Here is a 51,146-nt window from a genome sequence, read left to right as displayed (position 1 = left end):
CGAACCCGGAAGCTAAGCCTCTCAGCGCCGATGGTACTGCAGGGGGGACCCTGTGGGAGAGTAGGACACCGCCGGACACCCATTCACGGAATGGCCACCCCCACGGGTGGCCATTCCGCGTTAACAGGGTGGATTGCCGACGTAGAACGGATCCTGGAGGATCGAAGAATGGCAGAGCAGGAGCCGCGCGACGATCGACGCGCGCCGCGCGAACGATCCAGCGGAAAGCCCTCGTCGGCCGGCGCTGACCGCAAGCCGCACACGAACCGCGACGCAGATCGCAAGCCGTACGCGAAGCGTGAAGGCGACCACAAGCCGTACGCGAAGCGCGACGGTGAGCGTTCCTACGCGAAGCGTGACGGCGACCGTCCTTACGCGAAGCGCGACGGTGACCACAAGCCGTACGCGAAGCGTGACGGCGACCGTCCGTACGTCAAGCGTGACGGCGACCGTCCTTACGCGAAGCGTGACGGTGACCACAAGCCGTACGTCAAGCGCGACGGCGACCGTCCCTACGCGAAGCGCGACGGCGACCGTCCTTACGCGAAGCGTGACGGCGACCACAAGCCGTACGTCAAGCGCGACGGCGACCGTCCCTACGCGAAGCGCGACGGCGACCGTCCTTACGCGAAGCGTGACGGCGACCACAAGCCGTACGTCAAGCGCGAGGGTGATCGTCCCTACGCGAAGCGTGACGGCGACCGTCCCTACGCGAAGCGTGACGGTGACCACAAGCCCTACGTCAAGCGCGAGGGTGACCGCCCTTACGTCAAGCGAGACGGCGACCGTCCTTACGCGAAGCGTGACGGCGACCGTCCGTACGTCAAGCGGGACGGCGACCGTCCCTACGTCAAGCGTGACGGCGACCGCCCTTACGTCAAGCGCGACGACGACCGCAAGCCGTACGAGCGCTCTGCGCGTCCGACTCGCGGGGGAGCCGACCGCCCCGACCGTGCCGTGCGCGAGGGCGAGATCCGTCCCGTCCGCGCCCGGCACGACGACCCGGTCATTCCCGAGGATGTGACCGGCCGCGATCTGCCGCCGGCTGCACGCAACGAGTTGAAGACTCTGAGCAAGGAGAACGCCGAGGAGGTCGCGCGTCACCTCGTGATGGCGTCGCAGTTGATCGACGAGGACCCGATGCTGGCGCATCAGCACGCGCTGTCCGCGTCTCGCCGTGCCGGTCGCATCGCCGTCGTCCGCGAGACGCTCGCGATCACCGCGTACGCGACGGGCGACTTCGCGCTCGCCTTGCGCGAGCTGCGCACATACCGACGCATCTCGGGGCGTGACGACCAGATCGCCCTGATGGTCGACAGCGAGCGAGGCGTCGGGCGCGCCGATCGTGCGCTCGAGGTCGGCCGTGCCGTCGACCGCTCCACTCTCGAGACGCCCGTACGCGTCGAACTGGCGATCGCGATGTCGGGCGCCCGTCTGGACCTCGGCGAGCCCGAGCGCGCGCTCCATGAACTCGACATCCCCGAGCTCGATCCCGATCGTGCGTTCGAGTGGAGCCCGGCGCTGTTCGCGGCCCGGGCAGCGGTGCTCGAGGAGCTCGGCCGCGCGGAAGAGGCGGCGCAGTGGCAGCGTCGTGCCGTGGTCGCCGCAGAGGCGATCGACGCGGCATCCGGTCTCGGCGATCTCGAGACGGTCTTCGTCGAGGAGGTCATCGAGATGGACCTCGACGACGAAGAGGAGGAGAACGACGACTCGGACGACATTCTCGCCGAGGACGACGACTCCGACGACACTCACGCCGGGGCCGACACGCCTGAGGACCTCGACGAGTCCGAGCCCGACGCCACGGAGCCCGAGGAGATCTCCGTCGACGACGAGGTCGCCGAGATCCTCGTGGAGGCAGGGGTCGACGCGTCCGGCGACGACGAGGCCGACCGCTGATGGCGCTGTTCGGGCGGCGGGCTGCGACGCCCGCCCCGCTCGACGGCGTCGACGTGGTGCTGGCCGATCTCGACGGGGTCGTCTATGCGGGTGCCGGCGCTCTGCCGCACGCGGTCGAGAGCCTCAACCGCGCCCGCGACGGCCGCTCGCTCGCGTACATCACCAATAACGCTTCGCGCACGGATGCCTCGGTCGCGGCGCATCTGAGCGAGCTCGGGCTCGCGACCACTCCGCGTGACGTCGTCACCAGCCCGCAGGCCGCGATGCGGCTGCTCGCGGAGAAGATCGCGCCCGGGTCCACTGTGCTCGTCGTCGGCGGCGATGGTCTCGTCGTCGAGGTCGAGAAGGCCGGGTTCGTCGTGACGCGCAGCGCCGACGACGCGCCGTCGGCCGTCGTGCAGGGGTTCGCGCCCGAGGTCGGCTGGACTCAGCTGGCTGAGGCGGCGTTCGCCCTCAAGACGCCCGAGGAAGACGGCGGCATCCCATGGGTGGCCACGAACACGGACTGGACGATCCCGCAGTCGCGCGGCATCGCGCCCGGCAACGGCACCCTGGTCTCGGCCGTGCACACCGCAGTCGGCCGGCTCGCAACCGTCGCAGGCAAGCCCGAGGTGCCGATCTTCCAGGAGGCGGTCGCACGGTTCGAGGCGCAGCATCCGTTGTTCCTGGGTGACCGCCTCGACACCGACATCCTCGGCGCCAACCGTGCCGGCATTGCGTCTGCCCTGGTGCTCACCGGCGTGGACCGTCCGAAGCACGTGCTGGCAGCACCGGAGAACTCGCGTCCGACGTACATCCTCGGTGACCTCCGCGAGCTCCACGAACCGTACCCCGAGGTTCAGGTGAAGGACGGCGTCGCCACAGTGCGAGACGCTCGTGTCGCGATCGACGGCGCCGACATCCGGATCCTCAGCGAGGGCATGCCGGTCGATCTCGTGCGCGCGGGCGCGGCGGCGATCTGGTCGACGGGGCGCGCGATCTTCGGCTTCCGCGTGCCCGAGCGTCTCTACGCGGATCCGTTCCACCGCCCCTGATCCTCGCCGCGGAAAAGCGGGGAGTGTCGGGTGGGCCCCCGTATTCTGGGGACATGGATGGAGCCGACGCGCATGAGGACGAGCACGGCGATCTGCTGTCGACTCTCGAGGTGATCGAGGCGCAGCCGCTGGCCACGCGTGCCGAAGCGTATGACACGCTGCATGACACGCTCGCCCGTCGCCTCGAGGCGACCCCCGGCACCCCGTCATGACGAGCCGCCTCGATGCCGCTCTCGCAGCCCGGGGTCTCGCGCGCTCCCGCACCCACGCCGCGACCCTCATCGCGGATGGGCTCGTGACGGTCGACGGCCGCCCCGTGGTGAAGGCCTCGACTCCCGTGGGCGACGAGAGCCTGATCGACGTGGCTGTTTCCGACCACTACGTCAGCCGTGCGGCGCACAAGCTCATCGCCGGCCTCGACGCCTTCCAGGTGGACGTCCGCGGCCGCGTGGCGCTCGACATGGGCGCGTCCACCGGCGGCTTCACCCAGGTGCTGCGCGAGCGCGGCGCCGAGCCGGTGATCGCCGTGGATGTCGGTCACGGGCAGCTCGCAGCATCCGTCGCCGAGGATCCTGGTGTCGTCGCGGTCGAGGGGTTCAACGTCCGCTACATGACCCCCGACTCGCTCGCCGAGGCGAGCAGCGTCTCCGAAGAGCCCTCGGTGATCACGGGCGACCTGTCGTTCATCTCGCTCACCCATGTTCTTCCTGCAGCACGGGCGGTCGCAGCATCCGATGCGGATCTCGTGCTGCTGATCAAGCCGCAGTTCGAGGTCGGGCGCACAGCGGTCAAGGGGGGCCTCGTGACCAACCCCGTGCTGCGCGCCGACGCGGTCGCGCGCGTGCTGTGGGCGGCGTGGGACGTGGGCCTCGGAACGTGCGGTGTCGTCTCCTCCCCGCTCGCGGGTACCCATGGCAATTCCGAGTTCATCGCGCACCTCGCGCCGGGGCGGGGGAGCAATCCGACAGAATGGTTGAGCACTGTGAACCGACTGGCGGGGAGCCGATGAACGACGCCGAGACCGAGGCCCAGCGCAGCATCCTCGTGGTGGCGCACGCCCATCGCGCCGACACCGTCGCTGCCGCGGAGCGGGTCGTCGCCGCGCTGCGGGCCGCCGGCGCCAGGCCCGTCCTCGCCCTCGACGACGGCGAGGACCTCGTGCAGGCGGGGCCTTCGCTGGCCGACGTCGCCGTACTGGGCATCGACGTGCCGGTGACCGACATCGAGCTCGCGATCGTCGTCGGTGGCGACGGAACGATCCTGCGGGCCGCCGAACTCGTCCGCGAAGGGCGTGCGCCGGTCCTCGGCATCAACATGGGCCACGTCGGCTTCCTCGCCGAGATCGAGCGCGACGACATGGATGAGGCCGTCCGCCGCGTCATCGCGCGGGACTACGAGGTCGAGGAGCGCATGGCGCTCCAGGTGCGGGTGAAAGACACCGGCGACTCCGTGATCTACGAGACGTGGGCGCTCAACGAAGCGACGGTCGAGAAGGCCAGCCGTGAGCGCCTGCTCGAGGTCGTCGTCGAGATCGACGGCCGGCCCCTGTCGACGTTCGGCTGCGACGGCATGGTCGTCTCGACACCCACGGGGTCGACCGCCTACAACTTCTCCGCGGGCGGCCCCGTGATCTGGCCGACCGTCGAGGCGATCGCCGTGGTGCCGCTGTCGGCCCACGCACTCTTCGCCAAGCCCCTCGTCGTCGGCCCCGAGCACTCTGTGGCGATCGAGGTGCTCGAGCGCACCAACGGCACCGGCATCCTCTGGTGCGACGGGCGTCGGTCGCACGACCTGCCTCCGGGCGCGCGCGTCGTGGTGCGGCGGTCGGATCGCCCGGTGCGCCTCGCGCGCCTGCACCCCGCTCAGTTCACCGACCGCCTCGTGCGCAAGTTCCGCCTCCCCGTCGAGGGGTGGCGCGGTCCGGCCGCGATCACGGGCGTCTTGCCCACCCAGTCGCAGGCGCATGCTGCGGTCGTCGACGACGTCGAGACCGACATCGTCGGCAGCGAGGTCGCCCCGTGATCGAGGAGATGCGCCTGCGGGACCTCGGGGTGATCGCCGAGGCGACGCTGCCGATCGGCGCGGGCTTCACGGCGATCACCGGTGAGACCGGTGCCGGCAAGACGATGGTCGTGACGGGACTCGGGCTGCTGCTCGGTCAGCGCGCCGACTCCGGCGCCGTGCGCGCGGGCGCCGCCCAGGCGACGGTCGACGGCGTGTGGATCGTCCCCGAGGACGGAGCGGTGGCCGCGCGCGTGCGCGAGGCGGGCGGCGACGTCGAGCCGATCGGCGGCGGTCGTGCCGAGCTGTACATAGGCCGGTCGATCTCGAGCGAGGGCCGGGGCCGGGCGTCCGTCGGCGGCCGCGCCGCACCGGCTGGAGTGCTCGCCGATCTCGCCGACGAGCTCGTCGTCGTGCACGGGCAGTCCGATCAGCTGCGACTGCGATCCGCGGCCGCACAGCGTGACGCGCTGGACCGGTTCGGCGGCGAGACAGTCCACACCGCACGCGACGCCTACCGCCGGGCGTTCGAACACTGGCGTGCGATCGACCGCGAGCTGTCGGAGCTCACCGACGACCGCGACGCGCGGGCGCGTGAGGCCGAAGATCTGCGGAACCAGCTCGCCGAGATCGAGCAGGCCGCGCCGGAACCCGGCGAGGACGCCGAGCTGGCGACTCGCGCCGAGCGTCTGGCGAACGCCGAGGAGCTCCGTGTCGCCGCCGCGACCGCTCATGACGGGCTCTCCGGCGAGGGTGACGAACCCGACGCCGGGGCGCTGCTCGCCGAGGCGCGCCGCGCCCTCGAGCGCGTGCACGACCCCGTGCTGGCAGAGCTCGCGGGGCAGCTTGCCGACGTCGGCTACCGCGTCGCCGATATCGCCGCAGCGCTGGCGGGCTACCTCGCCGACCTCGACGAATCGGGGCCGCACGAGCTCGCCGCGGTCGAAGAGCGCCGCGCCGTGCTCGCCGGCCTGGTCCGCGCGCACGGCACGCTCGACGCAGCCATCGAGCTGCTCGACACCGGCTCTTCCCGCCTCGCCGAGCTCGACGACGACTCCGATCGCATCGACCGGCTGACGGCGGAGCGGGATGCCGCGGCATCCGTCCTCGACGAGACCGCGGGTGTGCTCACCGCGGCTCGCACCGAGGCGGCCGCCCGGCTGGGTAGCGCCGTGAGCACCGAGCTGCGGGCACTCGCGATGCCGGACGCGCGCCTCGAGGTCGCCGTGACGGCGGGCACCGAGTCCGCGTCGGGGCGCGACGACGTCGCCATCCTGCTGGCGCCGCACCCGGGCGCCGAGCCGCGGGCCGTCTCGCGCGGTGCGAGCGGCGGTGAGCTCAGCCGTGTCATGCTCGCGATCGAGGTCGTGATCGCCGCCGTCGATCCGGTGCCCACGTTCGTCTTCGACGAGGTCGACGCGGGCATCGGCGGCGCCGCCGCCATCGAGGTCGGCCGCCGCCTCGCGCGCCTGTCGGAGTCGTCGCAGGTGATCGCGGTCACCCACCTCGCGCAGGTCGCGGCGTTCGCCGCCAACCACCTCACGGTGGTGAAGGCGAACGACGGCTCGGTCACGGCGTCCGATGTCCGTCGCCTGGACGGCGCCGACCGCGAGGCCGAGATGGCGCGTCTGCTGTCGGGCATGCCCGACTCGGACGCCGCCCTCACCCATGCACGCGAGCTGCTCAGCCTGCGCACCGAAGTCGACTGATCGCGGGGGCGGCCCCCGCGTGTCCCAGCTTCCGCGAAGCTCACCGACACACTGCCTGATAGGATAAAAGCCCGTGATGCAGACTTCTGATTCTTTCCGCGGCGACACTTCGAACGACACCACCAAGCACATCTTCGTGACCGGTGGTGTCGTTTCCTCGTTGGGCAAGGGTCTCACCGCGGCCAGCCTCGGAAATCTCCTCACCGCCCGCGGACTGCGTGTCGTGATGCAGAAGCTCGACCCGTATCTGAACGTCGATCCGGGCACGATGAACCCGTTCCAGCACGGCGAGGTCTTCGTGACCGACGACGGCGCCGAGACCGACCTCGACATCGGCCACTACGAGCGCTTCCTTGACATCGAGCTGAGCCAGGCCGCCAACGTCACGACGGGCCAGATCTACTCGCAGGTCATCGCGAAGGAGCGCCGCGGCGAGTACCTCGGCGACACCGTGCAGGTGATCCCGCACATCACCGACGAGATCAAGCGCCGCATGCGCCTCCAGGCCGACGAGACGCCCAAGCCCGACGTGATCATCACCGAGATCGGCGGCACGGTCGGCGACATCGAGTCGCAGCCGTTCATCGAGTCGGCGCGTCAGATCCGTCACGAGCTCGGCCGCAACAACGTCTTCTTCGTGCACGTCTCGCTCGTACCCTTCATGGGCGCGTCGGGGGAGCAGAAGACCAAGCCGACGCAGCACTCCGTCGCCGCGCTCCGCTCGATCGGCATCCAGCCCGATGCGCTGGTGCTGCGCAGCGACCGCCCCGTCACCGAGTCGAACAAGCGCAAGATCGCGCTCATGTGCGACGTCGACGAGGGGGCCGTCGTGAACGCGGTCGACGTGCCGAGCATCTACGACATCCCCTCGATGCTCAACGAGCAGGGCCTCGACGAGTACATCGTCCGCGCGCTCGGCCTGTCCAAGGCCGCCGACGTCGACTGGTCGCGCTGGCAGCGCGTGCTGAACGCCGTGCACAACCCGAAGCACGAGGTCACGGTCGGCCTGGTCGGCAAGTACATCGACCTGCCGGACGCCTACCTCTCGGTAACCGAGGCCCTGAAGGCGGGTGGGTTCGCGCAGGAGACCCACGTCAACATCCGCTGGATCCCCTCGGACGAGTGCGAGACGCCCGAGGGCGCCGCCAAGGCGCTCGGTCCGCTCGACGGCATCGTGATCCCCGGCGGCTTCGGCATCCGCGGTATCGAGGGCAAGATCGGTGCGCTCAAGTTCGCGCGCGAGCAGGGCATCCCGACGCTCGGCATCTGCCTCGGTCTGCAGTGCATCGTCATCGAGTACGCCCGTCACGTCGCCGGGATCGAGGATGCCTCGTCGAGCGAGTTCGACCCCGACACGCAGCATCCCGTCATCGCGACCATGGAGGAGCAGGTCGACATCCTCGACCACGGCGACCTGGGCGGCACGATGCGTCTCGGCCTGTACCCGGCCGACCTCGCGGAGGGCTCGATCGCGGCCGAGGTGTACGGCGCGCAGCGCGCGTCGGAGCGCCACCGCCACCGTTACGAGGTGAACAACCGCTACCGCGACCAGATCGCGGACGCCGGTCTGGTCTTCTCAGGCATCAACCCCGACCTGAATCTGGTCGAGTACGTCGAGCTGCCGCGCGACGTGCACCCGTACTACATCGCGACGCAGGCGCACCCCGAGCTGCGCTCGCGTCCGACGGACGCCAACCCGCTGTTCCGCGGTCTCGTCGGCGCGGCGCTCGAGCGGCACCGCTCGAGCGAGCTGTTCGAGGTCGAGAACGACTGACGTGATGGCAGAACTCCTCGCCGACGAGCCCGTCGACGCCACCATCCTCGACAGCGACCTGGTCTACGAGGGCCGGGTGTGGGACGTTCGCAGCGACACCGTGGCGTACGGCGACGGGCAGATCGTGCGCCAGTACGTCGATCACCCCGGTGCGGCCGCCGTCGTAGCGGTGGACGACGAGGGGCGGGTGCTGCTGATCCAGCAGTACCGGCACCCGATCCGCCACCGCGACTGGGAGATCCCGGCCGGCCTGCTCGACGTGTCCGGCGAGACGCCGCTCGAGACCGCCCGACGCGAGCTCGCCGAGGAGGTCGACCTCGTCGCCGCGTCGTGGGAGCCGCTCGTGAGCATCTTCACCACTCCCGGCGGGAATGACGAGATCGTCCACCTGTTCCTCGCGCGGGGCCTCACCCCCGCGACCGAGGTGCACGCCCGCGAGGACGAGGAGGCCGACATCCGCCTCGAGTGGCTGCCGCTCGCCGACGCTGTCGCGGGGATCCTCGCGGGGCGGCTGCGCAACGGCTTCCTCGCGGTGGGCCTGCTCGCTGCCGCCGAGCGCCTCCGCCAGGCCGACCCCAGGGGAGCCTGACAAACCTTCCGGAGTTCGCCGACGAGCCGGCTGGACGTGAGACCCTCGTGACAGGAGGCGCCTGACATGCAGATCGCTCGAGCGATGGACTCGTACCTGCGCCACGTCGCGATCGAGCGCGGCCTGTCCGAGAACACCGTCGCGGCGTACCGGCGCGACCTCGCCGGCTACGCGGACTGGTTGCGCGATCAGCACATCGACGACACCGCCGCGGTCACCGCGGTGACGCTGGCGAGCTTCATCGCCGACCGCGCGGCCGCCCAGCCGCCGATGGCCGCATCGTCGCTGGCGCGGCTGCAGTCCTCGGTGCGGGGGCTGCACCGCTTCCTCGCCCGCGAGGGCATCGAGCCGGCCGACCCGTCGTCCAACCTGCGCCCGCCGAAACAGCCGCGTCGGCTGCCCAAGGCGCTCACGATCGACCAGGTGGAGAGCCTGTTGGATGCCGCGGGCCCCGCGCCGGCGACCGAGGCCGACGCGTCCGGCAACGGGGGAGCGGCGGCCGGCGATCTGCTCGGCATGCGCGACCGCGCCCTGCTCGAGCTGCTGTACGCCACCGGTGCGCGCGTGTCGGAGATCGTACAGCTCGACGTCGACGACGCGGCGCACGGCGACGTGCTCCGCGTGCGGGGAAAGGGATCGAAGGAGCGCATCGTGCCGGTCGGCTCATACGCTCGCGCGGCTGTCGACGCCTACCTGACCCGCGCGCGGCCCGAGCTCTCGCATCGCGGGAGAGCGACCCCGAAGCTCTTCCTCGGCGCGCGGGGGGCGCCGCTGTCGCGGCAGAGCGCCTGGCTGATCATCCAGTCGGCGGCCGAGCGCGCCCACCTCACCGCGCGTGTGTCGCCCCACACCCTGCGGCACTCGTTCGCGACCCACCTCCTGCAGGGCGGCGCCGACGTCCGCGTCGTCCAGGAGCTGCTGGGGCACGCCTCCGTCGCGACGACCCAGATCTACACCTACGTGTCGGTCGACGCGCTCCGCGACGTGTACGCGACATCGCATCCGCGGGCACGCTGACGCCGCTGCGCCGGCTCGGCGAATCCGCGGTCCGGCCCGCCGCGCCGCAGGCGTTCCGGGGCGGGGCGTGACTAGAATCGGTGGACACGAAGCACGTAGGCGGGAGCATTGGTGGCGGGCAAGGCACAGGCGGCGACGAAGGCCGCCACGGGGGACACTCCGATCGGACCCACCGGTCGTCCCTATCAGGGCTTCCCCACCCCGCCGAAGCTCGACGGTCACGGCCCCGCCCGCATCATCGCGCTGTGCAACCAGAAGGGCGGCGTCGGCAAGACGACGACCACCATCAACCTGGCTGCAGCCCTCGCCGGCTACGGCCGCAAGGTGCTCGCGGTGGACTTCGACCCGCAGGGCGCGCTGTCGGCGGGTCTCGGCATCCAGACCCACGACATCCCGACGATCTACGACCTGCTGCTCGACGGCAAGCGCGACCCGCACGAGGTCATCGTGCACACGCGCGTCGACAACCTCGACGTGATCCCCGCGAACATCGACCTCTCGGCGGCTGAGGTGCATCTCGTCAACGAGGTCGCTCGCGAGCAGACCCTTTCGAGGGCGCTGCGCAAGCTCACGGGCGACTACGACGTGATCCTCATCGACTGCCAGCCGTCGCTCGGCCTCCTGACGGTCAACGCCCTCACTGCGAGCCACGGTGTCGTCATCCCGCTCGAGTGCGAGTTCTTCGCCCTTCGCGGCGTCGCGATGCTCATCGAGACGATCGACAAGGTGCGCGACCGCCTCAACCCCACCATCACGCTCGACGGCGTGCTCGCCACGATGTACGATGCGCGCACGCTCCACTCGCGTGAGGTGCTCGAGCGCGTGGTCGACGCCTTCGGCGACGACGTCCTCGAGACCGTGATCGGCCGCACCGTCAAGTTCCCGGATGCCTCCGTCTCGGGCATGCCGATCACCGAGTTCGCGCCGGAGCACGCCGCCGCGCAGGCCTACCTGCGGCTGGCGCGGGAGCTGGTCGCCCGTGGCGCCGTCGCCTGACGCTTCGACAGGCGCAGCGACCGGGGCGGGCCCCGCGGCCGGGGAGGGGTTCCGGGTCGCGCTCACCAACTTCGACGGACCGTTCGACCTCCTGCTCACCCTGATCTCCAAGCACGAACTCGACATCACCGAGGTGTCGCTGTCGCTCGTGACCAACGACTTCATCGCGTACCTCCGTGAGCTGGGGCCGGGCGAAGAGCTGGACGAGGCATCCGAGTTCCTCGTCGTCGCCGCGACCCTGCTCGACATGAAGGTCGCGGGGCTGCTGCCGCAGGGCGAGCTCGTCGACGCCGAGTCGGTCGCGCTCCTCGAGGCGCGCGATCTGCTGTTCGCGCGACTGCTCCAGTACCGCGCGTTCAAGGAGGTGTCGTCCTGGTTCGAGCGGTGCCTGCGTCGTGAGGCCGTCCGCCACACGCGCTCCGTGCGCCTGGACGAGAAGTACCGCAACGCCGCTCCGGAGCTCGTGTGGTCGCTGAGCGCCGACGACTTCGCCGCGCCCGCGCTGCTGGCGATGACGCCGAAGGAGATCCCGCGCATCGGGTTCGACCACCTGCACGCGCCGCTGGTGAGCATCCGCGAGCAGGCCGCCATCGTCGTGACCCTGCTGCGGGACGCCGGATCGCTGACGTTCCGCGAGCTCATCGCGGGCGTCGGCCAGCCGGGCGTGGTGGTCGCCCGCTTCCTCTCGGTGCTGGAGCTGTACCGCCACGCCGCATTGTCCTTCGAACAGCTCGAGCCGCTCGGCGAGCTGACTCTGCGCTGGAGCGCGCAGCGCTGGAGCGACGAGAACCTCGCCACCCTGGGAGCCGACTATGACCGATGATGCTTCGACAGGCTCGACGACCGGGAGTGAGAGCTCAGCAGCCCGGGGCGACGCACCCGTCGTGACCGCGACCGATGTGGCACGCAGGCTGGAGGCGATCCTGCTGATCGTCGAAGAGCCGCAGAGCCTCGTGAGCCTGGCGGCCGCCGTCGGCGCACCGGTGCCGGCAGTGCGCCAGGCGATCGAGACCCTCGTCGACGACTACGACGGCAAGTCCGGCGGGCCGGTGCGCGGCTTCGAGCTGCGCGAGGTCGGCGGCGGCTGGCGTCTCTACGTGCGGGAGGAGCTCGACGATCTCGTCAGCGAGTACGTCGGAGGGCAGGCGCCGTCGCGCCTTTCGCAGGCGGCGTTGGAGACCCTCGCGGTCATCGCCTACAAGCAGCCGGTGACCCGCAGCCAGGTCGCCTCCATCCGTGCCGTGAACGTCGACTCGGTCGTGCGCACGCTGCTCGCGCGCGGGCTCATCACCGAGCTCTTCGCGGATGCCGAGACCGGCGCGATCAACTACGGCACCACCGATGCCCTGCTCGTGCATCTCGGCATCAACTCGCTGGACGAACTGCCGCACATCTCGCCGCTGCTGGACGGCGCAGACGAGGTCGGCGACAACCTGGACGAAGGAGTGCGTCGATGACCGACGGATCGGAATCGACCGAGGGCGTGCGCCTGCAGAAGGCCCTCGCGAACGCGGGGGTCGCGTCGCGTCGCGTGGCCGAGCAGCTGATCGTCGAGGGGCGCGTCCGCGTGAACGGCGCGGTGGTCACCGAGCTCGGCTCACGCGTCGACCCCGAGACCGACCTGGTCGACGTCGACGGCACGGCCGTCCAGTTCGACCAGTCCAAACGGTACGTCATGCTCAACAAGCCCACGGGCGTCGTGAGCTCGATGAAGGACGACCGCGGCCGCCCGGATCTCCGCCGCTTCACGAAGGACTGGGACGAGCGCCTGTACAACGTGGGGCGATTGGATGCCGAGACCAGCGGTCTGCTCGTGCTCACGAACGACGGTGAGCTCGCACACGTGCTCGCGCACCCGTCGTTCGGCGTCACCAAGGTCTACATCGCCAAGGTCGACGGCCGCGTGACGCCGCAGACCATCCAGCGGCTCCTGCGCGGCGTCGACCTGGAGGACGGCCCGATCTCCGCCGACAAGGCGCGGCTGCTGTCGTCCTCGGCCGAGGGCGGTGGCTCGCTCGTCGAGCTCACGCTCCACTCGGGGCGCAACCGCATCGTGCGCCGCATGATGGCCGAGGTGGGGCATCCGGTCGTCGAACTCGTGCGCCGGCAGTTCGGGCCGCTCCACCTGGGAACGCTGCCAGCCGGGCGCACCCGGGAGTTGACTAAAGTGGAGCGGGGCGCTCTGCTGACTCTTTCGCGCCAAGCCGCAGGTCAACAGGAGGATTAAGTGACAGCGACCTCCCTTGCTCCGCGCGTGCAGGGCACCGTTCGCATCGTCGGCGCCGGCCTGCTCGGCGCGAGCATCGGCCACGCGCTCAGCGCGCGCGGGATCGACGTCGCTCTGGACGACACGTCACCCTCGCAGCTGCGTCTCGCGATCGACTACGGCGCCGGCCGCCGCGCGGCCGATGACGACGCGCCGTCGCTCGTCGTCGTCGCGGTGCCACCCGATGTCACGGCCGATGTCATCCAGCGGGAACTGGAACGCCACCCGCAGGCCGTGGTGACGGACGTCGCGAGCGTCAAGCTCGAGCCGCTGCGCACGCTGCGCGAGCGGGGAGTGGACCTCACCCACTACATCGGCTCGCACCCGCTCGCCGGACGCGAGCGCGGGGGAGCGATCTCCGCCCGAGCCGACATCTTCGTCGGGCGGCCGTGGGTGGTCTGCCGCGACGAGGAGACGCCGTCGGCCGATCTGGCCCTGGTCGAAGGCCTCGCGCTCGACCTCGGCGCGACGCCTATCGAGATGACGCCCGAGGACCACGACCGCGGCGTCGCGCTCGTCTCGCACGTGCCCCAGCTGGTCGCCAGCCTGCTCGCCGGACGCTTCGTCGACGCGCCCGACGGGTCGCTGCGGCTCGCGGGCCAAGGCGTGCGCGACACGACCCGCATCGCGGCATCCGCTCCCGAGCTCTGGGTGCAGATCCTGGGCGCGAACGCGGCGCCCGTCGTCGACGTGCTCGACCTGATCGCGGCCGACCTCACCGCCGTCGCGGACGCCCTGCGCGAGCCCGATGCCCCGGGTGCGCGCCGTGCCGTCGCCGACACGATCCGTCGCGGGAACGACGGCGTCGAGCGCCTGCCCGGCAAGCACGGCCAGAACCGCCGCTTCGAGCAGGTCGTCGTGATGGTCGACGACACCCCCGGCCAGCTCGGACGCCTTTTCGGCGAGCTCGGCGACCTCGACGTGAACGTGGAAGACCTGCGCCTGGAGCATTCGCCCGGCGCCCAGTTCGGCCTCGCCGAGATCAGCGTCGTCCCGAGCGCCGTGCGCCGGGCGATCGACGGTCTCGAATCGCGCGGCTGGAAGATAGCGAGCACCACCAATGACTGACCCCGCGATCACCAAGCCAGGCCCCGATCCGGTCGTCGTCGCGATCGACGGACCCGCCGGCAGCGGCAAATCCAGCGTCTCCAAGCAGGTCGCCCGACGTCTCGGCTACGGCTACCTCGACACCGGAGCGGCCTATCGCGCCCTGGCGTGGCACGCGCTCGAGCGCGGCATCGATACGTCGGACGCGGCATCCGTTCTCGACGTCTCGGGTGACTTCGACTATGCGATCTCGCTCGATCCCGACGCCTACTGGGTGCGGGTCGGGGCGAGCGACGTGACCGACGCGATCCGCGAGCCTCGCGTGGCGGACGCCGTCAGCGGCGTCGCGCGCGTGCCCGCCGTGCGGGAGTCGGTGAACGCGCTGTTCCGCGCGCTCGTGGCCCGCTCCGGGCGTCCGGGCGTCGTCGTCGAGGGTCGCGACATCACGACGGTCGTGGCCCCCGACGCCCCGGTGCGCATCCTCCTGACGGCCGCGCCCGAGATCCGCGCCGCGCGCCGCAGCGCGGAACTCACGACGCAGGATGCCGCCACCGTCGCCGCCGCACTCCACCAGCGCGACGCCTCCGACTCGGCCGTCGTCGACTTCCTCACCGCCGCGCCCGGCGTCGAGGTCGTCGACTCGACCCCTCTCGATTTCGACCAGACCGTGGACGCCGTGCTCGGCGTGATCCAGGCCGCGCTGAGCGCGCCGACGGTCGACCCACTGCAGACAGGAGCCTGAGATGGCCGCCGACCACAATGCCGACTTCGACGAGTTCGAGGCCGGCGACGACAACCTCGCCGAGAACCTCGCGGACCTCGACGACGAGCTCGCCGAGCAGCGCGCCGTCGCCCTGCGCGTCGGCCTCGACGACTACGACCTCGACGACGAGGACGCGGCGCTGCTCGCGGGCATCGTCCGCGGCGAGGACGGCATCGAGTTCCTGCCGGCGCTTCCGGTCGTCGCGATCGTGGGTCGCCCGAACGTCGGCAAGTCCGCGCTGGTGAACCGCATCCTCGGTCGTCGCGAGGCCGTCGTCGAGGACACCCCGGGTGTCACGCGCGACCGCGTCACGTACAAGGCCGAGTGGATGGACCGCCGTTTCACGCTCGTCGACACCGGCGGGTGGGAGCCCGACGCCCGTGGCATCGACCGCTCGGTCGCCGCGCAGGCCGAGGTCGCGATCGACCTGTCGGACGTCGTGCTGTTCGTCGTCGACGCGATGGTCGGCGCCACCGCGACCGACGAGCACGTCGTGCGCCTGCTGCGCAAGGCCAACAAGCCCGTCTTCCTCGTCGCGAACAAGATCGACGACGCCCGCCAGGAGCCCGAGGCCGCGGCGCTGTGGAACCTCGGACTCGACCAGCCGTGGCCGGTCTCGGCCATCCACGGCCGTGGCGTCGCCGACCTCCTCGACGAGGTCGTGAAGGTCATGCCCGACGTGTCGGCGGTGGCCAAGGCCGAGGTCGGCGGACCGCGTCGCGTCGCGATCCTGGGCCGACCGAACGTCGGCAAGTCGTCGCTGCTGAACAAGGCCGCGGGCGAGGAGCGCGTCGTCGTCAACGAGCTCGCCGGCACCACCCGTGACCCGGTCGACGAGGTCGTCGAGCTCGGCGGCAAGCTGTGGCGCTTCGTCGACACCGCCGGCATCCGTCGCCGCGTGCACCTGCAGCAGGGCGCCGACTTCTACGCCTCGCTGCGCACGTCGGCGGCGCTCGAGAAGGCCGAGGTCGCGATCGTCGTGATCGACGTGACCCAGCCGATCAGCGTGCAGGACCTCAACATCATCGACCTCGTCCTCGAGTCGGGTCGTGCGCTCGTCATCGCCTACAACAAATGGGACCGCCTCAACGACGACGACATGGACGGCCAGGACCGCCGCCGCTACCTCGAGCGCGAGATCGAGCAGGACCTCGCTCACGTCGCGTGGGCGCCCCGGGTCAACATCTCGGCGCGCACCGGCCGTCACCTCGACAAGCTGGTGCCGGCGCTCGAGACCGCTCTCGAGTCGTGGGATCAGCGCATCCCGACGGGCAAGTTCAACGCGTTCCTCACCGAGCTCATCGCCGAGCACCCGCACCCGCTGCGCGGCGGAAAGCAGCCGCGCATCCTGTTCGGCACGCAGGCCTCGACCCGCCCGCCGACCTTCGTGCTGTTCACGACCGGCTTCCTCGACCCGGGCTACCGCCGCTTCATCCAGCGCCGCCTCCGCGAGCTGTACGGCTTCGAGGGCTCGCCGATCGTGATCAACATGCGTGTGCGCGAGCGTCGCCAGCGCTGACGCGAGCTCTCTGAATGACGGATGCCTCGGCCCGAGGCATCCGTCAGCTCCGGTCGTGCCGGTACAGAGCCGGGCGCACCATCGCGGTCGCGTCGGGCGCGGCGAAGCCGAACTGCCGGTACAGGCCGTGCGCATCGCCGGTGAACAGCGTCCAGCGCATGTCGGCGCCCGGGCCGTCGTCGATCATGAGGCGGATGAGGCGCTTGCCGAGTCCGTGCCCGCGGTGCGCGCCGGTGACGAAGACATCGGCGAGGTAGGCGAAACCGACGCCGTCCGAGACGGCTCGGGCGAAGCCGACCAGCTCGCCGGTCGGGCGGTGGTAGGCGGCGACCAGCCGCCAGGCGTTGTCGAGCTGCGTCTCGACCTGCTCGCGCGTGCGCCAGCCTCCCCAGTACGCCTCCGTCGAGAGCCACGCCCACACCGCGTCTCGCGGGACGCGGGTCGGGTCGTCGTCGAGTTCGTAATCCATGCACCCCATTGTGGCGAGTCTCCAGGTGACGGCGACGAGGCCGATCCGGCGTTCGCGGCCCGCTCGTGTGACAGGCTGGCAGGGTGACGATCGAGCCTCCCGCCCCCGGTGAGCCGCGCCGTCCGCACGGACCCCGCGACCCCGGGGACGCGTGGGTCGTGGCGCCGACGGGGGAGCGGTACTGGGGCCGATTCGGCGCGGCCGGCCTGCTCGCGGTCGACGCCGAGCGGGGTGTGCTGCTGCAGCACCGCGTCTCTTGGAGCCACTTCGGCGACACCTGGGCACTGCCCGGCGGCGCCCGCCACCGGGGCGAGTCCGCCTGCGATGGCGCGCTGCGCGAGGCAGCCGAGGAGGCCGGTGTGCCCGATGCCGCGGTGCAACCCCGCGTGCTCAGCGTCTTCGACCTCGGCTACTGGAGCTACACCACTGTCGTGGGCGACGTGGTGGTGCCGTTCGAGCCCACCATCAGCGACCCTGAGAGTCGCGAGCTCGCCTGGGTGCCCGTCGACGAGGTCATCGAGTACGCGCTGCACCCCGGCTTCGCGGCCTCGTGGGAGAAGCTGCGCGGCCTCCTCAGCGTGCGGCCGGCGGTGATCGTCGACATCGCGAACGTCATGGGCTCGGTGCCCGACGGCTGGTGGCGCGACCGCCCCGGCGCAGCTTCCCGCCTCATCGCGCGTATCGCCGGGCTCGCCGTGCACGGTGTGCAGGCGTCCGCGCTGGAGCTGCCCGAGCAGACCTGGTACCCGGAGTGGACTGCGGTCGTCGAGGGGCAGGCGCGCGGGGTCGAGGGTGCCCCTGGCGTCGAGGTGGTCAGGGCCGACGCATCCGGTGACGACGCCATCGTCTCCGCGGCTCAGCGGGCCGTCGCCGCAGACCGTGTGGTGACGGTGGTCACGAGCGACCGCGGCCTCGCCGCGCGGGTGACGGATGCCGGAGCCGCCGTCCGCTGTGCGCGCTGGCTGCTCGACCTCCTGGAGAACTGAGACCCGCCGGACGACCGGAGGCCTCCTTGCGGGGCCGGCGGGATCGGCGCCAGGCTTTGGCTGAGCGAGAAGACTGCCGCACGACACCTCGCCAACGTCTTCGGCAAGCCGGTTCAGTCTCCCGCCGGGCCCGATCTGGGCGCTGCACACGTTCTACGTCGTCTCGTGCGGCATCATGCGCGTGCTCTGCGTGGCGCAGCGGCCTGCGGCGATACGGCGCAGGGCGGTCGATGATCTGCGCCCCGCACCCGCGGCGCTCACTCGGCGTCGCGCCCGCGCAGACGATCGATCTCGCGCCGCTCGCGCTTCGTCGGGCGGCCGGCGCCTCGGTCGCGCTGTGCCATGACCGGAGTGGGATCTCGCGGGGGAGTGCGATCATCGACCGCCTCTGCCGCCGGCGCCGCGCCGACACGCTTCGAGATCGGCTGCTTGACCACCAGGATGCGGTCGAACCCGTTCACCCGAACGCGCAACTCGTCGCCGGGGCGCACCGGCTGTGCGGCCTTCGCGCGCTCGCCGTTGACCCGTACATGCCCGGCGCGGCACGCGGTGGTCGCCGCCGAGCGTGTCTTGTAGACCCGGATCGCCCACAGCCAGGCATCCACGCGCACGGCCCTGGCCGAGGCATCCGTCACGAGATCACCGCCGGTGTCGGCGCCGCGCGCCGCACGCGCACGCTCACGAGCACGCCCGCCGCGATGAGCCCCTGGCCGAGGCAGTAGGTGAGCATGACCAGCGGGCTCGTCCAGTCGGGCATCGCGTCGGGCGTGAACAGCCGGAAGGCGAGCACCGAGTCGGACGTCAGGAAGAACACTCCGCCCCACACCACCAGCGGATGACAACGGGATGCTGCCACCGCTGTGCCGCCGAGCACGAGACCGTAGATCGCCACGGCGAAGGCGAGACCGCCGAGATGCGGCCACAGCACGGCGAGGAGCACCACCCACCACACGGCGTAGACGGTGGCCCAGAGCGGCACGCGGCGCACGGCGAGCTTCCGCCAGAACAGCCAGATGTAGCAGAGGTGCGCGAGGCCGAAGAACAGCAGCATCATCGGCACCGTCGGCAGCCACGGGACGAACGTGCCGGCGCCGTCGCCGAGCCACGACAGCACGATCGCGACCACGAGCAGGGTGTGGGCAGGCGTCCATGGAGACCCCCACGCGCCCCACACGACCGCGAGGCCGAGCAGCGGCATCAGCGCGAGCTTCGTGGGGGCGGCCAGGACGTCGGAGCCGGCCGCGAGCGCCGCGATGTGCACGATCGCCACCGCGATGTACGGCACGAACCCGATCCAGAGCCGACGCATGATCCTCCTCGATACGCAGGGCAACCATAATCGTCGCATGACCGATGTGCTGGCTCGGATGGGCCTCGTCCGGATGTCCGCACGCGATACCGGTGCGGCGCACCGCGTGTCGACACCGCTGGAGCTGCTGTTCGACCTCGTCTTCGTCGTCGCGGTGTCGCAGGCGTCGCAGAATCTGCACCACCTCATCAGCGAGGACCACGTGGGCCAGGGCGTGCTCGCCTACCTCATGGTGTTCTTCGCGATCTGGTGGGCGTGGATGAACTTCACATGGTTCGCGTCGGCCTTCGACACCGACGACTGGCTCTACCGTGTCCTCACGATCGTCCAGATGGGCGGGGTGCTCGTGCTCGCGGCGGGCGTGCACGACGCGATGGTGGAGTTCGACTTCCTCGTGGTGACATGGGGCTACGTCATCATGCGGTTGGCCATGGTGGCGCAGTGGCTGCGGGCCGCAGCATCCGATCCCGAATCTCGCAGCACCGCGCTGCGCATGGCCCTCGGTGTGGCGGTGGTGCAGGTGCTCTGGGTCGCGCGCATCTACCTGCTGGACGATGTGGCGCAGTTCTGGACGTTCTTCGTGCTCGTCGTGCTCGAACTGCTGGTGCCGGTGTGGGGCGAGGCACCAGGGCGCACCGCGTGGCACCCGCACCACATCGCCGAGCGGTACGGGCTATTCACCCTGCTGCTCCTCGGCGAGAGCCTCCTCGCCTCGGCGAACGCCATCATCGACGCGCTCGGCGAGGGCGAGCACGTCCCGGAGCTCGTGACGCTCGCGATCTCGGGCATCGTCGTCACCGCCGGGATCTGGTGGGTCTACTTCTCGCGCGAGCAGCAGCATCGGCTCGAAGGCAGGAAGTCCGCCTTCCGCTTCGGCTACCTGCACTACGTGATCTTCGCGGCCGTCGGCGCCGTGTCGGCCGGTGTGGAGGTCGAGATCGACGAGATCACCGGCCACACCGAGATTCCGCACGCGATCGCCGGCCTCGCACTGACCCTGCCCATCGCGATCGTGGTGGCGGGGTCGTGGGTCGTGCTGCTGCGCGCGTCGCTGTCGCGGTGGGCGTCGGCCGCCGTGCTCGCCGGCGCGGTGCTGATCGCGCTGGCCGGCCTGCTGCCGTCGGGGGAGTACGTCGTCGCCGCTGCGCTCCTGGTGGGCGTCGTCGTCGTGCTCGAGGTCGATCGGGTGCGTCGGGAGGCGACCCCGGTGCACTGAGGCTCGGGCTCACCCCGCGAGGTCGAGCGAGACGATCGCGAGGTGCGGCTTCGGGCGCGCGACCTCGCGGAACCCGGCCTCTTCGAACGTCGACAGCACGCCGTGGAACAGGTCGTTGGCAGGGATCTTCTTCCCGGCGCCGGGGTCGAGCGGGTACGCCTCGATCACGCGGGCGCCGCTCGTGCGTGCGTAATCGATCGCCGCGTCGAGCAGTTTCGCGTTGAGTCCCTGGTTGCGGTGGTTCTTGCGCACGACGAAACAACTCACCGACCATACCGATTCGTCGTCCCAGGGCTCCTGCGACCCATCCGTGAAGTTGCGCGTGCGGCCGATCCGCACCTGCTTCGTGCGCGGCCCGATCCGCACCCAGCCGGCCGCTTCGCCGTCGACGTATGCGATGAGGGCGGGAGGGGGACCGGCGTTGATCTCGTCGCGCAGCAGACCCTCGCGCTCATCTCGCGACGTCTTCTGCCACTCGGCGTTCGTGATCATCCACCATTGGCACTGGCAGCCGTGCCCGTCGCCTCCGCCGCTGAGCGCGTGCTGCGCGTCGTCGAAGCGATCTGCGGTGGCCGGTTCGATGGTGATGTGCGCCATGTCGCGACGCTAGTGCGCCCCACCGACACGGGCAAGCGATCGACGGATGCCACGCCCGGGCGTTCCTCGGTTCGCGAGGCCTCCGCGGAGCGGGTAGGATGGGGGAGTTGTCCACGCGCAAGCGCGGTCAACGGGATGTGGCGCAGCTTGGTAGCGCACCTGACTGGGGGTCAGGGGGTCGCAGGTTCAAATCCTGTCATCCCGACAGTTCAGAAAAATCCCCGGTGAGACTGCGAAAGTCTTACCGGGGATCTGTCGTCTGTGGAGCGTCCTCCCGGGAGAGCGCCGAATGAGCGCCGACGACGTCGACGAGTTCACGCGGCTTCTGGCCTTGTTCTGCGTGATGCGCCATCCGAGTCTCGTAGCGATCACCACCTGGTCGTGAACCGGTCCCAGGGCGTCGCCGGCGAGCTCCTCGTTCGCGTATCAGGGCTCGGGGATTTCGACGTCCCAGGTGGAGGGATCGACTCCGTCGGGATCGGGTCCGCCGCGGATTCCACGATCGAGCGCATCGATCTCGGTGAGTTCGTCGGTGTCGAGCTGGAAGTCGAACACGTCGATGTTCTGCGCGATTCGTCCCGGATCGGTCGATTTGGGTATTGCCGAGCGTCCCTGCTGCAGGTGCCATCTGAGCATGACCTGTGCGGGGGTCTTTCCGTGCGTCTCGGCGATGCGACGGATGGTGCCGTCCTCGAGAACGCTGGCACGATTCTCACCCCAGCCGGGGTAGAACGTGATTCCTCCGATCGGCGACCACGCTTGAGTGAGGATGCCGCTCTCTGCGTTCGCGCGCTGGACGTCAGGCTGAGTGAAGTAGGGGTGCAGCTCGACCTGGTTGACTGCCGGTACGACGGTCGTCTGTTCGCGCAGGGCCGCGAGGTGGTGGGGCATGAAATTGCTGACCCCGATGGACCGCACGTGCCCGTCATCCAGGAGTCGCTCGAGGGCTCGGTAGGCTCCCACGGTTCGTTCGAAGTGCTGCGGCATGGGCTGGTGCAGGATCAGGAGGTCGATCTGCGAGATCCCGAGCTTGGTCGCGCTCTTCTCGAACGCGTGCAGCGTCTGGTCGTAGCCGTAGTCGCTGACCCAGACCTTGGTCTCGACGAACACCTCGGCGGGGTCGATATCTGACCGGCGGATGCCGTCGCCGACTTCTCGTTCGTTGCCGTACCCGGCCGCGGTGTCGATGTGCCGATAGCCGGCCTTCAGCGCGGTCTCGACGGCGACCGCTGTCTCTTCCGGTGAGCTCTGGAAGACTCCGAAGCCGATCGAGGGGATGCGCACGCCGTTGTTCAGGGTGATGGTGTCGTTCACGAGGTTTCCGCTCGGTGTGGTGGCGAGTCCAAGGGGGTCTTCGCCCACGAGGCCAGAACCGCCATTCGCTCGGCGGTGGGCGAATGGGGCTCGACCGTGTAGACGAGCATGGTTAGCCCTGGTTCGGTGGTGAGGTCGAAGGATTCGTATCCGAATTCGAGGTCTCCCACGGCCGGATGCCGGTACCGCTTCGTTCCACGCTGGTATCTGATGACGTCGTGCGAAGCCCACAGTGACCGGAACTCGTCGCTCTGCGTGGACAGCTGGCCGATGAGGCGGATGAGCGCGTCGTCGAAGGGGTCCCTCCCGGCCGCTTGGTGCAGCAGCGCGACGGCATTCCTCTTGGCGCGGGCGAAGTCGATGTAGAAGTCCCGAGCCCGCCGATCGAGGAACTGGAAGGCCGCCGCGTTGAACAGCGCAGCGCCCTTCGGCGGCAGGGGGTACAGTGCTGCCCCGAGCGCATTGGCGGCCACGACGTCCAGCCGGGCGTTCTGCACGATCGCCGGCACGGTGATCGCATCGAGCACGGCCTGGGTCCCGGGGGTTGCGGCCGCCGGGGTCTTCGGTCGTGGCTTTCGTCGGTGGGGCGCCGCGGTGACGTCCACCAGATTCAACAGGTGCTCCCGCTCGATGTCATCCAGCTGCAGTGCGCGCGCGATCGCGTCGAGCACTTCGCGGGATGCGCCGCGGGTGCGTCCGCGCTCCAGCTTCGCGTAGTAGTCCGTGCTGACTCCCGCCAGGTGGGCCACTTCCTCCCGTCGAAGGCCCGGGACCCTCCGGGCGCCGCCGAAGACGGGCACGCCGGCCCGCTCGGGGGTGATCCTGGCACGCCGCGAGGTGAGGAAGCTGCGGATCTCGTCGGGAGTGGACAAGTCAGGCAGCGTCGATCGTGAGCTCGATGACGTCGGGGGTGGCGTCGTCGGGGTCGATGGCGCCGCGCGTGCCGGTATCGAGCGCTGCGATCGCCTCCAGGTCGTCGGCTGTCAGCTCGAAGTCCAAGACGGCGAAGTTCTCCGCGATCCGCTGGGGGTTCACCGACTTGGGGATGGCGCTGCGCCCCTCCTGCAGATGCCAGCGGAGGATCACCTGGGCGGGGCTCCGGCCGTGCGCAGCAGCGATGCCCTGGATCACCTTGTTCTGCAACGGCGGCACCGCGCCCTGGTCGCCTGCCCACCCGTAGACGCCGCCGATCGGCGACCACGCTTGGGTCAGGATGCCGAGTTCTCGGTGCAGGGCGACCTGGTCGGGCTGCTGGAAGTTTGGGTGCAGCTCGATCTGGTTCACGGTGGGCATCACGTCCGTCTCTGTCAGAAGCGCTTTCAGGTGCTCCGTCTTGAAGTTGGCCACTCCGATCGCGCGGACACGCCCGTCCGTGAGGAGGCGTTCGGCCGCCTTGTATGCGGCGATGGTGTCGTTCCAGTTCGCCGGCCACGGCCAGTGCAGCAGGTAGAGGTCGAGGTAGTCGACGCCGAGCTTGGCGGTGCTGATGTCGAACGCGCGCAGAGCGCTGTCGAACCCGTAGTCAGTCATCCACAGTTTCGTCGTGAGGAAGACGTCGCCGCGATCGACCCCGGAGTCACGGATACCCTGCCCGACTTCACGTTCGTTGAAGTACGCCGCCGCTGTGTCGATCAACCGGTAACCGGCCTGCAGCGCGGTGGTCACCGCCGACGTCGCCTCTTCGCCGTCGCTCAGCAGTACACCCAGCCCCAAGGCGGGGATCTCGACAGCGTTGTTCAGGATGATCGTCTTGTCGCTCATGCCAGTCCTCTCACTTTCTTCTCGAGTCAAGCCATCGGCGCGTTGTCGGGGAAGGGCGAGTCGAACAGTGGTCTGGTGGACCACCCCGCCTCAGAGCTCAGGTCGCGCGACGAATCGTCGCGGTGAAATCCGACGTGATCTCGCGCAGCCCTGTGACCTCGTCCAACCAGCCGACGGGCATGATTCCGGGGAATGTGCCGACATCCTCGTAGTAGAGCACGAGGGATTGTGCGGGTTGGTAGTAGGCGATCGTCGCCGCGGGAGCATTGCTGCTGCGTGGCGCGCCGCTGATCCTCAGGGCGGCGGGCAGCCTGCCGATCTTCTCCTGCGCTCCGAAATCGGTGAACTGCAGCGTCAGCGGCAGCAGCGCGAGAAGCGATGACGCGATCGGTGTGTGATCCACTGACCCGGTCAGGTGCATACCGGGAAGCTCGATGTCGATAGCGGTATGGCGTGAGGTCATGTCAGGTCTCCGGGCGGCGACGGCGAGGGGTCTGATGCAGCGGGTCATTCGTTGGCGATCTCGATCGTGACCTGGCCTTCGAGGAGGGCGAGCTGGTCGACGGTGGCGGAGTACGTGCCGATGTGGATGGTGGCGTCGGAGTAGTCGATGCCGTCGGCGTTGTAGTAGAACCCGATGTTCCCCCACGGGGCGTAGTAGATCAGGTCGCCGTCCTCCGGATCCGATCCGGGGGATCCCTGCGTGGTCAGCTCTCTGCTGAAGTAGGCGATCTTCTCGCGGCCGTTGAACTCTTCGACCGCGACCTCTGCCGGTAGCAGAGAGAGGAAGTCACGCACGGTGGGATTGTCTCCACCGATCGTGACGTCCACTGTGGTTCGGTCGGAGGTGAATCGGACGATTGTGCCCACGACCTGATCGACGGCCGCGGATTCGGTCTTCGTCGGCACGGGAGTCGCCTTCTGCGTCGGCGTCGCCGATGCACTGGACGTCGTGGGCGCCGGTGGTGCCGCCGTGCTCGCCCCGCACCCTGTCAGGACGGCGACCATAATCGCCGCGGCCCAGGCGGGGAGGGCCCTTCGCAGTTTCATGTGGCTTCTTCGTTCTGTCCAGCCGGACGTCGTCGGGCCTCCCGCCGGAGGAGTCGGGTCAGAGGGTGAGCAGCACTTTGGTGGCGCGGCGCTCGTTCATCGCGGTGTAGCCGGCGGCGGCGTCCTCGAGGGGGAGAGTGAGGTCGAAGACGACGCCGGGGTTGATCTTGCGGTCCCAGATCAGCTGGATCAGCTCGGGCAGGAACCGGCGGACCGGGGCAGGTCCGCCGTGCAGGTGGACGCCGGAGAAGAAGAGCTCGAGCCCGTCGAGTGAGACGTCGTGGGAGACGCCGACGTAGCCGATGTGGCCGCCGGGGCGGGTGGCGCGGATCGCCTGGTCCATGGATTCCTGGGTGCCGACGGCCTCGATCACGCTGTGGGCGCCGAGTCCGTGGGTGAGCTCCTTGATCTTCGCGACACCGGCGTCGCCGCGTTCTTCGACGATGTCGGTCGCGCCGAACTCGCGCGCGAGGGCCTGTCGGTCGGCGTGGCGGGACATCGCGATGATCCGCTCGGCGCCGAGCTCGCGTGCGGCGAGGATGCCGAGGAGTCCGACGGCGCCGTCGCCGACGACGGCGACGGTCTTGCCCGGGCCGGCTTCGGCGGCGACGGCGGCGAACCAGCCGGTGCCGAGCACGTCGGACGCCGCGAGCAGCGACGGGATCAGATCAGGGTCGGGCTGCCCAGGGGTGGCGACGAGGGTGCCGTCGGCCAGCGGGATGCGGGCGTACTCGGACTGGGTGCCGATCGCGCCCATCATCACGTTGTGCACGCAGCGGGACTGGTAGCCGGCCCGGCAGATCTCGCAGGTGTTGTCGGAGGCGACGAAGGACCCGACGACGAAGTCGCCGACCTTGACGTTCTGGACGTCCGCGCCGATCGCGGTGACGACGCCGACGTACTCGTGGCCCATCGGCTGCGGCGTCACGGCCAGTGGCTCGGCGCCGCGGTAGGGCCAGAGGTCGGATCCGCAGATGCACGATGCCGACAGGCGGATGATCGCATCGGTGGGCTCGAGGATGACGGGGTTGTCGCGGTCTTCGACCCGGACGTCGCCTGGGGCGTACATGGCGACCTGACGCATGGTGATGTTTCTCCTTAGTTGGTCGAACTGATGAGTGTGGGCCGACTCGAGGCGGCGGCATCCGGCACTGTTCTTTTCGAACGGGCGAGCAGGAAGAACGCGACGCCGGCGAGGAGGACCGAGACGGTGGTGACGAGGCCGAGGGGAAGGATGCTGAGGGCTCCGGCGACGCCGACCAAGGGCGCGGCGACACCACCGAAACCGAAGCGGACCATGCCGAGAAGGGAGGATGCGGTCCCGGCCATGTGGGGGTACTCCACGAGTGCGAGCGCGGTGGCGGGGGGTGAAGAGATGGCGACGCCGGCGGCAAGGAGGAACAGCGACACGATCACGACCCACAGCGGCATGGCGATGATGCCGGCGGCGAGCAGACCGAGGGCGCCGAATCCGGCGACCAGGATGCCGGTGGCGAGGGTGCCGGGGACGCTCCACCTCTCGGCGGCACGGCCGGCGAGGTATCCGAACGTCATGAATCCGGCCGAGTTCAGTCCGAAGGCCAGCGCGTAGCCGAGCGGGGACAGGCCGTAGATGTCCTGCAGCACGAACGTCGACCCGGCCAGGTAGGCGAACAGCGCCGCGTACAAGAACCCCTGATTCAGCACTGCTCCGAGGAACACGCGATCCGACAGGAGAGTCCGATAGTCGCGGATCGTCTGCCCGAACCCTCCGCGCGTGCGGTCCGCGGCCGGAAGGGTCTCGCGGAACACCAGCAAGGTGACGACGAGGATGCCGGCACCGATCAGGGAGAGGAAGACGAACAGCCCGCGCCAATCGGTGAAGGAGTTGAGCATGCCGCCCAGGAGCGGCCCGATGATCGCCGCGAACCCGCCGACGACCGTCAGTCGCCCGTAGAAGCGGATCAACGCCCCGCCCGTGTAGATGTCACGACCGGCGGCTTGGGCGATGACGATCCCCACACCTCCGGCGAGACCCTGCACGAACCGGGCGGCGATCAGCAGCTCCACAGTGGGACTGATCGCGCAGAGCGCGGACGTGACGATGTACGCCACGATGCCGATCAGCAGGATCCCTCGCCGTCCGAACCGGTCGGACAGCGGCCCGGTGATCAGCTGCCCGGCAGCGAGGCCGATCAGGCACGCGGTGACCGTCAGCTGAGCGACCGAGGTGACCGCACCCAGCGCCGCCGTCAGTGCAGGGAGTGCGGGCAGGTACAGGTCCATCGAGATCGGACCGAATACCGTGAGGAGCAACAGCAGGGTCGGCAGTGCGCGGCGGACTGCGGGCGGGGCGGTGAGCGACTGTTCGGGCATGTGTCAAGCCTGACCGCGCCCGCCGACGAGGGGGAGTCTCTGATGAGGGGTGTACCGAGAGGGCACCCTTCGTCCCCGGACGGCCGATTACCGTGAGACGGGCGAGAAGCCCGACCGACGCGAAGGAGAACCACGTGGCGCTCATCCTGGTCACCGGCTCGTCGGCCGGCCTCGGCCTCAACACCGCGATCGATCTCGCCGCCCGCGGGCACGCCGTCGTCGTCCACGCGCGCGATTCGTCTCGTCGCCCGCCGGAACCTGCAGCGGCGGCCTGGAACGGCATCCTCTATGGCGATCTCGCTGACCTGGATCAGGTGCGAGACGTCGCGCATCAGGCGGCGCACTTCGGCCGGTTCGACACGGTCGTCCACAACGCCGGAGCGCTCCACCACTCGGACGCCGTCAAGGTGAACACGATCGCTCCGTACGCTCTCACGGCGCTGATGGACAAACCTGCCCGGCTGATCTACCTCAGCAGTTCCATGCACCGCGGCGGGTCGACGAATCTCCAGGGGCTGGAGACCGGCGCAGCCTCCTACGGCGACAGCAAACTATGGGTGACCGCCCTCGCACTCGCCCTCGCGCACCGGTGGCCGACCACGACCAGCCACGCCGTGGACCCCGGATGGGTGCCGACCCGGATGGGTGGGGCGCACGCACCGGACGACCTGACAGCGGGACACCAGACCCAGTTATGGCTCGCGACCCACCCCGACGTCACGCCCGTCACGGGGGGCTACTGGTACCACAAGCGCGTACAAGAACCCGATCCCTCGGCCGCGGACGAGGACTTCCAGGCTCGGCTCTTGGCAGCGCTCGAGTCGCACACCGGAATCCCGTTGCATGATCGGCTCTGACAGACCGACGACGCTGAAGGGTGCCATGACAGAGACTCCCTCGGCGACCCGGGACCGCTCTAGCCTGAATGCCATGGACAACCGAGCAGAGGTGCGCGAGTTCCTCATGACACGTCGCGCACGGGTCACCCCTGACGCCGTCGGTCTCACGGTCGGTCCCAATCGGCGCGTCGCCGGTCTGCGGCGCAGCGAGGTCGCCAGCCTCGCGGGAGTGAGCGTGGAGTACTACTCCAAGCTCGAGCGGGGGGCAGTCGCCGGGGCATCCGCATCCGTCCTGGACGCCGTCTCGCGTGCCTTGCAGCTGGATGACACCGAGCGAGCCCACCTTCTGGACCTCGCCCGCGCCGCAGACGGCATCCCCACCAGCGGTCGCCCCCGCCGTCGCGCGAGCAAGCCGACCGCGGCGCGACACAGTCTGCAGTGGGCACTGGCCTCGATCACCGACGCTGTCGCGTTCGTCCGCGACCAGCACCACGACCTCCTCGCCTTCAACGATCTGGGCCGGGCGTTCTACTCTCCGGTCATCGGCGACGGCGGGCGCACGCCCAACCTGGCCCGGTTCCAGTTCCTGGACCCGGCCGCGCGAGACTTCTACCCCGACTGGGACAAGTTCGCGGAGATGTGCGTCGCGGTCATGCGCGCGGAAGCCGGCCGCGACCCGCATGACAAGGGTCTGCAAGACCTCGTCGGAGAGCTCTCTCTGCGCAGCGACACCTTCCGCACACTGTGGGCGGCACACAACGTCCGCACCCACGGGGCCGGCACGAAACGCTTCCAGCATCCGATGGTCGGCGAATTGATCCTCGCTTACGAGGAACTCGCGATCACGGCCGAACCCGGCAACGTCCTCCTGATCTACACCGCCGAGCCGGGCTCGCCCTCCGCCGAGCGCCTGAGACTCCTTGCCTCCTGGGATGCCGACAACAGCCGGATCGCGTCCGAGACGGACACCGCTTCCCCTGCCGAGGGCGGCTCGCCGGCGGTACGAGGGGGCCGAGCTCCGGCCGGCCGACCGGGTCGGAAGGAATGACGTCCCCGCATCAAGTCGCCTGCTGCCCGCTGCACTGTCAAGCCGTGCGGGGCGCGGAGGTCATCACTTTCCCACCTCGATCACCTGGGGACGACCCGTGTGCCCGCGTGGGGCCGGACGAGTGGCTCAGCTCGCGGTCGTCAGCACGCGCGCGACGCTGTTCGCCCGGGCCCCGGGCGTCGACTCGTCGATGTTGACCACGATGGGGGTGTGCTCGAGCACCTCTTCGCGCTCGTACTGCGCGTACGACATCACGATGACGACGTCGCCGGTGTGGACGAGTCGCGCGGCGGCGCCGTTGATCTGCATCACCCCGGTGCCGCGCTCGCCGGCGATCGTGTACGTCTCGAAGCGCGCGCCGTTGTTCACGTCGACGACGTGCACCTGCTCGTGCTCGACGATGTCGGCGAGATCCAGCAGATCCGCGTCGATCGTGATCGAGCCGACGTAGTTCAGGTCGCTGCCGGTGACGGTGGCGCGGTGGATCTTGGACTTGAGCAGGGTGCGACGCAAGGAGAACTCCGAGAGATAGTGGATCGAGTCCAATAGTAGGACCGACCGAGACCCGAATCGTGGTCCCGTGCCCGCCGCAGGTAGTCTGGACCCGATGGGGAACACTCGTGCCGAGGCGGCATATCTGCGGGCTCTCGCGGCGTTCCGAACCCCCACCCTCGACCTGCTCCACGGTCGCTACGCGCCCTTCGTGGTCGCAGCGCTCTCGATCGTGTTCACGGTCGATCGCCCGTCGGTGGAGATCTCCGATGCGCACGCCGAGGTCGCCGAGATCCTCGACGAGCTCCGAGCCGCGGGCTACGACGAGGGCGATCGCACGCTCCCGGTCGGCACCGCCCGTGAGATCTGCCGCTACTGGGTGCGGGTCGGCTGGCTCGTGCCGCAGATCGACGGCGACGCCGAGGTGTACCGCCTGACCGCGCACGCGGTGGGCGCACTGGAGATCACGGGGCGCACGGCCGGCGCCCGGACGCGCGTGTCGAACTCGCGCGTGCGCACCCTGCTCGAGGCGGTCGAGCGGCTCTCCGATCACGCCGAGACGGATCCTGCCGTCCGGATGGCCCGCCTCATCCAGGAGCGTGACGCGCTCGACGCCGAGATCGCCCGCCTCGAGCTCGGCCAGTCCGAGCCGATCGACGACGAGCAGCTCCTCGAAGAGGCAGAGAACGTCCTGCACCTTGCGCGCGAGCTGCCGGCGGACTTCACGCGTGTCGCCGAATCCATCAAGGCCATGCAGCGCGACGTCGTCGCCGACCTGCGTCGTGACGTCCGCCCGACAGGCGAGGTGCTGCGTGAGTACCTTCAGCGCGGGCAGCACGTCATGCAGTCCACCGCCGAGGGTCGCGCCTTCGCCGGCGCGCTGCGCCTCATCGGCGATCCGGAACGCATCGACAACCTCACCGAGCAGCTGCACACGCTGCTCGCCCAGCCGTTCACACGCCTCATGGACGGGGAACAGCGCAAGGAGCTGGACGCCATCGGCCGCCGCGTCGAGCTCGGCGTCGAGGAGGTGCTCACCGCGCAGCGCCGCGCCTCGCGCGTCATCACCGGACAGGTCCGCACCCACGACCCGATCCGCGACCGTCAGGTCGACGATCTGCTCCGCGACGTCATGTCGGGTCTGCAGACGTGGACCCGCAGTTCGTCCTCTGATGCACCGGTCGAGCCGCTGCGCAGTCTTCCGATGGCCGACGTCGGCCATCTGCGGCAGTCGGTGAGCGACATCCGGCCTCCCGGCGCGCCCGCTCCGCTTCCCACCTCGGACGAGGACGCGGTGTTCACGGATGCTGACACCCGCGCGTGGGGCGGACCCCGGTACGCCGAGCTCGAGGCGTATGTCGCCGGCCTCGGCGACGAGTTCGATCTGGGCGACGCGTTCCAGGGGGCGGACGACGACGCCCGACGACCGGTGGACCTCGTCGGCCTCCTCGAGATCGCGCACCGCAACGGCATGAGCGAACCCGGCGGGGTGTCTGTCGTCGAAGCCCTGCGCCCTGACGGGACGACGCGACGGTTCGCGTTCGGATCCGTGACCGCCCGCACCGCGAAGGAGCACGATGATGACTGAGACCGCCACACAGAGCGATCTCGACGCCACCGACGCCGCCGTGGAGGACGCTGCCGCGGGCGAGGCGTTCATCGCGCCCGCTGCGATGGAGAACGACCTCGACGAGCTCTTCCCCGGCGACCGCGGCGTGCTCGACCCCGCCGTGCGGCGTCTGTTCGTCCACGTCCTGCAGCGGCGGTTCCTCATGGCGGACCGCAACCGCGAGGAGTGGACGGTGCTGCTCGACAACCAGCAGCTCATCGAGTCGCGTCTCAACGATCTCTTCGTGCGCCTCGTGGTCGACCACGACCGCGGCGTCGCATACAAGCAGCAGGTGCGCTCCGACGAGTTCGAGATGCCGATCCTGCTCAGGGATGCCGCCTACACGCGCTCCGAGACCCTCGTGCTCGTGCACCTGCGCACCGTCTATCAGCGCGAGTCGGCCGCGGGTGAGCCGGCGGCGCGCGTGGACATCGAGGACGTCGAGCAGACGGTCATGAGCTACTTCGTGGACGCCGACGGCGACACCGCTCGCCGCCAGCGGTCGATCCGCAAGGCGATGGACCGGCTCGCGCGCGACGGCATCGTCGACGAGGAGACCACCGGCCGGTTCCGCATCAGCCCACTCGTCGAGATCGTGCTGAGTGCCGAGAAGCTGCGCGAGCTGCGCGACTGGCTGCGGACCCAGTCGGATCCGGCCGTCGCGGGGGGCGCAGCATCCGTCGCCTCCGTCGATGTGTTCGACGAGGCCGAAGACGACGACGAAGACGACCTCGAGGAGGCCGCGCTGTGACGATGCTCGACACGCTGTTCGGGCTGATCCCGGCGGCATCGCGCGGGCAGCAGTGGCTCGCCGAGGACCTGCAGCTCGTGAACTGGGGTGGTTACGACGGCGCGCACCGCGTGCGGTTCTCACCCGAGGCGACCCTGCTGTGCGGCGGCTCGGGCTCGGGCAAGTCGACGCTGATGGACGCGTACATCGCGCTCATGATGCCCCACACGACGCCGTTCAACGGCGCGTCGAACGGGGGAGTGACGGGGCGTCCGCGCGGCGACGAGCAGCGCAACATCCTCTCCTACGGACGCGGCAAGCTCGACGAGTCGCGCACCGAGGAGGGCACGAAGATGCGCGTGCTCCGCGGCGACGGCGAAGACACGTGGACCGCCGTCGCGATGACGTGGATCGACCACGACGGGTCCCGCTTCACCGCCGTGCGCGCGTGGTACATCCCGGCCGGCGCGCGCGTGCTCGAAGACACCGTGCGTGTCCGCGCGACGACGGACCGCGCGTTCGATCTCAGCTCGCTCCAGCAGGCTGCGGCGCTGCGCCTCTCCGACCTCTCGCTCCGCAACGCCGGACTCGACCCCGTGAGCACCGATCGCGAGTTCTCGGCGCGGCTGCACGCGGTGCTCGGGATCGGCGCCGCGGGCGCGGGTGGCAAGGCGATGAGCCTGCTCGCCCGCATCCAGGCCGGCCAGCAGATCACGACGGTGGACGATCTGTACAAGCGGCTCGTGCTCGAAGAGCCCGAGACGATGACCACGGCCGACGCCGTCGTCGCGCACTTCGACGGCCTCGAGAGCACGCGCACGCGCATGCTCACGGCGCGCCAGCAGGTGAGTGCACTCGAGCCGATCCATGAACTGCGCGAGAAGATCGCGGCAGCGGTGGAACGTGTGCGGCTCATCGACGAGGTCGGCGAGTTCTCCGACCCGGCATCGCTGGCGACGCTCTGGCGCGCCGATCGGCGACTGGGCATGCTGCGCGAGGTCGAGACCGAGCTGCGCGATCGGAAGAACGCCGCCGACACCACGCTTCGTGAGAAGCGTGCGCTGGCCGACGCCGCAGAGGCGGAGCGCGACGGACTCGTCGAGGTGCTCCGACTCTCGGGCGGCGATCGCCTCGAGACCGCGCAGCGGGAGCTGCGCGAGGTCGAGCGGCGGCTGACCGCGACGCAGAGCCGCCGCGCGGGGTTCGACGCAGACTTGCGCGCCATCGGCGAGGCCGCCGCCACGCAGGCGGAGTTCACCGAGCTGATGGACCGCGCCCGCGCAAGCCTCGCAGACCGCGATGCGAAGGGCAGCGTGCGGGCCGAGTATGCCGAGGCGATCTCGGCGGAGAAGTCCGCAGCACGCGAGATCGCCGAGCTGGAGGCCGAGGTGCGGCGCGCGACCGGGCTGCAGGGCAACATCCCGCGGGCGCTGCACGAATCGCGCGAGCTCGTGGCGCGTGCGGCCGGCATCGAGGTCGAGGACCTGCCGTTCGTCGGCGAGCTCGTCGAGGTGCGCACGGAGTTCGAGCCGTGGCGCGAGGCCTTCAACCTCGCGCTGGGTGGTTTCGCGACGACGCTGCTCATCGACGTGGACCATCTCGGGCGGTTCCGCACGGCGATCGACGCGGTGCGCACGCCGGTGCGGCTGCGCTACGAGGGCGTCCACGCCGGACTCGACGAGGCGGACCTGCGCGACACGACCACGCTGCCCGGTCGTCTCGATTACCAGAGCACGCCGTTCACGGGCTGGCTGCAGGAGCGCCTCGCCGACCGCTTCGGCTTCGTGTGCGTCGACTCCGCCACCGGCCTGTCGCAGCACCGCATGGCGCTCACGATCACCGGTCAGATGTCGCAGGGCAGTCGAGGTGCGCACGGCGGCCACGGCCGTGAGAACGTGCTCGGGTTCTCCAACGACCGGCGGCTCGCCGACCTCGCGCGGCAGCTCGACGACGCCCGTCCGCGGCTCGAGCGCGCGGCGGAGAACCGCAAGCGGGCGGATGCCGCGCTGGACGCCGTCGACGCTCGCTTCGCGGTGTACGCCAAGGTCCGCGATCTCACGTGGGAGCAGGTCGACGTCGCCGCCGTCACGGCCGAGCGGGACCGCTGGCTCGCCGTGCAGGACGACGTGACGGCAGCCAATCCCGAGATCGCCCGCGTGCAGGGGCAGATCGCCGCGGCCAAGGGCAAGGCGGCACGCCTGCGCGAAGAGATCGCGCGCACCACGGTCGAGCGCGAGCAGATCGAGTCGCAGTGGAGCGACGTCATCGACGACGTCGACGCGGACCAGACGGTGATCGACGCCGCCGAAGACGCGGGACGGATGCTGCGCCCCGAGCAGATCGCGTTCCTCGACGAACGTTTCAGCCTGACCGAGACATCGCGGCAGGCGAGCGCATCGGACGCGCTGGCCGGTTTCGTCGCCGCGCTCACGACCGCCGCGCAGCGGTTGACCGAGGACCGCCGGGCCGCCGCCGACTCGCTCGAGCAGCAGCGCGACAGCGTGCGGCGGATCATGGTGAGCTTCCTGGAGCGCTGGCCGAACCCGAACCTCCTGCCCGACCCGGATGAGTCCGTCGACGACTTCGAGCGCATCCTGGAGGCGCTCCGAACGAGCGGGCTCCACGAGCTCGAGGCCGAGTGGCGCGACAGCCTGCTGAAGCTGTCGGGCAATGACCTCACGAACCTCGACTCGACGCTGAGCCGCTCGATCCGCGAGATCCGCGATCGCATCGAGCCGATCAACGAGATCATGCAGGATCTGCCGTTCTACGACGACGATCACCGCCTGCAGATCACGACGCGCGAGAACCAGTCGGAGGCGCGCCGCCGCTTCCGCCGCGAACTGCGCGAGGTGCGTGCGCTCATCGAGGCGGCATCGTCCGACGACGAGCGCGAGCAGGTCTACCGGCGGATGTCGAAGCTGATCGGCCACATGCGCCGCTCGGCCCCCGACTTCGGCGACCTGATCGACGTGCGCAACCATGTGCGCGTGAGCGCCGAGCGCGTCGACGCCGCGACCAAGCAGCACGTCGCGCTCTACGACCACATCGGCGAGAAGTCCGGCGGCGAGTCGCAGGAGCTGATCGCCTTCATCGTCGGCGCGGCCCTGCGGTATCAGCTCGGCGATGCCGGTGCGGCGCGTCCGCGCTACGCCCCGGTGTTCATGGACGAGGCGCTGATCAAGGCCGACGCCCACTTCACCAAGCGCGCGATCGGCGCGTGGCGGGGCCTCGGCTTCCAGCTCGTGATCGGTGCGCCGAACGACAAGTACAGCGCCATCGAACCGCACGTCGACGTCGAGTACGACATCCTCAAGGACACCCGCGGTCGCTCGTGGGCGAAGCCCAAGGTCGGCCTGCAGGCCCGCTAGGAACCGGCGCTGCGAAGCGGCACGGTCACCACGCCCGATGCCCCGTCGACGGTCACATCGACGCCCGTCGTGATCGTCTCGGTCGCGTGCGCAACTCCGACGACCGCGGGGATGCCGTACTCCCGCGCGACGACCGCGCCGTGGCTGTTGGCGCCGCCCATCTCCATGACGAGGCCGCCCGCCGTGAGGAACAGCGGGGTCCAGCCCGGATCGGTCGAGGGGGCGACGAGGATCTCGCCGGGCTCGAGGTGCGCCCCGACCGGGTCGAGGATGACGCGCGCGGGGGCGGTGGCGGTCCCGGCCGACGCCGGAGTGCCACGCAGCGCCCCGGGCTGATCAGCGGCGGAGCCGGCGCCGACGGCCTCCGGTTCCGTGCCGTCGGACAGCAGCATGCGCGGCACGTGCCGCCGGCGGAGCTCGGCGTTGTACCGGTCTCTGCGCTCGCGGACCGTCGCACGCATGTCGGTGCCGGCCGCGGCGCGGTTCGTCTCGTCGAAGTCGAGGAAGAACACGTCGGCGGGATCTGCGACCCGACCCGCGGCGGCGAGCTCGACGCCGATGGCGACCAGTTCCGCGCGTGCCCGGCGCATCGCGATGATCATGAGGAACTTCGGCATCTCGCGCATGCCGACGAGCGCTCGAGCCCGCCGAAGGCAGAACCCGGCGGCGGCGGCGCGAAGCCGGCTGCGCTCACGCGCGCGGTGGACGAGGGTGTCGATCATCGCCTCGGCGTCGCGCGCACCGGCGGCGAAGTGCTGCGCGGGGGTCGCAGCATCCGTGTCGAGGCGAAGGTAACCCGTCAGCACGCCGAAGAGGTGGGTGGGGTCTTCAGCCCATCGCGGCATGCCGAGATCGATCTCCGCGACGGCGCGGTGGCCGTAGCGGGCGAGGAAGTTCGCCATCGCGCGCTGCAGCACGGCCGGCAACGCGCCCGCGAGGTAGGCGTCGGCGAGGTCTTCGGCGTCGCGGGTGCGAAGCGCCGCAGCCGACTCGGCGTCGCGCCGCGCGCGCACCGCGACGTCCCACAGTTCGAGATCCATCTGCGTGGTGACGTTGTCGGGCACACTGCGGAGCACGGTCTGGAGGTCTCCCGGCTGCGTCGAGCCGCGCAGCAGCCGGGCGGCGAGCCCGAGCATTCCGAATCCGACGACGGCGCCGGGCAGGCTCCGCGGCGCCAGGGGCATCGTGCGCAAGAGCAGATCGACGACGCCGTCGACGCGGGTCGGGATGTCGCCGCCGGCGATGTCCCGCGCCCGCACCTCGGCGGCGAGCCGCTGCACCCGTCGCTGGGCGGCGGCCGGGCTGAAGAACGCCTGTCCGAGGAGCAGGGGCAGCCGTATGCGGGCGGCAAGGTGCAGGAAGCCGCGGGCGAAGCGTCGCCGGGACCGCGGGAGCACCGTGAACCGCGGGTCGTCGAACAGCCCGCGCAGCACGACGGCGGAGCGCGCCTCCATCACGTCGAGCGCCCGAGGGAAGATCTCACGGCCGACCGCCGAGCGCACGACGGGCGTCGCGTCGACGAAGATGCGCTCGCCGCCGATGGCGAACGCGCCGGGTCCGTCGACGATGCGGGCCGGGCGTCGGCCGATGAGGTCGAGGAACCCCGAGCCGATCACCCGGAAGGCGGCGATGCCCATCGGCGTGATGGGCCGATGGAGCCCCTGCGCGAGGCTGACGCAGAAGTACACACGGGTGTCGGTGGCAGGGCGGGGTGCATCGCGTACCGGCACGGGGAAGAGCGTCGTCACCGGCCGCGACTGGGTGAGCCAGGCGTGCCCGTCGCCGTCGATCGCCCACTCGATGTCCTGCGGGCTGCCGAACGCGCGCTCCACTCGGTCTCCGAGCGCGGCGAGCGCACGCACCTGCGCGTCGGTGACGCTCGCCGGCTGGTCGGCCTCACCGCCGGGTCGCCGATCGAGGATCCGCCCTGTCGCCGTGTCGACGACGAAGTGATCCGGGTCGACCGAGCCCGACACGACGGCCTCGCCGAGGCCGCGTGCCGCGTCGAGCACCGCCTGACGGCGGCGACCGGTCACCGGGTCGGCCGTGAACAGCACGCCGGCGGACTCGGCGTCGACCATCCGCTGCACGACGACCGCCAGCGCGACTCCCGCGCCCTCGATGCCCTGGGCGGCGCGGTACGCGACCGCTCGGTCGGTCCAGAGGGACGCCCAGCAGCGGTGGACGGCGTCCAGCACGTCGTCGACGCCGGCGACGTCGAGGTATGTGTCCTGCTGGCCGGCGAAGCTCGCTCCGGGCAGGTCTTCCGCGGTCGCCGACGATCGGACGGCGACGGCGCCTGCCCTGGGCGCCAGGCGATCGTACGCCTCCCGCACCGCCCGGGCCACCTCGTAGGGGAACGGCGCCTCGAGCACGGCCGCACGGGCGGCCGCGGCATCCGTGATCGTCCCCGATTCGACCGCTGACCCACGCACCGCGCGCCGATACGCCGCGGTCGTGACGCAGAAGCCCGGCGGGACGTCGAAGCCCGCGCGGATCAGTTCGCCGAGGTTCGCCGCCTTGCCGCCGACGGTCGCGAGGTCAGCGACCGACAGCTCCGCGAGGTCGACCACGAAGCTCCCCTGCGGTGCGGGGCTGGACGCGGCCATGGTGTCGTCCTATCGGCCAGGTCGGCCCACGCTCGTGGGCTCAGGTGCAGAATCGCACTCCGCGCACCCCGCCACAAGATCGACACCCGCCCGGCCGGGCGTCAGTCGGCCCAGGCCCCCTCGATGGCGATGTCGCGTCCGAGCACCCTCGACGCCGCGCGGTGGCCCGAGAACATCGCGGCGGGCACGGTCGCGGGGTCGTCGGTCCAGGTCGCCTCACCGGCGAGGTGGAGCACGCCGCCGATCGGCGTCGAGAGGTCGTCGTGGTCGGCCGTGGTCGATCCGACCGTCATGTAGGCGTACGACCCGTGCGACCACGGGTCGTCCTGCCAGTCCGTGACGTGCACGTACATCGGCAGCTCGACGCGGTCGCCGTACAGGCGCCGGAGCTGCACGAGGATCGACTCGACGATCTCGTCCTCGGTCCAGTCCCACGTCTCGAGCGCCGCCGGGCCGGCCGCGAAGGTCAGCAGCGTCGGCGTGCCGTCGAGCGCGGTGAGGTCGTACCAGGAGTGCCACCAGCGACTCTCGGGTCCTTGCTGGCGGATCGCGTAGACGCCGTCGTCCCAGAACTTCGTCGGGAACCGCAGGAACACCTTCTCGAACGCGTTCATCGTGAGCCTGCTCAGCGCACCTGCGACGGGTTCAGGCAATGCGGGCTCGATCACGAACTCGTCCGACTGCAGCACGCCCACCGGCACCGTGACGATCGCGGTGTCGGCGGAGAACAGCCCGTGGTCGGTCGTGACCAGCACGCCCCCCGCCGACCACTGCACGTCGGACACGACATGGATCAGACGGATGTCGAGTCCCTCGGCGAGCCGCCGGGGAAGGCGGTCGTACCCGTCGGGGAACACGACCTCGTCGCCGTCGATCGAGTCGTCGTCGAGCCCGTGGGCGGCGAGGTCCTCGATCCAGGCGCCGTACTGCTCCTCCGAACGGTGCTCGAGGTACTCGCGCACGCGCTGCGTCCGCTCCGCGTCCCATCCCTGGGCGGTGAGCGCGGCGTCGGTCACGTCGCGGTACGACGCATCGGGAGCGGATGACGCGACCACCTCCCGCAGCGTGGCGTCCACGGCGTGGATGTCGTCGATGAATGCCCGGGTGGCGGCATCCGTCAATCGCTTCCCGTCGGGTCCGTAGTACGCGATCGGCCGGCTGTCGGGCTGGTAGCCGCCGACGGTGAACTCGACGGTGCGCATGCCGAAAGCCTCCGCCGCCGCGGCGACGGGGGAGTCGGTGATGCCGTGGATCCACGAGGCGCCCATGTCGGTCACGATCCCCGTGAAATGGCGGTCTGTCGAGACCCGGCCGCCCACGCGGTCGCGGGCCTCGAGCACGACGACACGATGGCCGGCCCTGCCCAGGAGGCGCGCGGCGGTCAGACCCGCCACCCCCGCGCCCACCACGATCGTGTCGAAATGCTCCATCTGCGATCCTCCTGGCCGGCGCATCACCGCGCCCTTCGACGCTAGCGGCATCCGGGCGATCGTCGATCCCCACCGCCGTCGCGTCAGAGCTTGTACCCGATGGCGCGCAGCAGATCGCGGCGGTCGGCGACGTCCTGTTCGGTCTCGACGCCGGCCGGCGGCCGGCCGTCGATGACACCCGCGACGCCGCGGCCGGCGTCGGTCACGGCGACGAGCATCTGGATGGGGTTCGCGGTCGCGCAGTAGACGGAGCAGACCTCGGGCACGGCCTTCACCTGGTTGAGGACATTCACCGGGAAGCCGCCCTGCAGCATGATCACGAACGAGTGGCCCGCGCCGATCGCCAGCGCGGCGTCGACGGCGAGGGCGACGAGGTCGTCGTCGTTGCCGGTGCGACGCACGAGCCGCGCGCCGGACGCCTCGCAGAACGCGACCCCGAACCGCAGGGTTCCCCCCACCCCGGCGAGCGCTTCGTGCAGATCCTCGACGGTCTTGATGAAATGCGATTGGCCCACGATGACGTTCACGTCGTCCGGCTTCTCCAGCGGAACGACCTCGATGTCGACGGTCATGGGAACCTCCTCCGACAGCGCCAGCCTAGACTCCCGGCCTTCTCGCCGCGCGGGGTGCACGCGCCCTGTCCTGCCCGGCTGGTGAGCCTGGCCTACCGCATGCTCGACCTCGGTGGGACCATGAACCATGGCGACCGAGGCCGACGGGGGCGGAGCCGAGAGCGACGCCGCGCTCGCGCGTCGGCTGCAGATCCTCGCGACCGAGCACTGGGGGCTGCTCGCCGCCCGCAGCACGGCGCAGAGCGAGGTGCTCACGCGGATCAGCATCTATCTCACGCTCGTCTCGGCGGGCCTCGTCACGATCGGCCTGCTCGGGCAGGCGACGCGGTTCGGGTCGTGGTTCCCCGCGGCGGCGCTCGGCATCCTCGGGTTCCTGTCGGTCGTCGGCCTGCTCACGCTCACGCGCGTGATGACCGTCGCCGAAGAGGACCTCATGTACGTGGTCGCGATGAACCGCATCCGCGGCGCCTACGCCGACGTCGATGCCACCGCCGCCGGCTATTTCCTCGCCTCACCCAGCGACGACCAACTCGGGTCCATGGTGACGTACTCGTTCCTTCGCTACCGCGGCGGGCTGGAACAGGTGCTCGGCTCGTCGATGATCCTCAGCATCCTCGTCAACGGGTCGGTCGGGGGCATGTTCGTCGGCGGTCTCTGCGCGGCGCTCGGGACGCCCGTGATCGCGGCGGTCGTCGTCGGCGTCGTGGTCGGTCTCGCCATCGTCGCGACCGCCGTGTCTTACGGCGGGTTCCGCTACCGGATGGTGTGGAAGACGTATGCGCCGCTCCGCCCGAGCGCGGGCCCGCCGCCGCACTGGCGCGGACGCTGACCTCCACACCCCGACAGGCGGCGCAGGACAGCCGCGTCGCGTCGCGGATGTATCAGGCGGCCGCCCAGGTGCTCTGTCGTGTCGTTGAACCCGACACCGAGGAGCTGTCATGCGCATCACCTACCGCATCCTGTCATTCGCCATCTGCGCGCTCGTCGCGCTGCAAGCCGCCTCGCACGCCTGGGCGTCGGCCGGCCTGGGGCTGTACATCGCCGAAGGCGGCGTCGTCGACGCGTCCGCGCAGGAGGGCCCGCCGCCTTTCCCCGAGGTGATGGGCTTCATGATCCACGGCATGAACGGCATGTTCGTCATCCCGGCGCTCGCGCTGATCCTGCTGATCGTGTCCTTCTTCGCGAAGATCCGGCGTGGGGTCGCGTTCGCGGCAGGCGTGTTCGGCCTGGTCATCCTGCAGGTGACGCTCGGCCTCTTCGGCCACGGGATCCCGCTGCTCGGGTTCCTGCACGGCGTCAACGCGCTGCTGCTGTTCACGACCGCGCTCCTGGCCGGACTCAACGCCTCGAAGCGCCGCGTCTCGGCACGGGCCGACGCGGTCGCCGCGCCCACTGCCGCCAGTGCTTCCGCCTAGAACCGCATCGGCGAAGAGCCGGTGGGCGTGGTTCGCCCGCCGGCTCGGCGCCGTGCTGGGTCTGGTCGCGGTCGGGCTCGTCGGCTGGATGTGGTGGGCCAGCGTGCTGCCCGGCTCGTACTCGGCGCTCGACATGGGCGTGCCGGATTTCGGGGGCGGCGCCGGCTCCGAAGCCCACGCCGTGGCGCACGGCCACAGCGCCGCGGCCGCCGCCGGCGCCGGCGCGGCCGTGCCGGCGAGCGCCGACGGGATCAGCGTGCCCGAGCTGACCGCCGACCCCGACCGGCCCGCCGACGTTCACGTCGAACTGACCGCGCGGGCCGAGCGCGTGAGCATCGCCGGAGGAGAGCCGTTCGACGGCTTCACCCTCAACGGCACCACGCCGGGCCCGACGATCCGCGCGACGGAGGGCCAGCTCGTCGAGGTCGTGCTGCGCAACGAGGACGTGCCCGCCGGCGTCACCGCGCACTGGCACGGGGTCGACGTCCCCAACGCGATGGACGGCGTCGCCGGTGTCACGCAGGACGCCGTCATGCCGGGGCAGAGCTTCACCTACCGCTTCGTCGCCGAGCAGGTCGGCACGTTCTGGTACCACGCGCACCAGGCGTCGCATCCGCAGGTCGTCGGCGGCCTCTTCGGTGCGCTGATCCTCGATCCCGCTCCGGAGACGGATGCTGCCGCCGCCGCGGACGTGAACCCTCCTGCCGTCGACGTGGTCGCAGCGATCCACACCTATCCCGGGGGTCAGCGCACGATCGGTGGCGCTCTCGGCGACTCCCACCGCGAGTCCGCCCCGGGCGACATCGTCCGGGTGCGACTCATCAACACGGACTCGACGCCGACGAGCGCCTGGGTGACCGGTTCGCCCTTCCGAGTCCTCGCCGTCGACGGTCACGACCTCGTCGGCCCCACCTCGCTCGCCGACCAGAGCGTGCAGATCACCGCCGGCGGTCGCGCCGACCTCGAGGTACGGGTTCCCGAGAGCGGGGCAGTCCGCGTCCAGGTGCCGGGGGCCTCGGTCACCATCGGCCCCGATGGCGTCGATGCCGACGAGACGTCAGCGCCGAGGGAGCATCTCGACCTGCTGTCCTACGGGGAACCGGCAGACGTCGCCCTCGACCCCGAAGCGCCGGATCGCCGGTTCGCCTACGACATCGGCCGCCTTCCCGGCTTCCTGGATGGCCGGCCGGGCTACTGGTGGACGATCAACGGCGGCATGGGGGCCGCGGTGCCGATGTACATGGTCGACGAAGGCGATGTCGTCGTCATGACGATCTCGAACAGCAGCGGCGAGGGGCATCCGATGCACCTGCACGGCCACCACCTCCTCGTCCTCTCACGTGACGGCGTACCGTCGTCGGGCAGCCCGTGGTGGGTGGACTCCCTCGATGTCGTGCACGGCGAGTCGTTCGAGGTCGCGTTCGTGGCCGACAACCCCGGCGTCTGGATGGACCACTGCCACAACCTCCCGCACGCGGCTGAGGGCCTGATGACCCACGTCGCCTACAACGGGGTCACGACGCCCTTCCGCCTGGGCCGAGACACCGGCAACGACCCGGAGTGAACGCCGGGCGTAGCCATTCGCGTGAGAGTGTGGGCACATGACCCTGCGTGACGGCTCGGCTCTCGTGATCCGGCAGGAGGAACGGGCGGATGCCGCAACCGACCTCGAGCGGTCGGTCGAGCTTCTGCGAGCCGTCGCCGACGGCACGATCGCCGCGCACCGGGTGGTGCGGGTGTACGCGCCGGTGCCGACGGTCGCGATGAGCCGGCGCGAGAGCCGGCTGCCCGGATTCGAGGTCGCCCGGGCCGCCGCGGTCGAGCGGGGCTTCGCCCCGGCCATCCGCCCCACCGGCGGGCGGGCGGTCGCCTACGACGAGAGCTGCATCGTGTTCGACGTCGTCGCGCGCGAGGCCGAAGGCTCGATCGACCAGGCGCGGTTCTTCCGCGAGGTGGGTGACGCGCTCGCGGCCTCGCTGCGCGGGCTCGGCGTGGACGCCCGCGTCGGCGACGTGCCGGGGGAGTACTGCCCCGGCGAGTTCAGCCTCAATGCGCGCGGCGCAGTCAAGCTCATCGGCACCTCCCAGCGCGCGGTGCGGGGCGCTCGACTGCTCAGCGGGATGCTGCCGCTCGGCGCGGTCGATCGGTTCACCGATGTGCTCCTCGCGGTCAACGCGGCGCTCGAGCTCGACTGGGACCCGGCCACTTTCGGCACGCTGGCGACCGAGGTCCCTCGCATGCCGAGGACGATGGTCGAGGACGCCCTGATCACCGCGCTCGCCGCGCCGCTCTGATCGCCCGCACAGAATCGGAGGTCCTGGCCGGCGCGCCGGGAGATGGATGCTGCGGCCGGGCGTGTCGCGCAAACTCTCCGATTCTGTGCACGCGCCGGCGCACGGCTCACCCGGTGATCGAGCCGAGGGGCTGCGGGATGCCGCCGCCGGCGGGTCGGAGGGTGCGGGCGTAGTCCTCCTTGAGCACCGCCAGGTGGAACCACGCCTCGACGCCCGAGACGCCGGGGATCTCGCGGATCCGTTCGAGGCTCGCGTACAGCGCGCCGGCCGACGGCTCGACGAGGGTCGTGACCACGTCGAAGCGGCCGAGGGTGCGCGCAGCGAAGTCCACGCCGCGCCACGTGCGCAGCGCCTCGGTCACGCGATCGTCGGCGCCCGCGAGGTTGAGGCCGACGCCCATCGACAGCTGACGGTGCACGAGGCCGCGTGCCTCGACGGCGCTGATCTTGATGACGCCGCCGTCGACGAGCCGCTGTACCCGCGTCGTCACCGCCGAGGGGGACAGGCGCACGGCCTCACCGAGTGCCCGGTAGCTCTTGCGGCCGTCGCGCTGCAGCTGCTCGATGAGTGCGGTGTCGATCGCGTCGATGGTGACGTCGCCGTGGTACTCCGACACGAAGAACCCCTTGACCACATCGGTGTAGATGAGGGTGTTGATGTCGGCGACGCCGGGCAGCGCCCGGATCTGGGCGAGCAGGTCGTGCAGCGCCGGCATCGACCCGAGTCGCACCTCCGTCACGAGGTCGTACGCACCGCCGACCGCCGAGACGAGCACGGTCTCGCTGAGGCCGCGCAGGTGCTGCGCCACGGGCTCGACACCGCCCTGCGTGCGGATGGACACGTGGGCGAGCACATGCTGACCGAGGAACACCGGGTCGACGGCGGCGACGACGCGCACGGTGCCGTCGGCGAGCATCGCGTTGAGCCGGGTCGAGACGGCGGCGCGGGACTGGCCGAGGCGACCGGCCAGGGTGTGGATGCTCGCGCGGCCGTCGACCTGCAGCTCTCGGATGAGTTCGGCGTCGAAATCCATCGCGATCCTCGAATTCGTCGATTTCCCGGAGAACGCACGTCCTGATGCGCAGAATCCGAGTCTAGAACCATAGGAACAGGACGCCGCATGTGATTCTGTGCACCGAGCCCGCCAGAACCCCAGTGGATCGCGTCCGACGCTGGAGTTCTGCCCTTGCCAGCGGCATCCGTTCGTCTCTAGCCTCATCGCATCCCCGATACATCCGCAAAGGAGCGGTCATGACTTCCACCACCAGCAGGGCGCGGCGCGCAGGCATCGCCGCGTTCGTGGGAACCACCATCGAGTGGTACGACTTCTACGTCTACGCGACCGCCGCCGCGCTCGTGTTCGGGCCCCTCTTCTTCCCGAGCGGCGACCCGCTCGCCGAGACCGCCGCCGCCTTCGCGACGTTCGCGGTGGCGTTCCTCGTGCGCCCGCTGGGCGGCATCATCTTCGGCCACATCGGCGACAAGCTCGGGCGTCGCGTCTCGCTCGTCATCACGCTGCTGCTGATGGGTGTCTCGACGGTGCTCGTCGGATGCCTGCCCACGTACGAGGCGATCGGCATCGTCGCCCCGATCCTCCTCATCCTGCTGCGCGCCCTGCAGGGCCTCGCTGTCGGCGGCGAGTGGGGCGGCGCCGTGCTGATGAGCGTCGAGCACGCTCCGGCCGGCAAGAAGACGTTCTACGGCGGCTTCACGCAGCTGGGCAACCCGGCCGGCGCGCTGCTGGCCTCGGGGATCTTCGCGATCATGTCGCGCTTCGGTGACGACTTCATCATGAACGGCGGATGGCGCATCCCGTTCCTGCTCTCGATCGTGCTGGTGGCCGTCGGCTTCTGGGTGCGCTACCGCGTCGAGGAGTCGCCGGTCTTCGAGCAGAAGGTCGAGGGCCGCAAGCAGACCATGCCCCTGGCGTTCGCACTGCGCGTCAACTGGAAGCCGATCCTGCTCGGCATCGGCCTGCTGCCGATCTCGACCGGCGGCTACTACCTCGCCACCACCTTCGCGACCTCGTACGCGACCGGCGAGCCGATCAGCATGAGCCCGCAGCTCATCCTCGACGCCATGACGATCGCCTCGTTCATCGAGTTCGTCGTCACGCTGCCGGTCGCGTGGCTCGGCGACAAATGGGGCCGCAAGAACATCATGTACATCGGCCTGGTGACCTCTGTGCTCACGTTCGTGCCGTTCATGCTTGTGCTGCCCGGCAAGGTAGAGCCCGTCATCTTCCTGCTGGCCTCCCTCGTGCGCATCGCGATGAGCGCCACCTACGCACCGATCGCCGCGATCCTCGCGCAGATGTTCCGCCCGCAGGCGCGCTACACGTCGATCGCGCTGTCGTACGGCGTCGGCGCGGCGATCTGGGCCGGCTTCTCGCCCTGGTTCGCGACCATGCTCATCGCGTGGACCGGCAGCGTCTGGTCGGTCATCTTCATGTTCATCGGAATGGCCCTGCTCGCCGGCCTCTGCACCTGGCTCGCACCGCAGCACTCCGACGAGGCGCCCGTGACGGACTCGTTCACGCCGCGCACCGACACCACGGCTGCCCGCACCCTCTGAGCACGGCTCCGTCCGCACTCGAACTCGAACAGAGGACACCATGAGAAAGCTCGCCCCCTTCGACCGCCCCGCGCAGCAGACCCCGCGCCTGGTGATCGCCGGTGCCATCCACACCGTCGACGCGCAGGACAGCACCGCCACCGCGATGCTCACCGACCGCGGACGCGTCGTCGCGATCGGCACGGCACAGGAGTGCCGGGATGCTGCGGCCGCCCTCCGCCTGGACCCCGAGGTCGTCGACCTCGGCGACGCGGTCGTCGTGCCGGGCTTCGTCGACGCCCACGCCCACCCGCTCATGTACGGCCAGCTCATGACCTGGGTGGACTGCGGTCCCGAGAAGTCGGGCAGCATCCCTGAGATCGTGGCGCTGCTGAAGGCCGCGGCCGCCGGGCTGCCGGCAGGGCGGCCGGTGCGGGGGTACGGCTATGAGCACCGCAACCTCGCCGAGCAGCGGCATCCGTCCCGTTTCGAGCTCGACGAGGTCGCGACCGACCGCGAGGTCTACCTCATGAACGCGTCGGGGCACGGCGGCGTCGTGAACTCTTACACGTTCGAGATCAACGGCGTCGACCGCGACACCCCCAACCCCGAGGGCGGCGAGATCTTCCGCGACGCCGACGGCGAGCTCACCGGCGAGATCTCGGATGCCGCGTGCAACATGCTCACCGGAGTGCACGGCGTGAAGATCGGCCACCACGGTCCGAACTTCCACCTCGCCGACGAGCCGGAGGAGCACCTGCGGCAGCTGGATGTCGCGACGCAGCGGTTCCTCGCCGGGGGAGTGACGACGATCGGCGACGCGCAGGTGTCGCGCCGCGAGTTCGACATGTACCTGCGCCTCGCCGAGGCCGGCCGGCTGGAGCTGCGGGTGTCGATGTACCTGCTGTCGCACCTGCTCGACGAGGCGCTCGAGATGGGGCTGGTCGGCCAGTTCGGCAACGCCCACCTGAGCTTCGCCGGCATCAAGCTGTACGCCGACGGCACGCTCGGCGGCTGGACGGCGTACTTCCCCGACGGCTACGTCGGCGACCCGTGCCGGACCGGGCAGCTCTACCACGAGCCCGCCGAGTACGCCGAGCTCATCCGCAAGGCGCACGCCGCAGGCCTCCAGACCGCGACGCACGCCCAGTCGCCGACGGCGATCGAGATGGTCGTGTCGGCGATCGAGGCGGCGCTCGCCGAGCACCCCGACGACGACTCCCGCCACCGCATCGAGCACTGCGGGCTGCCGACCCCGGAGCAGATCCGGCGCATGGCGGCAGCCGGCATCCGTCCCGTCAACCAAACCCAGCACTACTTCAACTGGGGCGAGGGGGTCGAGCAGGCGATCGGCACCCCGGGGGAGCGGTTCAACCCGCTCGGCGAGTTCGAGGCGGCCGGGGTGCCGTTCACGATCTCGTCCGATGCGCCTGTCGCCGAGCCCATCCCGCTCGAGGCGATCCAGACCGCCGTCACGCGCGTGACGCGCCGTGGGCACAAGCTCGGTCCCGACTCCCTCCGGGTGTCGGCGGATGCGGCGCTGCGCGCCCACACCTATGAGGGCGCGGTCTCGCTGGGCCGCGAAGACGACCTGGGCTCCCTCGAGGCCGGCAAGTACGCCGACTTCGCGGTGCTCGGCGCCGACCCGCTTGCGGTCGACGCGAGCGAGATCTCGCGGATCCCGGTGCTCGAGACGTGGGTCGCGGGCGAACGACGGTACGCGATGGCGCGCGTCGAGGCGCTGACACCATGACCGACATCGCGGACCAGTACTCCGACACGACCGGCCGCGCCGTGCTCGAGACCGTGCGCAACTACGGGGTCACCGCGGTGTTCGGCATTCCGGGCACGCACAACCTCGAGTTGTACCGGCCGCTCGAAGGCCTCGGCATGCGCGCGGTGACCAACCGCCACGAGCAGGGCTCGGGCTATGGCGCCGATGGCTGGGCGCAGCAGACGGGGCTGCCCGGCGTCGTCATCACGACGTCGGGCCCGGGTCTGCAGAACGCGATGAGCGCGATCGGCACCGCGTTCTGCGAATCGCGGCCGCTGCTGGTGATCTCGCCAGGCGTGGCCCTCGGGGCCGAGTTCCGCGACGTCGGCACGCTGCACGAGACGAAGGATGCGACGGCGATGGTCGGCGCGATCGCGGAGTGGTCGCGTCGCGTGACGACGGCGGCGGATGCCGTGGACGCGGTGCACGATGCGTTCGCGCTGTTCCGCACCGGGCGCCCACGCCCGGTGCACATCGAGATCCCGCTGGACGTGCTCGAGGCGCCGGCCGACGTGCCGGCGGCGGCGCGCGAGGCTCGTCCGGCTCCCGCGCCGGTTCGCGGTGACGCGGCTGCGGTGCGCGACGCCGCGAAGCTGCTGACGGATGCTGCGCGCCCGGTGATCGTCGCGGGTGGCGGCGCCACGCGCGCCGGCCGCGCGATCACGGCGCTCGCCGAGCGGCTCGGCGCCCCGGTCGTCACGACCCTCAACGGCAAGGCCACCGTGGATGAGCACCACCCCTTGTCGCTGGGGTCGAGCCTGCGCCTCGAGGCCGCGCGCCGGGTCGCCGAGGACGCGGACGTGCTGCTCGTGCTCGGCTCGAAGCTCGGCGAGGCCGAGCTGTGGGCGCCGCGACTCGACGCGCGCGGCGCGGTGGTCCGCGTCGACATCTCGGCCGCGCAGCTCCACAAGAACCTCGACGCGTCCGTCGGCATCGTGGGCGACTGCACCGCCGTGGCCGAAGACCTCCTCGCCGCGCTTGCCGACGAGCCTCGCGCACTCCGTGACGTGACGGCCGAACGCGCCGCGATCGCCGCCGAGACGGCCGGAATCCTCCCCGGGACGGTCGCGCTCGCCGAGACTCTCGCGGCCGCCCTTCCGCCTGACGCGATCGTCTCCGGCGATTCGTCGCAGATCGTGTACCTGGCGCTCGCCAACGTGCTGCGCCAGTCGTGCCCGCACTCGCTCCTGTACACGCCGACCTACGCGACGCTCGGCTACGGGCTCCCCGCCGCGATCGGCGCCCGCATCGCCCAGCCCGCCGTCGGCGGCCGCCCCGTCGTCGCCGTTGTCGGCGACGGCGCGCTGATGTTCTGCGTCAACGAGCTCGTGACGGCGGTCGAGCAGCGCCTCGACCTCACCGTCGTATGCGTCGACAACGGCGGCTACGCCGAGATCAAGCAGAACGAGGTGGATCGCGGCATCCGCCCGGTCGGCGTGGATCTCGTGCAGCCCGACTGGGTCGCCCTCGCCAACGCGTTCGGGGCGACCGGCCGGCGTGCCGAGACCTCCGACGACATCGCCGCTGCGCTCGGTGAAGCCCTCGCCGCCGGCGGCGTTCAGCTCGTCCACATTCCGCAGAACGCCGGGGCGCAGCATCCGTCGACCGAATCTTCGACCCTGAGAGGCGAGTCATGACTGACGACCGCGAACCCGTCGGCCCCGTCGACGCATCTGTCTACCCGCGCTACGCCGGCATCGCGACGTTCGCACGGCTGCCGCGCATCGAGGAGGTGCCGCGCGCCGATCTCGCGATCGTCGGCATCCCGTTCGACACCGGCGTGAGCTACCGCCCGGGAGCGCGTTTCGGCCCGTCGCACGTGCGCGAGTCGTCGCGGCTGCTGCGGCCGTACAACCCCGCGCAGGACGTGTCCCCGTTCGCGGCCGCGCAGGTCGTCGATGCCGGTGACATCCCGGCGAACCCGTTCGACATCGGCGAGGCCGTCGCCGACATCGAGACCGCGGCCACGGCCCTCGGCGAGCGCGTCGACCGCATCGTCACCGTCGGCGGCGACCACACCATCGCCCTCCCGCTGCTGCGCGCCGTGAACAAGAAGCACGGGCCGGTCGCCGTGCTGCACTTCGATGCGCACCTCGACACCTGGGACACCTACTTCGGCGCCCCCGTCACGCACGGCACGCCGTTCCGCCGCGCGAGCGAGGAGGGTCTCATCGACCTCACCGCGAGCTGCCACGTCGGCACGCGCGGGCCGCTGTACTCGAAGCAGGACCTCGACGACGACGAGCGTCTCGGCTTCTCGATCGTCTCGAGCGTCGACATCGAGGAGCGCGGCATCGAGGCCGCGATCGAGCGCGTTCGCCGCCGCGTCGGCGACAAGCCGCTGTACATCTCGATCGACATCGATGTGCTCGACCCTGCCCACGCCCCGGGCACCGGAACCCCGGAGGCGGGCGGCATGACGAGCAGGGAACTGCTCCGGATGCTGCGTGCCCTGAGCGACCTGGACGTCGTGGGGGCGGACGTGGTCGAGGTGTCGCCCGCGTACGACCACGCGCAGCTGACCGGCATCGCCGCGAGCCATGTCGTGTACGAGCTCGTCACGCTGATGGCGGCGCAGATCGACGCCGCGCGGAACTGAGTCCTAGCGCGCACCGTGCCCGGTGACAAGCCCCTCCACACGGCGTTCTGCCCGCCGCAGTCTGGGAGGACCCCAGAAGGAGGACGCTCATGAGCGACCACGCAGAGCACATGGACACCCCGCGGCAGAACGCGCGCGCC

General features: G+C 70.5%; 48 protein-coding genes, 1 tRNA gene and 1 rRNA gene (1 of these 50 running past the window's edge). 34 read left to right on the top strand and 16 right to left on the bottom strand.

Translation table 11 applies throughout. From position 1 onward, the window contains the following. The 17 genes from rrf to der form a co-directional block, all read left to right on the top strand. Positions 1-77 (top strand): 5S ribosomal RNA (gene rrf / locus RS82_RS10650); the annotation flags it as partial. Between the two features lie 91 nt (positions 78-168). Further along, positions 169-1,899 carry a hypothetical protein gene (locus RS82_RS21815; protein ID WP_045299159.1) on the top strand — a complete coding sequence of 577 codons (1,731 nt, stop codon included), beginning with the start codon at positions 169-171 and terminating at the stop codon, positions 1,897-1,899. Next, entirely contained in the window at positions 1,899-2,933 is a 1,035-nt protein-coding gene (locus RS82_RS10640) for an HAD-IIA family hydrolase (protein WP_045299157.1), read from the top strand. Before RS82_RS21815 ends, RS82_RS10640 begins: the two co-directional genes overlap by 1 nt. A gap of 53 nt (positions 2,934-2,986) precedes the next feature. Then, positions 2,987-3,145, top strand: coding sequence for a hypothetical protein (locus RS82_RS21520; RefSeq protein WP_169748688.1), 159 nt, complete (start codon positions 2,987-2,989; stop codon positions 3,143-3,145). After that, the gene (locus RS82_RS10635; RefSeq protein ID WP_045299155.1) at positions 3,142-3,942 is read left to right on the top strand and encodes a TlyA family RNA methyltransferase; all 801 of its coding nucleotides are present in this window, start codon (positions 3,142-3,144) and stop codon (positions 3,940-3,942) included. The genes RS82_RS21520 and RS82_RS10635 overlap by 4 nt, the downstream gene beginning before the upstream one ends. After that, the gene (locus tag RS82_RS10630; RefSeq protein ID WP_045299153.1) at positions 3,939-4,955 is read left to right on the top strand and encodes an NAD kinase; all 1,017 of its coding nucleotides are present in this window, start codon (positions 3,939-3,941) and stop codon (positions 4,953-4,955) included. The genes RS82_RS10635 and RS82_RS10630 overlap by 4 nt, the downstream gene beginning before the upstream one ends. Next, the gene (gene recN, locus RS82_RS10625; protein ID WP_045299151.1) at positions 4,952-6,643 is read left to right on the top strand and encodes a DNA repair protein RecN; all 1,692 of its coding nucleotides are present in this window, start codon (positions 4,952-4,954) and stop codon (positions 6,641-6,643) included. Before RS82_RS10630 ends, recN begins: the two co-directional genes overlap by 4 nt. A 76-nt stretch (positions 6,644-6,719) precedes the next feature. Further along, positions 6,720-8,417, top strand: a complete 1,698-nt coding sequence (locus RS82_RS10620) for a CTP synthase (RefSeq protein WP_045299149.1) — start codon at positions 6,720-6,722, stop codon at positions 8,415-8,417. 4 nt (positions 8,418-8,421) lie between these two features. Next, positions 8,422-9,006: an NUDIX domain-containing protein gene (locus RS82_RS10615; protein WP_045299227.1), complete on the top strand. Its 585-nt coding sequence runs from the start codon at positions 8,422-8,424 to the stop codon at positions 9,004-9,006. Between the two features lie 66 nt (positions 9,007-9,072). After that, complete coding sequence (gene xerD, locus RS82_RS10610) at positions 9,073-10,023, top strand: site-specific tyrosine recombinase XerD (protein WP_045299146.1); 951 nt, start codon at positions 9,073-9,075, stop codon at positions 10,021-10,023. A gap of 111 nt (positions 10,024-10,134) precedes the next feature. Beyond that, the gene (locus RS82_RS10605) at positions 10,135-11,019 is read left to right on the top strand and encodes a ParA family protein (RefSeq protein ID WP_045299144.1); all 885 of its coding nucleotides are present in this window, start codon (positions 10,135-10,137) and stop codon (positions 11,017-11,019) included. Next, positions 11,003-11,842, top strand: a complete 840-nt coding sequence (locus tag RS82_RS10600) for a segregation and condensation protein A (RefSeq protein WP_045299142.1) — start codon at positions 11,003-11,005, stop codon at positions 11,840-11,842. Before RS82_RS10605 ends, RS82_RS10600 begins: the two co-directional genes overlap by 17 nt. Continuing rightward, entirely contained in the window at positions 11,832-12,476 is a 645-nt protein-coding gene (gene scpB / locus RS82_RS10595; protein ID WP_045299140.1) for an SMC-Scp complex subunit ScpB, read from the top strand. The genes RS82_RS10600 and scpB overlap by 11 nt, the downstream gene beginning before the upstream one ends. Continuing rightward, the gene (locus tag RS82_RS10590) at positions 12,473-13,246 is read left to right on the top strand and encodes a pseudouridine synthase (RefSeq protein WP_045299138.1); all 774 of its coding nucleotides are present in this window, start codon (positions 12,473-12,475) and stop codon (positions 13,244-13,246) included. The genes scpB and RS82_RS10590 overlap by 4 nt, the downstream gene beginning before the upstream one ends. Next, positions 13,247-14,353, top strand: a complete 1,107-nt coding sequence (locus tag RS82_RS10585) for a prephenate dehydrogenase (RefSeq protein ID WP_045299136.1) — start codon at positions 13,247-13,249, stop codon at positions 14,351-14,353. Further along, on the top strand, positions 14,346-15,074 hold the full coding sequence (gene cmk / locus RS82_RS10580; protein ID WP_045299134.1) for a (d)CMP kinase: 729 nt from the start codon (positions 14,346-14,348) through the stop codon (positions 15,072-15,074). Before RS82_RS10585 ends, cmk begins: the two co-directional genes overlap by 8 nt. Before the next feature lies 1 nt (position 15,075). Next, entirely contained in the window at positions 15,076-16,614 is a 1,539-nt protein-coding gene (gene der / locus RS82_RS10575) for a ribosome biogenesis GTPase Der (RefSeq protein WP_045299133.1), read from the top strand. A 43-nt stretch (positions 16,615-16,657) separates the two neighbouring features. Here der and RS82_RS10570 read toward each other — a convergent pair whose 3' ends face one another. After that, the gene (locus RS82_RS10570) at positions 16,658-17,083 is read right to left on the bottom strand and encodes a GNAT family N-acetyltransferase (RefSeq protein ID WP_045299131.1); all 426 of its coding nucleotides are present in this window, start codon (positions 17,081-17,083) and stop codon (positions 16,658-16,660) included. 83 nt (positions 17,084-17,166) lie between these two features. Here RS82_RS10570 and RS82_RS10565 point away from each other — a divergent pair, with 83 nt between their 5' ends. Further along, positions 17,167-18,069: an NUDIX domain-containing protein gene (locus tag RS82_RS10565; protein WP_045299129.1), complete on the top strand. Its 903-nt coding sequence runs from the start codon at positions 17,167-17,169 to the stop codon at positions 18,067-18,069. A gap of 257 nt (positions 18,070-18,326) precedes the next feature. Here RS82_RS10565 and RS82_RS10560 read toward each other — a convergent pair whose 3' ends face one another. Both RS82_RS10560 and RS82_RS10555 read right to left on the bottom strand, forming a co-directional pair. After that, on the bottom strand, positions 18,327-18,704 hold the full coding sequence (locus RS82_RS10560) for an RNA-binding S4 domain-containing protein (RefSeq protein WP_045299127.1): 378 nt from the start codon (positions 18,702-18,704) through the stop codon (positions 18,327-18,329). Then, a complete protein-coding gene (locus RS82_RS10555; protein WP_045299125.1) occupies positions 18,701-19,378 on the bottom strand; it encodes a lysoplasmalogenase in 678 nt (225 codons plus the stop codon). Before RS82_RS10555 ends, RS82_RS10560 begins: the two co-directional genes overlap by 4 nt. Positions 19,379-19,415: 37 nt before the next feature. Here RS82_RS10555 and RS82_RS10550 point away from each other — a divergent pair, with 37 nt between their 5' ends. Next, complete coding sequence (locus tag RS82_RS10550; protein ID WP_211255907.1) at positions 19,416-20,594, top strand: low temperature requirement protein A; 1,179 nt, start codon at positions 19,416-19,418, stop codon at positions 20,592-20,594. 9 nt (positions 20,595-20,603) lie between these two features. Here RS82_RS10550 and RS82_RS10545 read toward each other — a convergent pair whose 3' ends face one another. After that, on the bottom strand, positions 20,604-21,191 hold the full coding sequence (locus RS82_RS10545) for a GNAT family N-acetyltransferase (RefSeq protein WP_045299122.1): 588 nt from the start codon (positions 21,189-21,191) through the stop codon (positions 20,604-20,606). A 131-nt stretch (positions 21,192-21,322) separates the two neighbouring features. Between RS82_RS10545 and RS82_RS10540 the strand changes: the two genes are divergently transcribed. After that, positions 21,323-21,396: transfer RNA gene (locus tag RS82_RS10540), tRNA-Pro, on the top strand. Positions 21,397-21,617: 221 nt separating this feature from the next. On the opposite strand, the gene RS82_RS10535 is transcribed toward RS82_RS10540, so the two are convergent. From RS82_RS10535 to RS82_RS10505, 7 genes are all read right to left on the bottom strand, one after another. Continuing rightward, a complete protein-coding gene (locus RS82_RS10535) occupies positions 21,618-22,505 on the bottom strand; it encodes an aldo/keto reductase (RefSeq protein WP_045299119.1) in 888 nt (295 codons plus the stop codon). Further along, positions 22,502-23,377 (bottom strand): helix-turn-helix transcriptional regulator, encoded by an 876-nt coding sequence (locus RS82_RS10530; RefSeq protein WP_045299116.1) that lies wholly within the window; start codon positions 23,375-23,377, stop codon positions 22,502-22,504. Before RS82_RS10530 ends, RS82_RS10535 begins: the two co-directional genes overlap by 4 nt. A gap of 1 nt (position 23,378) precedes the next feature. After that, entirely contained in the window at positions 23,379-24,266 is an 888-nt protein-coding gene (locus RS82_RS10525; RefSeq protein ID WP_045299114.1) for an aldo/keto reductase, read from the bottom strand. A 97-nt stretch (positions 24,267-24,363) separates the two neighbouring features. Beyond that, positions 24,364-24,729 carry a cyclophilin-like fold protein gene (locus tag RS82_RS10520; protein ID WP_157005511.1) on the bottom strand — a complete coding sequence of 122 codons (366 nt, stop codon included), beginning with the start codon at positions 24,727-24,729 and terminating at the stop codon, positions 24,364-24,366. 44 nt (positions 24,730-24,773) lie between these two features. Next, positions 24,774-25,175, bottom strand: coding sequence for a cyclophilin-like fold protein (locus tag RS82_RS10515; RefSeq protein WP_245619580.1), 402 nt, complete (start codon positions 25,173-25,175; stop codon positions 24,774-24,776). A 199-nt stretch (positions 25,176-25,374) separates the two neighbouring features. Then, positions 25,375-26,400, bottom strand: a complete 1,026-nt coding sequence (locus RS82_RS10510) for a zinc-dependent alcohol dehydrogenase family protein (RefSeq protein ID WP_045299108.1) — start codon at positions 26,398-26,400, stop codon at positions 25,375-25,377. A 14-nt stretch (positions 26,401-26,414) separates the two neighbouring features. Continuing rightward, positions 26,415-27,671: a multidrug effflux MFS transporter gene (locus RS82_RS10505; protein ID WP_045299106.1), complete on the bottom strand. Its 1,257-nt coding sequence runs from the start codon at positions 27,669-27,671 to the stop codon at positions 26,415-26,417. Positions 27,672-27,805: 134 nt separating this feature from the next. Here RS82_RS10505 and RS82_RS10500 point away from each other — a divergent pair, with 134 nt between their 5' ends. Both RS82_RS10500 and RS82_RS10495 read left to right on the top strand, forming a co-directional pair. Next, complete coding sequence (locus RS82_RS10500; protein ID WP_045299104.1) at positions 27,806-28,528, top strand: SDR family NAD(P)-dependent oxidoreductase; 723 nt, start codon at positions 27,806-27,808, stop codon at positions 28,526-28,528. Positions 28,529-28,601: 73 nt separating this feature from the next. Then, complete coding sequence (locus tag RS82_RS10495) at positions 28,602-29,558, top strand: helix-turn-helix transcriptional regulator (protein WP_084695565.1); 957 nt, start codon at positions 28,602-28,604, stop codon at positions 29,556-29,558. Between the two features lie 126 nt (positions 29,559-29,684). Here RS82_RS10495 and panD read toward each other — a convergent pair whose 3' ends face one another. Then, on the bottom strand, positions 29,685-30,071 hold the full coding sequence (panD, locus tag RS82_RS10490; protein WP_045299221.1) for an aspartate 1-decarboxylase: 387 nt from the start codon (positions 30,069-30,071) through the stop codon (positions 29,685-29,687). 94 nt (positions 30,072-30,165) lie between these two features. Between panD and RS82_RS10485 the strand changes: the two genes are divergently transcribed. Genes RS82_RS10485 through RS82_RS10475 form a run of 3 tightly spaced genes read left to right on the top strand, consistent with a single transcriptional unit; the run spans position 30,166 to position 35,760 of the window. Then, complete coding sequence (locus RS82_RS10485; protein WP_045299102.1) at positions 30,166-31,638, top strand: DUF3375 domain-containing protein; 1,473 nt, start codon at positions 30,166-30,168, stop codon at positions 31,636-31,638. Next, the gene (locus tag RS82_RS10480; RefSeq protein ID WP_084695564.1) at positions 31,631-32,410 is read left to right on the top strand and encodes a DUF4194 domain-containing protein; all 780 of its coding nucleotides are present in this window, start codon (positions 31,631-31,633) and stop codon (positions 32,408-32,410) included. The genes RS82_RS10485 and RS82_RS10480 overlap by 8 nt, the downstream gene beginning before the upstream one ends. Next, a complete protein-coding gene (locus RS82_RS10475; RefSeq protein ID WP_045299099.1) occupies positions 32,407-35,760 on the top strand; it encodes an ATP-binding protein in 3,354 nt (1,117 codons plus the stop codon). The genes RS82_RS10480 and RS82_RS10475 overlap by 4 nt, the downstream gene beginning before the upstream one ends. On the opposite strand, the gene RS82_RS10470 is transcribed toward RS82_RS10475, so the two are convergent. From RS82_RS10470 to RS82_RS10460, 3 genes are all read right to left on the bottom strand, one after another. Further along, positions 35,757-38,369, bottom strand: a complete 2,613-nt coding sequence (locus tag RS82_RS10470) for a PEP/pyruvate-binding domain-containing protein (protein WP_045299097.1) — start codon at positions 38,367-38,369, stop codon at positions 35,757-35,759. The two genes, RS82_RS10475 and RS82_RS10470, sit on opposite strands and share 4 nt — an antisense overlap. A gap of 101 nt (positions 38,370-38,470) precedes the next feature. Then, the gene (locus RS82_RS10465) at positions 38,471-39,799 is read right to left on the bottom strand and encodes a flavin monoamine oxidase family protein (protein WP_045299095.1); all 1,329 of its coding nucleotides are present in this window, start codon (positions 39,797-39,799) and stop codon (positions 38,471-38,473) included. 83 nt (positions 39,800-39,882) lie between these two features. Next, positions 39,883-40,371, bottom strand: a complete 489-nt coding sequence (locus tag RS82_RS10460; RefSeq protein WP_045299093.1) for an adenosine-specific kinase — start codon at positions 40,369-40,371, stop codon at positions 39,883-39,885. Positions 40,372-40,498: 127 nt separating this feature from the next. Here RS82_RS10460 and RS82_RS10455 point away from each other — a divergent pair, with 127 nt between their 5' ends. The 4 genes from RS82_RS10455 (at position 40,499) to RS82_RS10440 (ending at position 44,080) form a co-directional block, all read left to right on the top strand. Further along, on the top strand, positions 40,499-41,200 hold the full coding sequence (locus RS82_RS10455) for a hypothetical protein (protein ID WP_045299091.1): 702 nt from the start codon (positions 40,499-40,501) through the stop codon (positions 41,198-41,200). 109 nt (positions 41,201-41,309) lie between these two features. Continuing rightward, on the top strand, positions 41,310-41,786 hold the full coding sequence (locus tag RS82_RS10450) for a hypothetical protein (protein ID WP_045299089.1): 477 nt from the start codon (positions 41,310-41,312) through the stop codon (positions 41,784-41,786). Next, positions 41,773-43,350, top strand: a complete 1,578-nt coding sequence (locus tag RS82_RS10445; protein ID WP_245619579.1) for a multicopper oxidase family protein — start codon at positions 41,773-41,775, stop codon at positions 43,348-43,350. Before RS82_RS10450 ends, RS82_RS10445 begins: the two co-directional genes overlap by 14 nt. A gap of 37 nt (positions 43,351-43,387) precedes the next feature. Then, entirely contained in the window at positions 43,388-44,080 is a 693-nt protein-coding gene (locus RS82_RS10440) for a lipoate--protein ligase family protein (protein WP_045299085.1), read from the top strand. A gap of 106 nt (positions 44,081-44,186) precedes the next feature. Here RS82_RS10440 and RS82_RS10435 read toward each other — a convergent pair whose 3' ends face one another. Continuing rightward, positions 44,187-45,113 carry an Lrp/AsnC family transcriptional regulator gene (locus RS82_RS10435; protein WP_045299083.1) on the bottom strand — a complete coding sequence of 309 codons (927 nt, stop codon included), beginning with the start codon at positions 45,111-45,113 and terminating at the stop codon, positions 44,187-44,189. A 218-nt stretch (positions 45,114-45,331) separates the two neighbouring features. Here RS82_RS10435 and RS82_RS10430 point away from each other — a divergent pair, with 218 nt between their 5' ends. The 5 genes from RS82_RS10430 to RS82_RS21660 all read left to right on the top strand — a co-directional run. After that, complete coding sequence (locus tag RS82_RS10430; protein ID WP_045299080.1) at positions 45,332-46,654, top strand: MFS transporter; 1,323 nt, start codon at positions 45,332-45,334, stop codon at positions 46,652-46,654. 40 nt (positions 46,655-46,694) lie between these two features. Continuing rightward, on the top strand, positions 46,695-48,386 hold the full coding sequence (locus RS82_RS10425) for an amidohydrolase (RefSeq protein ID WP_045299078.1): 1,692 nt from the start codon (positions 46,695-46,697) through the stop codon (positions 48,384-48,386). After that, the gene (locus RS82_RS10420) at positions 48,383-50,044 is read left to right on the top strand and encodes a thiamine pyrophosphate-binding protein (protein ID WP_045299076.1); all 1,662 of its coding nucleotides are present in this window, start codon (positions 48,383-48,385) and stop codon (positions 50,042-50,044) included. Before RS82_RS10425 ends, RS82_RS10420 begins: the two co-directional genes overlap by 4 nt. Then, entirely contained in the window at positions 50,041-51,006 is a 966-nt protein-coding gene (gene speB, locus RS82_RS10415; protein ID WP_045299074.1) for an agmatinase, read from the top strand. Before RS82_RS10420 ends, speB begins: the two co-directional genes overlap by 4 nt. Before the next feature lie 89 nt (positions 51,007-51,095). After that, positions 51,096-51,146: the start of a hypothetical protein gene (locus RS82_RS21660; RefSeq protein ID WP_211255906.1), read on the top strand. Its footprint extends 420 nt past the window's final position; 51 of the gene's 471 nt are visible here — the first part of the coding sequence; its start codon is at positions 51,096-51,098; its stop codon lies off the right edge, out of view.

Origin of the sequence: Microbacterium trichothecenolyticum (genome assembly GCF_000956465.1) — a bacterium.
Classification (GTDB): Bacteria; Actinomycetota; Actinomycetes; order Actinomycetales; family Microbacteriaceae; genus Microbacterium; species Microbacterium trichothecenolyticum.
Note: the sequence above shows the minus strand (reverse complement) of the source record. Positions and strands in the feature narration are given on the sequence as shown.

What these genes read in the sequence shown, in the direction of transcription:
- RS82_RS10505 (WP_045299106.1), bottom strand. Translation starts at nt 27,671, where the DNA reads ATGCCCGAACAGTCGCTCACCGCCCCGCCCGCAGTCCGCCGCGCACTG.
- RS82_RS21815 (WP_045299159.1), top strand. Translation starts at nt 169, where the DNA reads ATGGCAGAGCAGGAGCCGCGCGACGATCGACGCGCGCCGCGCGAACGA.
- RS82_RS10480 (WP_084695564.1), top strand. Translation starts at nt 31,631, where the DNA reads ATGACTGAGACCGCCACACAGAGCGATCTCGACGCCACCGACGCCGCC.
- RS82_RS10510 (WP_045299108.1), bottom strand. Translation starts at nt 26,400, where the DNA reads ATGCGTCAGGTCGCCATGTACGCCCCAGGCGACGTCCGGGTCGAAGAC.
- RS82_RS10630 (WP_045299153.1), top strand. Translation starts at nt 3,939, where the DNA reads ATGAACGACGCCGAGACCGAGGCCCAGCGCAGCATCCTCGTGGTGGCG.
- der (WP_045299133.1), top strand. Translation starts at nt 15,076, where the DNA reads ATGGCCGCCGACCACAATGCCGACTTCGACGAGTTCGAGGCCGGCGAC.
- RS82_RS10555 (WP_045299125.1), bottom strand. Translation starts at nt 19,378, where the DNA reads ATGCGTCGGCTCTGGATCGGGTTCGTGCCGTACATCGCGGTGGCGATC.
- RS82_RS10590 (WP_045299138.1), top strand. Translation starts at nt 12,473, where the DNA reads ATGACCGACGGATCGGAATCGACCGAGGGCGTGCGCCTGCAGAAGGCC.
- RS82_RS10430 (WP_045299080.1), top strand. Translation starts at nt 45,332, where the DNA reads ATGACTTCCACCACCAGCAGGGCGCGGCGCGCAGGCATCGCCGCGTTC.
- RS82_RS10620 (WP_045299149.1), top strand. Translation starts at nt 6,720, where the DNA reads ATGCAGACTTCTGATTCTTTCCGCGGCGACACTTCGAACGACACCACC.
- RS82_RS10420 (WP_045299076.1), top strand. Translation starts at nt 48,383, where the DNA reads ATGACCGACATCGCGGACCAGTACTCCGACACGACCGGCCGCGCCGTG.
- RS82_RS10635 (WP_045299155.1), top strand. Translation starts at nt 3,142, where the DNA reads ATGACGAGCCGCCTCGATGCCGCTCTCGCAGCCCGGGGTCTCGCGCGC.
- RS82_RS10435 (WP_045299083.1), bottom strand. Translation starts at nt 45,113, where the DNA reads ATGGATTTCGACGCCGAACTCATCCGAGAGCTGCAGGTCGACGGCCGC.
- RS82_RS10570 (WP_045299131.1), bottom strand. Translation starts at nt 17,083, where the DNA reads ATGGATTACGAACTCGACGACGACCCGACCCGCGTCCCGCGAGACGCG.
- cmk (WP_045299134.1), top strand. Translation starts at nt 14,346, where the DNA reads ATGACTGACCCCGCGATCACCAAGCCAGGCCCCGATCCGGTCGTCGTC.
- RS82_RS10470 (WP_045299097.1), bottom strand. Translation starts at nt 38,369, where the DNA reads ATGGCCGCGTCCAGCCCCGCACCGCAGGGGAGCTTCGTGGTCGACCTC.
- RS82_RS10495 (WP_084695565.1), top strand. Translation starts at nt 28,602, where the DNA reads ATGGACAACCGAGCAGAGGTGCGCGAGTTCCTCATGACACGTCGCGCA.
- RS82_RS21520 (WP_169748688.1), top strand. Translation starts at nt 2,987, where the DNA reads ATGGATGGAGCCGACGCGCATGAGGACGAGCACGGCGATCTGCTGTCG.
- scpB (WP_045299140.1), top strand. Translation starts at nt 11,832, where the DNA reads ATGACCGATGATGCTTCGACAGGCTCGACGACCGGGAGTGAGAGCTCA.
- RS82_RS10485 (WP_045299102.1), top strand. Translation starts at nt 30,166, where the DNA reads ATGGGGAACACTCGTGCCGAGGCGGCATATCTGCGGGCTCTCGCGGCG.
- RS82_RS10455 (WP_045299091.1), top strand. Translation starts at nt 40,499, where the DNA reads ATGGCGACCGAGGCCGACGGGGGCGGAGCCGAGAGCGACGCCGCGCTC.
- RS82_RS10520 (WP_157005511.1), bottom strand. Translation starts at nt 24,729, where the DNA reads ATGACCTCACGCCATACCGCTATCGACATCGAGCTTCCCGGTATGCAC.
- RS82_RS10465 (WP_045299095.1), bottom strand. Translation starts at nt 39,799, where the DNA reads ATGGAGCATTTCGACACGATCGTGGTGGGCGCGGGGGTGGCGGGTCTG.
- RS82_RS10450 (WP_045299089.1), top strand. Translation starts at nt 41,310, where the DNA reads ATGCGCATCACCTACCGCATCCTGTCATTCGCCATCTGCGCGCTCGTC.
- RS82_RS10440 (WP_045299085.1), top strand. Translation starts at nt 43,388, where the DNA reads ATGACCCTGCGTGACGGCTCGGCTCTCGTGATCCGGCAGGAGGAACGG.
- RS82_RS10640 (WP_045299157.1), top strand. Translation starts at nt 1,899, where the DNA reads ATGGCGCTGTTCGGGCGGCGGGCTGCGACGCCCGCCCCGCTCGACGGC.
- xerD (WP_045299146.1), top strand. Translation starts at nt 9,073, where the DNA reads ATGCAGATCGCTCGAGCGATGGACTCGTACCTGCGCCACGTCGCGATC.
- RS82_RS10425 (WP_045299078.1), top strand. Translation starts at nt 46,695, where the DNA reads ATGAGAAAGCTCGCCCCCTTCGACCGCCCCGCGCAGCAGACCCCGCGC.
- RS82_RS10550 (WP_211255907.1), top strand. Translation starts at nt 19,416, where the DNA reads ATGACCGATGTGCTGGCTCGGATGGGCCTCGTCCGGATGTCCGCACGC.
- RS82_RS10525 (WP_045299114.1), bottom strand. Translation starts at nt 24,266, where the DNA reads ATGAGCGACAAGACGATCATCCTGAACAACGCTGTCGAGATCCCCGCC.
- RS82_RS10545 (WP_045299122.1), bottom strand. Translation starts at nt 21,191, where the DNA reads ATGGCGCACATCACCATCGAACCGGCCACCGCAGATCGCTTCGACGAC.
- RS82_RS10460 (WP_045299093.1), bottom strand. Translation starts at nt 40,371, where the DNA reads ATGACCGTCGACATCGAGGTCGTTCCGCTGGAGAAGCCGGACGACGTG.
- RS82_RS10615 (WP_045299227.1), top strand. Translation starts at nt 8,422, where the DNA reads ATGGCAGAACTCCTCGCCGACGAGCCCGTCGACGCCACCATCCTCGAC.
- speB (WP_045299074.1), top strand. Translation starts at nt 50,041, where the DNA reads ATGACTGACGACCGCGAACCCGTCGGCCCCGTCGACGCATCTGTCTAC.